General features: G+C 70.8%; 51 protein-coding genes, 1 other RNA gene and 1 pseudogene (1 of these 53 running past the window's edge). 11 read left to right on the top strand and 42 right to left on the bottom strand.

What is annotated here, in order from left to right; all coding sequences use genetic code 11:
- From ABFX54_RS07625 to ABFX54_RS07615, 3 genes are all read right to left on the bottom strand, one after another.
- Window positions 1-978 (bottom strand): AfsR/SARP family transcriptional regulator (locus ABFX54_RS07625; protein WP_346102628.1); only part of this gene is annotated, 978 nt, incomplete at its 3' end.
- Window positions 975-2,864 carry a serine/threonine-protein kinase gene (locus ABFX54_RS07620; protein WP_346102627.1) on the bottom strand — a complete coding sequence of 630 codons (1,890 nt, stop codon included), beginning with the start codon at window positions 2,862-2,864 and terminating at the stop codon, window positions 975-977. The genes ABFX54_RS07625 and ABFX54_RS07620, both read right to left, overlap by 4 nt.
- Window positions 2,865-2,903: 39 nt before the next feature.
- Window positions 2,904-3,872, bottom strand: a complete 969-nt coding sequence (locus tag ABFX54_RS07615; protein WP_346102625.1) for a GlxA family transcriptional regulator — start codon at window positions 3,870-3,872, stop codon at window positions 2,904-2,906.
- A gap of 99 nt (window positions 3,873-3,971) precedes the next feature.
- Between ABFX54_RS07615 and ABFX54_RS07610 the strand changes: the two genes are divergently transcribed.
- Complete coding sequence (locus ABFX54_RS07610; RefSeq protein ID WP_346102623.1) at window positions 3,972-4,382, top strand: hypothetical protein; 411 nt, start codon at window positions 3,972-3,974, stop codon at window positions 4,380-4,382.
- A gap of 52 nt (window positions 4,383-4,434) precedes the next feature.
- Here ABFX54_RS07610 and ABFX54_RS07605 read toward each other — a convergent pair whose 3' ends face one another.
- Both ABFX54_RS07605 and ABFX54_RS07600 read right to left on the bottom strand, forming a co-directional pair.
- Entirely contained in the window at window positions 4,435-5,049 is a 615-nt protein-coding gene (locus ABFX54_RS07605; RefSeq protein WP_346102621.1) for a hypothetical protein, read from the bottom strand.
- Window positions 5,046-5,942 carry a hypothetical protein gene (locus ABFX54_RS07600; protein ID WP_346102619.1) on the bottom strand — a complete coding sequence of 299 codons (897 nt, stop codon included), beginning with the start codon at window positions 5,940-5,942 and terminating at the stop codon, window positions 5,046-5,048. The genes ABFX54_RS07605 and ABFX54_RS07600 overlap by 4 nt, the downstream gene beginning before the upstream one ends.
- Window positions 5,943-6,227: 285 nt before the next feature.
- On the opposite strand from ABFX54_RS07600, the gene ABFX54_RS07595 reads away from it, so the two are divergent.
- Window positions 6,228-7,154, top strand: coding sequence for an AfsR/SARP family transcriptional regulator (locus tag ABFX54_RS07595; protein WP_346102618.1), 927 nt, complete (start codon window positions 6,228-6,230; stop codon window positions 7,152-7,154).
- A 168-nt stretch (window positions 7,155-7,322) separates the two neighbouring features.
- Here ABFX54_RS07595 and ABFX54_RS56855 read toward each other — a convergent pair.
- The 15 genes and pseudogenes from ABFX54_RS56855 to ftsE all read right to left on the bottom strand — a co-directional run.
- Window positions 7,323-7,862 (bottom strand): annotated as a pseudogene (locus ABFX54_RS56855) (hypothetical protein); the annotation flags it as partial.
- Between the two features lie 185 nt (window positions 7,863-8,047).
- Entirely contained in the window at window positions 8,048-8,911 is an 864-nt protein-coding gene (locus ABFX54_RS07590) for a phytanoyl-CoA dioxygenase family protein (protein ID WP_346102616.1), read from the bottom strand.
- Window positions 8,908-9,555, bottom strand: coding sequence for a TfuA-like protein (locus ABFX54_RS07585; protein WP_346102614.1), 648 nt, complete (start codon window positions 9,553-9,555; stop codon window positions 8,908-8,910). Before ABFX54_RS07585 ends, ABFX54_RS07590 begins: the two co-directional genes overlap by 4 nt.
- 44 nt (window positions 9,556-9,599) lie before the next feature.
- Entirely contained in the window at window positions 9,600-10,949 is a 1,350-nt protein-coding gene (locus ABFX54_RS07580; RefSeq protein WP_346102612.1) for a YcaO-like family protein, read from the bottom strand.
- Window positions 10,946-12,166: a 50S ribosomal protein L11 methyltransferase gene (locus tag ABFX54_RS07575; protein ID WP_346102610.1), complete on the bottom strand. Its 1,221-nt coding sequence runs from the start codon at window positions 12,164-12,166 to the stop codon at window positions 10,946-10,948. The genes ABFX54_RS07580 and ABFX54_RS07575 overlap by 4 nt, the downstream gene beginning before the upstream one ends.
- Window positions 12,163-12,819 (bottom strand): flavoprotein, encoded by a 657-nt coding sequence (locus tag ABFX54_RS07570; protein WP_346102608.1) that lies wholly within the window; start codon window positions 12,817-12,819, stop codon window positions 12,163-12,165. Before ABFX54_RS07570 ends, ABFX54_RS07575 begins: the two co-directional genes overlap by 4 nt.
- The gene (locus ABFX54_RS07565; protein ID WP_346102634.1) at window positions 12,816-13,778 is read right to left on the bottom strand and encodes a phosphotransferase family protein; all 963 of its coding nucleotides are present in this window, start codon (window positions 13,776-13,778) and stop codon (window positions 12,816-12,818) included. The genes ABFX54_RS07570 and ABFX54_RS07565 overlap by 4 nt, the downstream gene beginning before the upstream one ends.
- A gap of 5 nt (window positions 13,779-13,783) precedes the next feature.
- Window positions 13,784-14,800: a T3SS effector HopA1 family protein gene (locus ABFX54_RS07560; protein ID WP_346102607.1), complete on the bottom strand. Its 1,017-nt coding sequence runs from the start codon at window positions 14,798-14,800 to the stop codon at window positions 13,784-13,786.
- Complete coding sequence (locus tag ABFX54_RS07555) at window positions 14,797-15,894, bottom strand: phosphotransferase family protein (protein WP_346102605.1); 1,098 nt, start codon at window positions 15,892-15,894, stop codon at window positions 14,797-14,799. Before ABFX54_RS07555 ends, ABFX54_RS07560 begins: the two co-directional genes overlap by 4 nt.
- Complete coding sequence (gene tvaA, locus ABFX54_RS07550; RefSeq protein WP_346102604.1) at window positions 15,895-16,122, bottom strand: thioviridamide family RiPP peptide; 228 nt, start codon at window positions 16,120-16,122, stop codon at window positions 15,895-15,897. It lies immediately after the preceding gene.
- A gap of 198 nt (window positions 16,123-16,320) precedes the next feature.
- Window positions 16,321-16,704, bottom strand: a transfer-messenger RNA (tmRNA) gene (gene ssrA, locus ABFX54_RS07545).
- Window positions 16,705-17,003: 299 nt separating this feature from the next.
- Complete coding sequence (locus ABFX54_RS07540) at window positions 17,004-18,860, bottom strand: penicillin-binding transpeptidase domain-containing protein (RefSeq protein ID WP_346102602.1); 1,857 nt, start codon at window positions 18,858-18,860, stop codon at window positions 17,004-17,006.
- A gap of 19 nt (window positions 18,861-18,879) precedes the next feature.
- The gene (gene smpB, locus ABFX54_RS07535) at window positions 18,880-19,347 is read right to left on the bottom strand and encodes an SsrA-binding protein SmpB (RefSeq protein ID WP_106236735.1); all 468 of its coding nucleotides are present in this window, start codon (window positions 19,345-19,347) and stop codon (window positions 18,880-18,882) included.
- A gap of 47 nt (window positions 19,348-19,394) precedes the next feature.
- On the bottom strand, window positions 19,395-20,303 hold the full coding sequence (ftsX, locus tag ABFX54_RS07530) for a permease-like cell division protein FtsX (protein ID WP_346102599.1): 909 nt from the start codon (window positions 20,301-20,303) through the stop codon (window positions 19,395-19,397).
- A gap of 20 nt (window positions 20,304-20,323) precedes the next feature.
- Window positions 20,324-21,013, bottom strand: a complete 690-nt coding sequence (gene ftsE / locus ABFX54_RS07525) for a cell division ATP-binding protein FtsE (RefSeq protein WP_091079803.1) — start codon at window positions 21,011-21,013, stop codon at window positions 20,324-20,326.
- A 201-nt stretch (window positions 21,014-21,214) separates the two neighbouring features.
- Between ftsE and ABFX54_RS07520 the strand changes: the two genes are divergently transcribed.
- Entirely contained in the window at window positions 21,215-21,406 is a 192-nt protein-coding gene (locus ABFX54_RS07520; RefSeq protein ID WP_346102597.1) for a hypothetical protein, read from the top strand.
- Here the strand turns inward: ABFX54_RS07520 and prfB are convergent.
- Entirely contained in the window at window positions 21,392-22,507 is a 1,116-nt protein-coding gene (gene prfB, locus ABFX54_RS07515; protein ID WP_346102595.1) for a peptide chain release factor 2, read from the bottom strand. The genes ABFX54_RS07520 and prfB overlap by 15 nt on opposite strands.
- A gap of 47 nt (window positions 22,508-22,554) precedes the next feature.
- Here prfB and ABFX54_RS07510 point away from each other — a divergent pair, with 47 nt between their 5' ends.
- Entirely contained in the window at window positions 22,555-23,574 is a 1,020-nt protein-coding gene (locus ABFX54_RS07510; protein ID WP_346102593.1) for a DUF8094 domain-containing protein, read from the top strand.
- Between the two features lie 255 nt (window positions 23,575-23,829).
- On the opposite strand, the gene ABFX54_RS07505 is transcribed toward ABFX54_RS07510, so the two are convergent.
- The 4 genes from ABFX54_RS07505 to ABFX54_RS07490 form a co-directional block, all read right to left on the bottom strand.
- Window positions 23,830-28,704, bottom strand: coding sequence for an NAD-glutamate dehydrogenase (locus ABFX54_RS07505; protein WP_346102591.1), 4,875 nt, complete (start codon window positions 28,702-28,704; stop codon window positions 23,830-23,832).
- 38 nt (window positions 28,705-28,742) lie between these two features.
- On the bottom strand, window positions 28,743-28,937 hold the full coding sequence (locus ABFX54_RS07500) for a hypothetical protein (RefSeq protein ID WP_346102589.1): 195 nt from the start codon (window positions 28,935-28,937) through the stop codon (window positions 28,743-28,745).
- A 170-nt stretch (window positions 28,938-29,107) separates the two neighbouring features.
- Complete coding sequence (locus ABFX54_RS07495; protein WP_106236725.1) at window positions 29,108-29,308, bottom strand: zf-HC2 domain-containing protein; 201 nt, start codon at window positions 29,306-29,308, stop codon at window positions 29,108-29,110.
- On the bottom strand, window positions 29,308-29,862 hold the full coding sequence (locus ABFX54_RS07490; protein WP_245955696.1) for a sigma-70 family RNA polymerase sigma factor: 555 nt from the start codon (window positions 29,860-29,862) through the stop codon (window positions 29,308-29,310). Before ABFX54_RS07490 ends, ABFX54_RS07495 begins: the two co-directional genes overlap by 1 nt.
- A 108-nt stretch (window positions 29,863-29,970) precedes the next feature.
- On the opposite strand from ABFX54_RS07490, the gene ABFX54_RS07485 reads away from it, so the two are divergent.
- The 4 genes from ABFX54_RS07485 (at window position 29,971) to ABFX54_RS07470 (ending at window position 34,728) form a co-directional block, all read left to right on the top strand.
- On the top strand, window positions 29,971-30,615 hold the full coding sequence (locus ABFX54_RS07485; RefSeq protein WP_346102587.1) for a DUF4142 domain-containing protein: 645 nt from the start codon (window positions 29,971-29,973) through the stop codon (window positions 30,613-30,615).
- Window positions 30,612-32,156: a DUF1996 domain-containing protein gene (locus ABFX54_RS07480; RefSeq protein WP_346102585.1), complete on the top strand. Its 1,545-nt coding sequence runs from the start codon at window positions 30,612-30,614 to the stop codon at window positions 32,154-32,156. Before ABFX54_RS07485 ends, ABFX54_RS07480 begins: the two co-directional genes overlap by 4 nt.
- A gap of 72 nt (window positions 32,157-32,228) precedes the next feature.
- A complete protein-coding gene (locus tag ABFX54_RS07475; protein WP_346102583.1) occupies window positions 32,229-33,065 on the top strand; it encodes a ferric reductase-like transmembrane domain-containing protein in 837 nt (278 codons plus the stop codon).
- A gap of 34 nt (window positions 33,066-33,099) precedes the next feature.
- Window positions 33,100-34,728, top strand: coding sequence for an NADH-ubiquinone oxidoreductase-F iron-sulfur binding region domain-containing protein (locus tag ABFX54_RS07470; RefSeq protein WP_346102581.1), 1,629 nt, complete (start codon window positions 33,100-33,102; stop codon window positions 34,726-34,728).
- A gap of 360 nt (window positions 34,729-35,088) precedes the next feature.
- Here the strand turns inward: ABFX54_RS07470 and ABFX54_RS07465 are convergent, their stop codons facing one another.
- From ABFX54_RS07465 to ABFX54_RS07455, 3 genes are all read right to left on the bottom strand, one after another.
- Window positions 35,089-35,301 (bottom strand): hypothetical protein, encoded by a 213-nt coding sequence (locus ABFX54_RS07465; protein ID WP_346102579.1) that lies wholly within the window; start codon window positions 35,299-35,301, stop codon window positions 35,089-35,091.
- Between the two features lie 255 nt (window positions 35,302-35,556).
- Complete coding sequence (locus tag ABFX54_RS07460) at window positions 35,557-36,240, bottom strand: L,D-transpeptidase family protein (protein ID WP_346102577.1); 684 nt, start codon at window positions 36,238-36,240, stop codon at window positions 35,557-35,559.
- A gap of 698 nt (window positions 36,241-36,938) precedes the next feature.
- A complete protein-coding gene (locus ABFX54_RS07455; RefSeq protein WP_346102575.1) occupies window positions 36,939-37,877 on the bottom strand; it encodes an AraC family transcriptional regulator in 939 nt (312 codons plus the stop codon).
- 140 nt (window positions 37,878-38,017) lie between these two features.
- Between ABFX54_RS07455 and ABFX54_RS07450 the strand changes: the two genes are divergently transcribed.
- Window positions 38,018-39,745, top strand: coding sequence for an alcohol dehydrogenase catalytic domain-containing protein (locus ABFX54_RS07450; protein WP_346102573.1), 1,728 nt, complete (start codon window positions 38,018-38,020; stop codon window positions 39,743-39,745).
- A 30-nt stretch (window positions 39,746-39,775) separates the two neighbouring features.
- On the opposite strand, the gene ABFX54_RS07445 is transcribed toward ABFX54_RS07450, so the two are convergent.
- Genes ABFX54_RS07445 through ABFX54_RS07435 form a run of 3 tightly spaced genes read right to left on the bottom strand, consistent with a single transcriptional unit; the run spans window position 39,776 to window position 43,606 of the window.
- Window positions 39,776-41,737, bottom strand: a complete 1,962-nt coding sequence (locus ABFX54_RS07445) for an acetoacetate--CoA ligase (protein ID WP_346102571.1) — start codon at window positions 41,735-41,737, stop codon at window positions 39,776-39,778.
- Between the two features lie 58 nt (window positions 41,738-41,795).
- Entirely contained in the window at window positions 41,796-42,692 is an 897-nt protein-coding gene (locus ABFX54_RS07440; RefSeq protein WP_346102569.1) for a serine hydrolase, read from the bottom strand.
- Complete coding sequence (locus ABFX54_RS07435) at window positions 42,689-43,606, bottom strand: LysR family transcriptional regulator (RefSeq protein WP_346102567.1); 918 nt, start codon at window positions 43,604-43,606, stop codon at window positions 42,689-42,691. The genes ABFX54_RS07440 and ABFX54_RS07435 overlap by 4 nt, the downstream gene beginning before the upstream one ends.
- 99 nt (window positions 43,607-43,705) lie before the next feature.
- Here ABFX54_RS07435 and ABFX54_RS07430 point away from each other — a divergent pair, with 99 nt between their 5' ends.
- Window positions 43,706-45,316, top strand: coding sequence for a penicillin-binding transpeptidase domain-containing protein (locus ABFX54_RS07430; RefSeq protein ID WP_346102565.1), 1,611 nt, complete (start codon window positions 43,706-43,708; stop codon window positions 45,314-45,316).
- 57 nt (window positions 45,317-45,373) lie between these two features.
- On the opposite strand, the gene ABFX54_RS07425 is transcribed toward ABFX54_RS07430, so the two are convergent.
- The 5 genes from ABFX54_RS07425 to ABFX54_RS07405 form a co-directional block, all read right to left on the bottom strand.
- Entirely contained in the window at window positions 45,374-46,081 is a 708-nt protein-coding gene (locus ABFX54_RS07425; RefSeq protein ID WP_346102564.1) for an HAD family hydrolase, read from the bottom strand.
- A 90-nt stretch (window positions 46,082-46,171) separates the two neighbouring features.
- Window positions 46,172-46,798, bottom strand: a complete 627-nt coding sequence (locus ABFX54_RS07420; RefSeq protein WP_346102562.1) for an HAD family hydrolase — start codon at window positions 46,796-46,798, stop codon at window positions 46,172-46,174.
- Between the two features lie 82 nt (window positions 46,799-46,880).
- Window positions 46,881-47,288: a DUF2690 domain-containing protein gene (locus tag ABFX54_RS07415; protein ID WP_346102560.1), complete on the bottom strand. Its 408-nt coding sequence runs from the start codon at window positions 47,286-47,288 to the stop codon at window positions 46,881-46,883.
- 136 nt (window positions 47,289-47,424) lie between these two features.
- Window positions 47,425-47,934 (bottom strand): DUF6912 family protein, encoded by a 510-nt coding sequence (locus ABFX54_RS07410; protein WP_346102558.1) that lies wholly within the window; start codon window positions 47,932-47,934, stop codon window positions 47,425-47,427.
- 85 nt (window positions 47,935-48,019) lie between these two features.
- A complete protein-coding gene (locus tag ABFX54_RS07405) occupies window positions 48,020-48,676 on the bottom strand; it encodes an HAD family hydrolase (RefSeq protein WP_346102556.1) in 657 nt (218 codons plus the stop codon).
- Between the two features lie 142 nt (window positions 48,677-48,818).
- Here ABFX54_RS07405 and ABFX54_RS07400 point away from each other — a divergent pair, with 142 nt between their 5' ends.
- The gene (locus tag ABFX54_RS07400; RefSeq protein ID WP_346102554.1) at window positions 48,819-49,613 is read left to right on the top strand and encodes a F0F1 ATP synthase subunit A; all 795 of its coding nucleotides are present in this window, start codon (window positions 48,819-48,821) and stop codon (window positions 49,611-49,613) included.
- Between the two features lie 85 nt (window positions 49,614-49,698).
- On the opposite strand, the gene nagZ is transcribed toward ABFX54_RS07400, so the two are convergent.
- From nagZ to ABFX54_RS07370, 6 genes are all read right to left on the bottom strand, one after another.
- On the bottom strand, window positions 49,699-51,003 hold the full coding sequence (nagZ, locus tag ABFX54_RS07395; protein ID WP_346102553.1) for a beta-N-acetylhexosaminidase: 1,305 nt from the start codon (window positions 51,001-51,003) through the stop codon (window positions 49,699-49,701).
- A 59-nt stretch (window positions 51,004-51,062) separates the two neighbouring features.
- Window positions 51,063-52,742: a phosphoenolpyruvate--protein phosphotransferase gene (gene ptsP / locus ABFX54_RS07390; protein WP_346102551.1), complete on the bottom strand. Its 1,680-nt coding sequence runs from the start codon at window positions 52,740-52,742 to the stop codon at window positions 51,063-51,065.
- The gene (locus ABFX54_RS07385) at window positions 52,739-52,999 is read right to left on the bottom strand and encodes an HPr family phosphocarrier protein (protein ID WP_346102549.1); all 261 of its coding nucleotides are present in this window, start codon (window positions 52,997-52,999) and stop codon (window positions 52,739-52,741) included. The genes ptsP and ABFX54_RS07385 overlap by 4 nt, the downstream gene beginning before the upstream one ends.
- Before the next feature lie 192 nt (window positions 53,000-53,191).
- A complete protein-coding gene (locus ABFX54_RS07380) occupies window positions 53,192-53,638 on the bottom strand; it encodes a PTS sugar transporter subunit IIA (protein ID WP_106236692.1) in 447 nt (148 codons plus the stop codon).
- Between the two features lie 11 nt (window positions 53,639-53,649).
- Complete coding sequence (locus ABFX54_RS07375) at window positions 53,650-53,886, bottom strand: PTS sugar transporter subunit IIB (protein WP_326630334.1); 237 nt, start codon at window positions 53,884-53,886, stop codon at window positions 53,650-53,652.
- 38 nt (window positions 53,887-53,924) lie between these two features.
- Window positions 53,925-54,644: the 3' portion of an SIS domain-containing protein gene (locus ABFX54_RS07370; protein WP_346102546.1), read on the bottom strand. It continues 315 nt past the right edge of the window; only the last 720 of its 1,035 coding nucleotides appear in the window; the start codon falls outside the window, past its right edge — the gene reads right to left on this strand; the stop codon is at window positions 53,925-53,927.

Below are 54,644 nucleotides of genomic sequence, written 5' to 3'. Positions count from 1 at the left end.
GGGCGGGCCGTGCAGGACCAGGTGCACGGGTGCGGCGGCCCGCTCCCCCGCCATCGCCGCGATCCACCCGAGCACCGGCTCCCGCCCGGCGAAGTCGGATATATCCGGCGGCAACTCATTGACCACCCCCTCCCGCCCCACACCTCGCGGCCCCCGCCCCACACCTGAACCACCCCAGGACCCCTGCTCCACTCCAGGACCGCCATCCCGGGCAGGACCTCCTCCCGGGCCGGGCAGGCCCGTGCCCGCGTCCGGGGCGTCGTTCAGCACGCGCTGGTGGGCGGCGACCAGCTCGGCGCCGGGCTCCAGGCCCAGCTCCTCCACCAGCGTCCGGCGCGCGTCCTGGTAGGCGGACAGCGCCTCCGACCTGCGCCCGGCCTGGTGCAGCGCCTCGATGAGGCGTACCCAGGCACGCTCACGCAGCGGATGCGCCCCGACCAGCGCCCGGAGCTCGCCGACCACCTCGGCGCCCCGGCCCAGCCGCAGGTCCAGCTCCACCCGCTCCTCCAGAGCGGTCAGACGCAACTCCTCCAGCGGTACGCCGTACGTCCGGCGCAGCACCGACGACTCCACGTCCGCCAACGCCTGCCCCCGCCACAACCCCAGAGCCGCCCCGAAGCCGCCGGCCGCCTGCGCCACCCGGCCCTCCGCCCGCGCCCGCCTGGCCTCGCCGACCATCCGCTCGAACCGGTGACAGTCCACGTCGTCCCGCTCCACGTCGAGCAGGTAACCGCCCGGCACGGTACGGATCCCGTCCACGACCTTGCGCAGGGCGCTCACGTACACGCGTAACACCGACTCCGCCGACGCCGGCGGCCGGTCGTCCCAGACCACGGACATCAGCCGATCAACCGGCACCTGCTCCCGTGCCGACAGCAGCAACGCGGCCAGCAGCGTCCGGTGCTTGGCGGGACCCGGAGCCTGACCCCCGTCGATCCGCAACGGCCCCAGCACCGCGAACCGCACCTGCGACCTCACGTGCCGGTCGCCGGTCTGACGGCGAAGGACTCGAACCGCACCTGTATGGCCTCAACACCGGCACCCACCCCCACCCCGGCCCCGGCCCCACCGGACCGCACGACACCAGGCCTCGTACCGCCGGATCCGATGCCGACGAACCGCGCGCCGGCAGACTTCGTGCCGCCGGGATGTGGGCTGCCCTGGACGCCTGAGCCGGTGGTGGTGGGCTGTTCGGGTGACGGGGCCGCGTAGACGCCTGTCTCGCCGGGGCCGTGGGGGTCGTCGGCGTCGGACGCCTCGCCGACCAGGGTCTCGTTCAGCCACATCCGCAGCGTCACCTTGCCCCCGCTCCGGCCGCACTCCGCCACCACGCGGTTGGTGGCCGTCTTCGGCGTGTTCGTGGGGCCGTACAGAACCTTCGCCTCGGCGCCCGAACGGCGCTTGACGATCGTGACCTTGCCCTCGCCGCTCACCCCGAACTCGTAGCGGTCGCCCGAGCCGGCCGCCCCGTGGCACCACACGCCGTACTCACCCGCGCCCTGCTCCAGGGTGGCCTTCGCGCTGACGATCACGCCGTTCACCGGCTCGCGCACGGGCGCCGACTTCCACAGGCGCCAGCCCGGCTTGACGGTGAGCCGGTAGCCGGAGCCGTCCAGGCGGGCGTCACCGCCCTCGGACGCGCCGGTGTCCCAGGACTCGAAGCCCGCCTCGTACGGCCAGGTCTGCCGGGTGAGGCCCGGCACGTTCACGGCGACGACGACGGCGGTGACCAGCAGCGCACTCGCCCCGACGGCCCACGGCGACCACCGCCTCCGCCGCCGCCCCGGCGCCTCGCCCACATCCCCACGACCGGCACCCGCCCCGCCGCCCTCAGCCCCGTCGAGCCGCCCGCTCCCCGCCCCGAGCACAGCGGTCCCGGCCCCAACAGACCCCGACCCGGCAGGCCCTGATCCGACGGGCCCAGACGCACCAGCCCCGGCCGCTCGCGGGTCGGCTGGCGGTCGCGGGCCGGCATGAGCATTCCCAGCCCCGGACGGTCCCGGGGCGGCCGGGGGACGGACGTCGGCTGTGATCGACTCCGTCCACGTGCGTTCCACCACCTCCGTCGCCGCCGCCAGCCGCGTCCCTCCCACCAGCTCTCCCAGCAACTGCTGCGCCGTAGGCCGGACCCGCGCGTCCTTGGCCAGGGTGCGTTCCACCACCCCCCGGATGCCGTCGTCCAGCCCGTCCAGTCGCGGATGCTCGTGCGCGATCCGGTACAGCACCTCCCCAGGCGCCCCGCCCCCGAACGGCAGCCGCCCGGTCCCGGCGTACGCGATCACCCCGCCCCACGCGAACACGTCGGCGGCGGGGGTGAGCGGGTCGCCGCGCACCTGCTCGGGCGCCATGAACGCGGGCGTCCCGAGGATGGCCTGGCTGGCCAGGCCATCCTGGTCGACGATCTGCGCGATGCCGAAGTCGATCACCCGGGGCCCGAGCGGCGAGAGCAGCACGTTGGAGGGCTTCAGGTCACGGTGGATCACCCCGGCCCCGTGGATGGCGCTCAGCGCGGTCGCGATGCCGACGGCCAGCGCCTCCAGGTTGCCGCCCGACAGGGGCCCCTGGTCGCGGACGGCCTGGGCCAGGTCGGGACCCTTGACGTACTCGGTGACCAGGTAGGCGACGCCCCCGTCGATCCCGGCGTCGAGCACCGGCGCGGTGCAGAACCTGGCCACCCGCTGGGCCGCCGCCACCTCCCGTTCGAAGCGCCGCCTGAACGCCGGGTCGCGGGCCAGCGCCGGGTGGATGAGCTTGACCGCGGCCAGGCCACCGGTGGGCGTGGCGGCGAGGTGCACCTCACCCATGCCGCCCTGGCCGAGCAGGCGCCGCAGCGCGTACCCGCCTATGACCCGGTCTCCGTTCATCGCAGACACATTAGCCAGATTCGAGGTGATGAGCCGGAATCATCCGACCGCGGGCGCCTGGGCCAGGCGGTAGCGGGAGGGCGGGATGCCGTACCGGTCGATGAACGCCTGCCGCAGCGTCTCCGCCGTGCCGAACCCGCAGCGCACCGCCACCGCCGCCATCGGCAGCGACGTGGAGGCGAGCAGGTGCGCGGCGGCCTCGGTACGGGCCTGCCTGACGTAGCGGCCCGGCGTCAGCCCGAGATGCTTGAGGAACAGCCGGGTCAGGTGCCGCTCGCTGACGCCCGCCTCGGCCGCCAGCGCGGGCGTGGTGAGGTCGTCGCGCAGGTGGGCGGAGATGTAGTCGATCGTCCGTTTGACCAGGCTGTTGGCCGGGGACGGCGCGTCGACGAACATGCTCATCTGCGCCTGGTTGCCGGGCCGCTGCAGGTAGGTGACCAGGTTGCGGGCGACGGTCCTGGCCAGTCCGGTGCCGTTGTCCTCCTCGACGAAGGCCAGGGTGAGATCGAGCGCGGCGGTGATGCCGGCCGAGGTGGCGACGTTGCCGTCCCTGATGAAGATCGGGTCGGGGTCGACGATCACGTTGGGGTAGCTGGCGGCCATCCGCTGCGCCTGGTCCCAGTGGGTGGTGGTGCGCCGCCCGTCGAGCAGCCCGGCCGCGGCCAGGACGAAGGAACCCGTGCAGACGGAGGCCACGCGCCGGCTCTCGCGGGCCAGCCGCCGCACGTGACCGACGATCAGCGGGTTGGCGGCGGCGTCCTCGTGGCCGATCCCGCCCGCCACCACGAGCGTGTCGAGCGGCCCTGTGACGCGTTCGAGGGCGAGCTGGGCGTGCAGGGTCAGCGCCGTCGCGGTGGTGACGGGGTGGCCGCCGGGGGTCGCCACACGGTATTCGTAGTAGGGCCGGGCGCCGTGCCAGTTGGCACTCTCCAGCGTCGTGCTGATGGAGGCGACCTCCAGTAACTCCGCCGCCTCATACGCCACCACCACGACCCGTCTCGGCTCCATGACCCCGACTGTAGGTCCGAAGGACGTGGATCCCAAGTTTCCGGACCTCCTCAGCCGCCTTCCTTGGCCTCCCCGGCGGGCTCCGGCCACAGTCGGAGCATGACGACGACGACCACCCCCAAGTCAGGCCGCCGCTGGGGCAGATTCGCCCTCCACTACGTCGAGATGATCATCGCGATGTTCGTCGGGATGTTCGCGCTCGGCATGCTCAGGTCCGCCGTCGGCCTCGGCGTCTCCCACGTCGAGCAGCCGGAGCTCTGGTACCTCGCGATGGCGTTCGACATGTCCGTGGGCATGGCCGCGTGGATGCGGTGGCGCGGGCACCGCTGGGCGCCGACGCTGGAGATGTGCGGGATCATGTTCGCGCCGATCGTGCCACTCTTCCCCATGCTGTGGCTGGGGATCATCGACGGCGGCGTCCTCATGACCGTCTCGCACGTGGCGATGTTCCCGCTCATGCTGGTGGCGATGCTGCGCCGCCTCGACGAGTACGCCGGCTGCGCCCACTGAGCGCCGCCGGCTCCCCCACCGAGTGCCCGCGAGTGCCCGCCGACCACGTACGTCAGCGACGCTCGGGCACCGGCTCGCGTGTCGTCCGCTTCCTGATGGCGCCCAGCGCGGCGTGCCGGTCCCGGATGTCGGAGATCAGCACGTGCGCGACCAGCATCAGCCCGAGACACAGGATGTCGGCCGCCCACCAGGGGATCTCGGCGAGCAGCAGGTACCCCTGGCCGTCGCTCAGCGACCTGATCACCACCGTGACCACCGCCACCACCAGAGTGACCAGCAGCCAGCTGCGCAGCCGGGGCAGGTTGCCGTTGTTCCACAGCCGGACCCGCCAGTTCATGAACACGGTCAGCACACCGAGCAGGGCGCAGAACCCGATCAGCCACCACGGCAGGGCGAAGGCGTTCTGCTCGGCGATCTGCTCGCGCGTGGTGCGCAGCTCGGTCTCGGCCTGACGCTGGGCCTGGACGGCGGCGTCGAGCTCCCGTTCGAGCTGCGCCACGGTCTTCTGCTCGCGGGCGGGCGGCGTGGCGTTCTCCGTGGGCAGCATGCGGGCCACCACGGTGAGCATGATCGCCACGAACGACAGCGCGAGCACGATGGCCATGAACAGGTCGATGAAGCGCAGGTCGAGCGGTGGTGCGAACGACCTGGGCGGCCGCCTCCTCACGGTTCCCTCACCAGCGTGTACTTCTGCGGCCGGGTCTCGGCGGCGCTCAGCCGCTCGACCGCCGTACGCAGCGCGTCCATGCCCTTGATCAGTTCCTCGGTGCCGCCCCTGGACAGCGCCAGCTCCTGGGTGAGCCCCTGCATGTTGCCCATCTCGCGGGCGAGCCCCTGGATGTGGGACAGCTCGCGCGTCAGCCCCTGCAGCGCGGGGCCGGTCTGCTTGGCGGGCAGGCGCGCGATGTAGATCAGGAAGACCTCGTCGGCCTCCACCACCGCGGCCCGCTCGGCCCGCTCGACCAGGGCCATCGCACCGAACGCGAGCACGCTCAGGAACAGCGCGATCATGGTGACGCCGAACGCGGACGCCAGCTCGGGCAGCACGTGCTGCTTGAGCGCCGTGATCAGCACGCCGGGGTCGCCGCGGCTGTCGAGAGCGTTGGAGAACGAGCTCACCATCGCGGCCATGGTCAGCGCGGTGCCGATGAACCCGAACACCGGCAGGGCCCAGATGAGCGCGTGGTCGAGATGATGCTTGTTGGTCATCTCGCTCTCGTCCAGCGCCGAGCGGGCGCTCAGCACGGACTCGCAGTCGTTCCCGGCCTCGGCCGCCTCCTTGAAGAGCTTGAGCCGCCGGGCCACCAGCGTGTCCTCGTTCGGCTTCACCGACCCGATGTTGGTCTTGGCCCGCTCGGTCGCCTCATCCTCCCGCCGGATGTCCGGTACGGCCCTCGCGATCCTGAGCACCGTGATCAGGAACACCGCGATGACGAGTGTGACCACGAGCTCCGCCGCCGCCGGGGCCGTGGTGGCGCCCACGAACTCCAGCAGCGCTTCGACCGCTCCCGCCACCATCAGGACGGCGGACACCAGCAGGCCCACCACCGGTGCGAACACCGAGTGACGCCAGTCGTACCTTGACACCCTTCAACCCCACTCCGCACACGACTTGTCAGGGGAACACCTAAGCACACGTACAGCAATATTTGGTTACGGAGTGGCAGTTCTGTGACCTATTGTCCCCCACCCGCCACACCCCTCGGCACCACAAGGTGTCCGGCAAGCGAACGCGCATGGGCGCTCTTCGGATAGTGCGCCCGGGTGGACGACCGTAGGCTCGCGGAAAACACCGGTGTGGGGGCGCATCGCGCATCCGCCGCGATCCCGGCCGGAGCAACGGGAATGCCGACAAAGACAGAGGTGTCTCCTGACGACGAAGGCTTCATCGATCGGATCTCCGCGCCGGCCCGCGACGCCTGCGCGTGTCGCACCGTGATCTTCACGATCCTGGGCCCCGTCGGCGTGCTGACCCAGCGGGAAGCCGCGCGGAAGACGGCAGAAGAGCAGCTTTCCGAGCATCGCGTACGCGGTCTGCTGGCCGCCCTGCTGCTGCGGCCCAACAGGTTCGTCGCCCACACCGCGCTGGCCGGACTGCTCTGGGACGAGCCGCCGGCCGGATACCGTTCCAACCTGCGCACGTACGCCTCCCGCCTGCGTCGTTGCCTCAGCGCGGTGGACCCGTCGCGGATCCGGCTGGAGTCGCGGAAAGGGAGCGGCGAGGGCGGAGGCGGCGCGTACCTCCTGCGCGTCGGGGAGATGGAGCTGGACGCCGACGTCTTCCTCCGGCTGATCGCCCGCGCGCAGACCATGCGGCGCGAGGACAACCCCGAGTCAGCCATCCACCTGCTGAAGCTGGCCCTGGAGCTCTGGCACGGCCCGGCCGGCGGTTGCGACATCGCCGGATCCGGCCGGCTGCTCGCCCAGCTCGACGCGTTCAACGACCTGCGGTTGATCACGCACGAGGATCTGATCGCGGTCCGGCTGCAGCGTGGGGAGCACCGGCTCGTCATTCCCGAGCTGAGGGCCCTGCTGGCCGACCACCCCTACCGGGAGGGCGCATGGGCGCAGTTGATCTACGCCTTCCACCGCTCCGGGGACGTCGAGAAGGCCCTGCGCACCTACCGTGAGCTGCGTGACATCCTGGCCAAGGAGCTGGGGGTGGAGCCGAGCGAGGAGCTGAACCGGCTGCACCGCGCCGTCCTGGACCGCGACGACGCCGGCGCGCGGAGGGTCATCTGGCCGAAGCGGGACTCTCTCACGGTGCGCTGACCGGTCGTGACCCGCCGGCGGCAGGGGAACCGATCCGCTGGACGCCGGTGCCCGATCATCGGCCGGTACGTCGGGAAACGCGGTCGTCCAGCCCGGCTCGATCGCCAGCCAGCTGTCGCGGACCGGCCCTCGACGGACGAACGCGTACGGCAGCCACCCGTAGCCGTCGTCGCCCCACCCCGGCCCCCAGCTGTTGCGCACCCGGAACGCGCCGGTGAGCCCGGGCCCGCACGGCCGGTGGTCGTCATAGCCGACGAGCAGCACCACGTGCGCACCGAGCAGCGCCTCCCCGGCACGCGGGACCGGAAGGATCCCGTCGGCGAACGACCTGGCCGTCGAGAGGTGCAGCGTGACCTCGAAGACGACGGGCACGCCCACCGCGAGCGGCTCCTTCAGCAGCGTGACGAGCCTTTCCCCCCGTACCGTGTCCCCCGCATCACCCCCGTCATCCGCGAGCCGCCGGAACTGCAGCCGCGGCGCGCTCGGCGGGTACGCCTCCTCGGGCGGGTCCTCGTTGAGCCGGCCCGGGTCCAAAGGCCAGCTCGCCTCGTCCGCCAAGCCGTGGCGCGCCCAGGCGGCAAGGCTGAAGAGGATGTGCGAGCCGTCTCGGTCGGGATCCCCGCCGAGCCCACGGGAGAGGCGGTAGTTGAAGAGCACCGAGGGCTCGAACTCGCGCCCCTCGGCCCGTCTGGCGTAGTAGGAGGCCATGGCGGTGACCACCGCGGAGGTGCACAACGGGTGTTCTCCCTGGTCGATGACGGCGGGGAACCATCGCTCGACGGGATCCGTCGCCGGTGGCAGCCCTGATCGCATCAGACCGCGCGCCGCCCACGGAGGCGCGAGCCCCGTCCTGGTGGTGCGGAAGCCGTCCTTGACCACGACCTGCCAGCCGGTCACCCGGCCCGCCCGGCGTGAGCTTCGCGCATGACCGCGACCAGCCGGGCGTCCCGCATCCTCACCGCGGCGCGAAAGCCGCGCAGCGCCTCAGGGGCGAAGTCCGCGGCAGGGCGCTGCTCGGGGACGTAGTACCCGTGACGGTCCTCGCCACGCACCAGCAGCGCGCTGTCGGCGCCGTGGACGGGCCGCACGGCGGGATCGATGTAGTCGACGGCGAAGCAGAGCCGCTCCGTCTCGCCCGTGCTGGGTCCCGAGCTGTGGACGGTGGCGGGGGTGTGCACGGCGCACTGCCCGGGTTCGAGGTCCACGCTCACCACGTCCTCCCGCGCGATCTCGTAGTCGGCCCGCTCGCCCTGGAGGAGATCGTTCATGGAGGAGCCGGTGAAGCCGTGCGGCACCAGCCCGCCCGCGTGCGATCCGCGGCAGTACACCATCGTGCCGTTCGCCCTGCTCGTAGGGGTGAGAGCGATCCAGACCCGGATCGCTCGGCCCTCGAAGCCCTCCCATCCGTAGTAGGGGGCGTCCTGGTGCCAGGCCAGGCGGGCAGGGCTGTGCTCGGGCCGCTCGAAGATGTTGGTGGACCACACCAGGAGATCGGGGCCGATCAGGCTCTCGGCGAGATCCACCGCCGCCTCGTGGTGCACCAGCGCGTCGGCCCATCGCGTGAGCAGGTGGATCTTGGGATAGTTCCAGCGCTGCCGCAGCAGCCCGCCGGCCCGCCGGGTGATCTCGCGATAGGTCCGCAGCGCGGTGGCGTACTCCCGCGCCTCCTCACGCTCCAGCAGGTCGACGGGGAAGAGGAATCCGTCGGCGCGAAAGCGGGCGAGCCGGTCGTGCCGCGTCGCGGGACGGTCGCTCATCCCAGGTACTCCCTGATCGCGCCGAGCAGCAGCCGGGCGTCGTCGGCCTTGGTGTCGGGCGCCCCGGCGGCGAAGAACCGGGTGAGCGCCTCGTGCTCGCCGGCGGGCAGAGCGGGCTCGACGACCCGCAACACGTTGCGCGCGGTGCGGTCGGGGAAGTACAGCTTCTTGGCCGCGTCGATGAAGACCGCTCCCGTCCCGGCCGTGACCAGCCCGCGTTCTACCGCCGCTTCGACCGCGAACCGAAGATTGATCATGGGATCGGACGCGGCCGCCCCGGTCTCCTCGTCGTAGACGATCGCCACCTCGTCGTCCGCGTCGACGGCCCCGGACGCGTACGCCTCGTAGATCCTGCCGATGCCGATCATGCCCCAGGGAGCGCACTCCACGGCGCGCAGGGCGCCCATGCTGGACGATCCATATACGCGTACGCCCTGGTCGACGGCGGAGAGAACCTCCTTCGGCGAGATCGACAGCGACGACAGGAACCGGCCGTCCACGATGCCGATCGCTTCGGGCGGCACAGGCCGGCTCAGCAGGGCGTCGATGTCGCCGCGCTGGATCGGCGGCAGGTACTCCGCGTCGAGCTCCTTCGCCGCGAGGGCCGGGCTCAGGCTCGGCCCGAGAAAGACCGCTGCGCGCATGGCATTCCTTTCTGCGGTGATGGCGGTCGTGGGGGTCATGGCGGTCAGCCCGCCTCGACGATGGACAGGCGGCGGTCGAGCTCGGCGGCCGTGCGGACGGCACGGTTCCACGCGGTGGCGGCCCGGCGGCCCAGCCTGCTGTGATCGACGCCCCAGGACTCCAGCCCGGGCACCAGCAGCCGGACCACGGAGACCGGGATCTGCGGCGGGGACAGGTCGACCACGATGGCCCGGGTCATCCCGATCGCCCGGAGGCGGTCGAGCATGAAGCGCACGTCGTCCATCACGTCCCCGTGCCGCCATGAGGAGATCTCCCGGGCGTCGAGGATCTTGTTCGCCGGCTTCCAGAGCCAGCCGTTCTCGTCCACGGTCGCCGACCGGTGCACGTGCAGCATGTGCTTGGGCACCTTCGTGCCCGGGAGGGAGATGTCCTCCCGCATGGCCTGGATGTCCACCGCGCGTCCCTGGGCGCACTCGCTGATCGCCCGCACGATCGCGACCTCGGCGTCAGGGTGGGTGCCGAAGCCGGCGTGGTTGTGCGCCGAGGTGGCCGTCAGCGCCTCGGTGGTCGCCGCCGCAAAGGTCGGCACGCCGATGTCGTTGGTCAGCTGGACGACCCGCATCTCCAGCCGCGCGTCGTGGACGCGGGCGACCAGTTCCTTGGCCCGCGGCGGCAGCGTGCCGATGTCCACGTGCGGGTGCTGCTCCCTGAGCCAGCCGGTGATCGCGGACGTGTGCCCCGCGCGGTCGTCCCCCTCCAGCACCCGGCCGAGCTTCGTGCTCAGCAACTCGGAGATGGTGATGGCGTCGCGCTCGATCACCTCGCACAGCGCGTGGCAGATCGCTTCCTCCAGGCTGTTGCCGGAGGCGAGCCCGTTGGTGGTGGTGATGCGGTAGCAGGGCGCCTCGTGGTACTTGGCCACGTAGCCGGCCGCGTCCTGGGGGACCAGGACCGGTTCGCCGGAGAGCAGGTCGTGGCCCTGCGCCCAGGAGATGGGCAGGTCGTCGGAGTAGTGCGGGGCCGGCTCCAGCAGGTATTCGGCGGGGTGCATCGCGCTGCGCCCCTCGGCGCGCAGCTCCCGGTACGAGGCGATGACGGCGGGCATGCGGGGCAGCCACGCGGAGAAGCGCTCCATGGCCTCCATCACGGCCGAGGTCTTGGCCTGCAACGGGGTCATGCCCTTGCCGTTGTAGACGGAGATGATGTCGTTGGAGCGCGGGGAGATCGCGTTGTAGACGGGGATGCCGATCCGGTCCAGCCAGGTGATGTCGGCGACCCGGGTGACGCCCGCCCGCAGGAGATGCGGCTCCACGCGCGACCAGGTCTCCTCGGCGGTGATCTCCCGGTGCACGCCGTGGCCGTTGACCTTGGGCACGTTGGTGCGCAGTTTCATGATTCCTCGTCTTTCTGGACGAGTTCGACCCGCGCCCGGCCGTCGCCCTCGTACCGGTAGCTCAGCGTGATCAGGTCTCCGGGCGCGACCTTGATCTCCTCGGGGAAGGCCCAGCCGGCGCAGTACCAGTGGCTCTTCTCGCCGCCGTCCCAGGGAGCCGTGGAGAGCACGGTGGTGGGACCGAGCCGCGCCTCGAAGTAGACGAGCGCGGTGTTGAACAGGCCCGCCCTGGTGACGGGCACGCTCACCTCGTTCTCGAAGTGCCGTACGTCCTGGTGCAGGTCGACCGTGAACAGGGGCACGGGATCCGAGAGCGGCTCCCAGTCCCGCACGTGCTCGGGGCGTTCGTAGAAGCCGGCCGAACGGGAGAGGTTGCCCTCCAGCATCGGCGAGAAGTCGATGCCGTAGCGGCTCTGCCAGCGCACGATGTGCGCGGGCAGGATCCGGTGCCGGGAGCGGAAGCCGTCCGGCATGTGGGCGAGGTAGATCTTGGCGCGCAGCGAGCCGGGGATCAGGCGGGCGTCGTCGGTGAGCAGGCGCCGCCGCGCGTCCTGGAGGTTCTCCCAGATGACCATGTCCAGGCCGTCGTTGCCGATGATGTCGGTGGTCAGGACGGTCGCCTTCTCGGGCAGTTCGGTGGTGGTGGACCAGCCGCGCACGATCGTGACCCGGTCGGCGAAGCCGTTGCGCTCGACCACGCGGGCGGCGATGTCGCCGGTGCGCGCGGGCTCGACGGCGTACACGTGCCTGGCGCCGGCGCGGGCCGCCGCGACGGCCAGGACACCGCAGCCGGTGCCGAGGTCGAGGACCACGTCGTCCGGCCCGACCACCTCGTCGATGGCCTTGAGGAACAGCGTCTTGCGGACCGGGTCGTCGAGCATCGTGATGTCCAGGTACGTCTGTCCGTACCCGCCGATGGGGAACATCAGCTCCGAGTGGCCCTCGGCCGGGTCGGGGGTGAGCAGTCCGGCCCTGGCCATGGTGGTGAGCGTCGTGAGCAGCTCGTCGACGGCGCGCCTGCCCTTGAGCCGCGGGCGAAGCCGCCGCAGGGCCTCGGCGACGGTCACGGGCTCGTAGAACACGTCGAGGAGAGACAGCGCGTGCGGGCCGAACTCCCAGATCCGCCGGTCGTGGTGGACCCGCACCCGATGGGAGCTCTCCACCTCGACCAGCAGTTCGGGGACACGACGCAGCGTCACGCCGGGCGTCAGGGTCAAAGCTTCCTCCTGTTCTCACTGCTTGCGGCCTCGGCCAGAGCGGCGATCAGCGGCGGCAGGTAGTCGCCCATCGAGCCCTTCTCGTCCGCGTCGGTGGCGAGCGAGTGACCCGTCCGCGGCTCCACCACTTCGAGGCCGTCGGCTCTGAGTTGCGCGATGTTGCGCCGCATGACCGGTTTGTTCCAGGTCGTCTCGCTGGTGGAGGGCACGACGACGGTGGGGCACGACACGGCCATGAGCGTGGAGCTGACGAGGTCGTCCGCGATGCCGTGGGCGAGCTTGCCGACCAGGTCCGCGGTGGCCGGCAGCACCAGGGCCACCTGCGCCCACCGGGCGACGGACACGTGGGAGCGATCCTCCAGGGGGAGGTCGTCCCAGTCGCACATCACCTCGCAGCCGACGACCCGCCGGAACGAGTCCTTGGTGACCAGCCGCAGCGCCATCGGCGTCAGCAACACCCTGATCCGTCCCAGCCCGAGCCGGCCCGTCAGCCAGAGCAGGATGTGCGGCACCGCCAGCGCCGCGACCGATCCGGAGACACAGACCAGCAGCCGCACCCCGCTCAGGTCGAGACGGCTCCCGGCGTCGGCCCCGGCGTCGGTCTCGGCGTCGGTCTCGGCGTCGGTCTCGGGCTCGGTCGAAGGCCGGGTCACGCCGTCACCGCCGTCGCGAACCGCCGCCAGTACGCCTCCAGCCGCGGCAGCGCCACGTCCGGGCCACCGTCCGGGCCACCCCCGGCGGCCTGACGCGCGGGCCGCCACAGCGTGCTCTGGGCGCAGTGCTCCAGCAGCCGATCGGCGACGAGACCCACCAGCCGATCGGCCTCGGGCACCGCGCCGTACCCGTCGAGGAACGCCATCGCCGCCGGGTCGTCCGCCAGCTCGACGAGCGCGGCCGCTTCGACCAGCTCGGCCAGGAAGAAGGCCAGATCACGCAGGGGGTCGCCGAGCCCCGCCTCCCGCCAGCCGAGCACCGCCGGCCGGTCGGTGTCGGCGCACACGCCTGTCGAGAACCGGCCGTGCACGACCACGGGGTCACCGGTGAACGGGGTGATACCCGCAGCGGCGCGGGCGAGCCGTCCACCCTTCAGCCGACGCCGTACGGCCTCGACCTCCCTGGCCGCCTGCGATCCCTCGGGCAGCCAGGCCGGGGCGGAGCGGCGCGGCAGGTCGGCCGGCGGCGCGGCGTGCAGCAGGGCGAGAAAACCGCCCAGTGCCCGGCAGACGCGTTCGAGGTCGCCGCGCCCGGCGCCGTACGCCCGGTCGCAGAGCAGCGCGGGGGTGGGCAGCGCAGGCCACGTGGCCAGGCCGGAGGCGGAGAGCGTGGGGACGGCGGCGAGCACGGCGGCGTCCTGGGGCAGCACGGCGCGCAGCGCGCCGAGCCCGCGCGCGTCCAGGTAACACGGGTTGCGCTGCTTGTCCTGTTCCGCCCAGCGGTAACCGGACGGGGTGCGCACGCAGACCCGGAGCACGAACGGCCCATCCATGCTCCGCACGAGACCTCCGACGGCCGGGGGCGTGCGACCGGTGCCACCGTGCACGAGACCTTCGACGGGCGTGCGGCCGGTGCCGCTTTCCGCGAGGTCGGCCGTCCGGCCGGCCGCCTCGGTCATCCCGCTCACGACACCGACACCGGCTCGGCGTACGGCGCCTCCACGCTCAGCCCCTCGCGCTCGTAGCGGTCGCGGATGGCGGCCAGCCGGCCGTCCGCGTCACCCACCCCCCGCTCGTGCGCCTCGACCAGCGCCTCGGCGACGAGCAGGCAGCGGTGTTCGCCGAAGCTCAGCAGGCGTCCGGGCACCCGGGGCTCGACGGCGAAGGAGACCCCGAACGCCAGCGGCAACGCCAGCCTCGGATAGTCGTCGCGCAGGACGGCGCGGACCTCCGCGCACATCTCCAGCAGGATCGTCCGGTGCCGCGACCACGCCTCCGAGCTCAGGAAGAGCACTCCGGCGTCGCGCCGGGCGTAGGCGGCCGGGTGGTTGGCCATCTTGAACTGGAAGGGGATCTCCAGCGTGTTGAGCGTCGAGGTGACCGCCTTCATCAGGACGGGGGCGCCGGAGTGCCCGTCCAGGCTGAAGTAGACGCGGACCAGCCCGTCCTCGCTTTCGGCCACACCCTGATCGCCGATGGCCAGGTACCAGCCGAGCAGGGCGTAGCGCATGCTCGGCGGGAACCGCACCGACACCGGCGCGCCCACCGTCAGCTCGCCGTCCGGTCCGGTCGCGACCAGCTCCTGCGGGGTGGCGCGAAGCGTGATGCCCTCCGCGTGCACCAGGAAGCCCTGCCCGTCGTGCCCGGTGATCCGCCAGCCGGGGGTGAGATGCCCGCGTCCGGTGTTGTGACCGTGCAGCTGCTCGCTGAAGGCGTAGTCCTCGTAGTCGGGGATGGTGGCGACGGCCTTGCCGCCGTCCATGAGGATCCGCGCGGCCGCGTCGTCCCCCGCGTAGTACGACAGATAGATGAGCTTCGCCAGGTAGGTGACCACCGGATGACCGTCCCCGGCGGCCATGTCGCGTGGCGGCTCCAAGATCCCCAACCGTGGGTGGGTGAAGGTGAAGGCGTCCTTGATCACCACTTCCTCCGCGATCTCACGGAAAAAGTGGAGATAGGGGTTGTCCGGCTCGTCCGTCATCGCAGGATGGCCTCCGGGGCGGGATTTCGGATGAGCTGCTTGCCGTACAGCAGGCAGAGATGGCCGATCCGGCCGAGGGCGCCCAGGAGCTGCAACCGGCTCACCGCCTGGACCAGCAGGAGGATGCCCGCGTATCGGAAGATCCGCTCCTCGTCCGCGTGCTCCTGCTCGGCGAGCCGCCGGTAGGCACGGAGGAAGGCGCGGATGTTGTGCCGCGCCGCGCGGGGTCCGTCCGGGTCGCCGTGGCGGCGCAGGGCAGCGGCGAGGAACTGGCCCACCACGGTGCCGAGGTCGAAGCACGGGTCGCCGAACCCGGCGGCCTCCCAGTCGATGACGCGGACGGGCGCGGACGCCCGCGGGTCCCGGGCCAGCAGGACGTTGTCGTCACGCAGGTCGAAGTGGATCAGGCTGTCCGGCCGCCAGCCGGCGTGAATCTCCAGGAAGTCCGGCCCGAGCGCCTGCATCGTGCGCAGGTACGCGTCGAAGTCGATGCCGCAGCCATGGGCGAACTCGTGCGGCGTGGGGATCGTCGACTTCGGCACCGGCGGACGCAGCAGCCAGTCGGGGTACTCGGCGTACGCCTCCCCGATCGGCGTGCGGTGCAGCCCCGCCATCGCCGCGGCCAGATGGACCAGGTACGCGGTGTCCACCACGTGGGTGTCCCTGATCACGTCGCTCAGGCGTACGCAGTCCCGCATCACGTCCAGCGCGATGGCCCCGCTCCGGGGGTCGGCGGCGAGCAGGCGCGGCAGCGCGGCCCGGGTCCTGGCCGGCAGATCGAGCCGGTCGATCAGGCTCAGCATCACGTACTCGTAGTCGTGGTCGTGCTCGGTGTCCGTGTCCGGCCATTTCAGGAGCTGAGCGCTTCCGTCGGCGAGTTCGACCATCAGCACGAGCCGCCGCGAGACGCGCCGGCTGACCCGGACCACCCGATCCGGATCGATGCCCAGCGCCGTGAACACCGGGGCGAGCTCCGGGCCGCGGTGGTCGACCTGCTGCGTCTGGCGGGGCGCGCTACGCCGACCCGGACGCGGGATGTGGAAACCCAGCGTCCGGGCGCGCAGGAGCTCGTCAGCCCCTGACTGCGGGACCATCTAGCAGTGCACCCCGGCGGTGACGATGATGCCGGTGAAGCTGCCCTGGATGCCCTCGTCGGGCGACAGCCCGACCTTCTCCTCCAGGAACTGCTGCAGGTCCTCCGGGGAGACCCCGGCCAGCTCGCTGAACGCGGTCTCCGACGTGTCGAAGTCCGCGGCCGACTCCTCGGCGCGGATCTGCGCGACGATCTCGTCGAGATTGTGCTCGGGCACGATCGCTGTCATGGCCTCTCCATGGTTCGGCGTCCGCTGGATGCGGGAGGAACGGTGAACGGCTCCAGTCTGGGGACGGAGCGCATGCCGAACGCATGGGCGGGCGAATCACCCTCGTGAGGAGGTCCTGCTCTGGCAGGCGCGTGCCCCCAACAAACACGAAACCGCCCCTTTCCTGCGAGGTTTCCGCAGGTAAGAGACGGTCTGTGATGGTGGAGGTGGCGGGAATCGAACCCGCGTCCTTCAACCCCAAGTCAGGGCTTCTCCGGGCGCAGCCTGCTGTGCTTTTCTCAGCCCCGGCGATCACGCAGGCGAGTCGCCGACGGGCTCAGCCACTGTTGGATTTCCCGATCTTCCCCGTGGCCGGGTCGAACGGTTGAGCCTTCTAACGATGCCAGACACCGGGCCGAAGGCACTCCCGGGCTGACAGTGGTTTCGCTACTTAGGCAGCGAGCGCCAGGGAGTCCCTGGCAGCCACAGTGCTCTTGGAATTGGCACTTGTTGTTTGCGGTCACAGGATTAACGAGGTTATGTCCGCAGTCCTCGGCCCGCTTCACCTGGCTTGCAAGGCCAAAGTCGAAGCCAGTCACCCCCTGTGCAGTTGTCAACACGCCCTGGGACCGGAGCCCCGACGGCGAGCAACATGAATCTACAGTGGATAACGCCCTCAACGCCAACTTAATTCCGAACGGCGAAACCCCCGGGAGCGCGGCGCAGAGGCACACGCTCCCGGGGGCCGACCGGCAGGGTCGAGCCGGTCCGGACGGCAGGACTTCCCCCGAGATGAAGTCCTGTCTCATCACGGCGACTGGGACCGCAACCCCCCGAGCGGGCCCAGTCATCAGGTAAGACGCAACCGGGCCCGCGAATGGTTGCTCCGCGTAGCGACTAATTCACGAAGAGCTGCCGAGGTCCGTGAAGAAGCTGCCCGCGACGGCCCCGGCGTTGTAGTTCTTCGCCAGCACCGCGAGGGCCACATCGCCCTGCCAGCCGACGAACCAGGTCTGCTGGTCGCCGGCGGACGCCGTGACGCCGTAGACCTTGCCCTTGCCCGCCTGGGCGAGGGTGCCGGCGGCGCCGGCCCGCATCATCGCCGTCAGCGTCGCGCGGACTTTCGGGTCCATCGGGATCGGCGCGGGCTGGGCGGCCGGAGCCGGCTCTGCCGCCGGGTCGGCCGTCTTGGGCTCGGTCACCAGCACGGGCGGCCGCCAGGTGCCCGAGGCGACCGTGGCCGCCACCAGGGCCATGCTGAGCGGGCTCACCTGGACGTTCTGGCCCGCGATGGCCTTGGCCTTGTCGGCGTCGCTGGACAGCGCGGGACGGGCCCCGCTGAACGACTTCAGCGGCAGCCGCCAAGGCTGCCCGATGCCGAAGCCCTGGGCGCTGCGGTCGAGGTCGCCGGCCGAGACGCGGCGGGCCAGGGAGGCCAGCGCGGTCACGCAGCCCTTGGCGAAGTGTTCCTGGAACGTGGCCGACGTCGTGACCCCCGTGGTCTGGCCGACGTGCACGAACTTGGCCCCGCCCACCGTGCGCTCCTGCGGGCAGGCCAGCCGCTGCTTGGGGCTGACGCCGCCCTTGAGCAGCGCGTCGGCGGCCACGATGGAGAACGCCGTGCCGGCCGGGAACTTGCCCGCCAGCGCGTCACGCTCCTGGTGCAGCCCCTTGGTGCCGACCGCGAGGATCTCGCCCGTGTTGCGCTGCACCGCGACCAGCGCGCTCGTCTCGGTGTCGGCCACCGCCTGCTCGGCCGCCTGCTGCGCGGCCCGGTCGATCGTGGTCTTCACCGAGACGTTCTGGCGGCCGGGCCACTCCTTGAGCTGGGCGACCTCCTTGCCGGTCTTGAGGTCGAGGATGACGACCTTGGTCTCGGTCGAGCCGGTCAGGTAGTCCTGGTAGGCCTGCTGCAGCCCGCTCTTGCCGACCGAGTCGCCGGCGCGCTGCGGGCCGCCCAGCTTCTGCTCGGTCTCGGGGGTGAGCGCGCTCACGCTGCCCACGATCTGCCGGGGCGGATCGGGGTTGACCGGCTGGTCCTGCGACTGGACCTCGATCCCGGGGATGGCGTCGAGCTTCGGCTGCATCGACTGGTAGCGCGAGCCCCCGAACGTCACCAGCTGCACGAACTTCTCCGGCGGCGACGACCTGACCCGGCTGAGCAGCCGGTCCTGGGCATAGCCGGTGACCTCGGACAGCCGCGCGACCACCTCTTCGGCCCGGTCGCCCAGCTTGGCCGGGTAGACGCCGGCCACGTAGAGGACGGTGTCGCTCTGCAGCGGGTCGCCGGCCTTGTCGACGACCGGCATGCGCGCGTTGGGCTCGGTGTCGACCGCGAAGCGCTGGCCCTGCTTGAGCTGCGGATGCAGCACCGACGGCGACCAGCGCACCCGCCACATCCCGTCGACCAGGTGCAGCGGCAGCACCCCGTCGTATTCCCACAGGGGGTTGTTCTCGCCCAGGTCGACCTCGGCGTGGAAGTTGGCCTTGGACTCCTCGCCCTCGACGCCCAGGCTGGTGATCTTGAACCGGAACGAGGCCGCGTCGAGCTCCAGCTTGGTGTCGGCCAGCGCCTTGCGCACGGTCGCCGGATCGCCGTCGGTGCGGCCGGCGGCCAGCTCGTAGTCCTCGGTCTGCCAGCCCACGAGGAAGTCACGCACCGCGTCGTGCGGCGATGGCTCCTCGAAGCAGCCGGTCAGCGTGGTGCTCGCGACCGCCAGGGTGACGGTCGCGGCCAGGGTGCGGCGGGCGCGTCTCATCGGTTGCGGTGCCGCCGTCTCATCGGTTGCGGCCGCGCAGGGCCCGGGCCATCTCCCGCTTGGCCTGCTGCTCCGCCAGCGCCTGCCGCTTGTCCCAGTCTTTCTTGCCCCGGGCGATGCCGATCTCGACCTTGGCCCGGCCGTCCTTGAAGTAGAGGACCAGCGGCACGATCGTCAGCCCGCCCTCCTTCGTCTTGGCGGCGAGCTTCTCGATCTCCTTGCGGTGCAGCAGCAGCTTGCGCTTGCGGCGCGCCGCGTGGTTGGTCCACGTCCCTTGCGAATATTCGGGGATGTGCACGTTGAGCAGCCACGCTTCGTTCCCGTCGATGCTGGCGTAGCCGTCGACGAGCGAGGCGCGACCCTCTCGGAGCGACTTCACCTCGGTGCCCTGGAGCACGAGACCCGCCTCGAAAGTGTCCTCGACGTGGTAGTCGTGCCGAGCACGTTTGTTCTGGGCGATGACCTTCCGCCCGGTCTCACGTGGCATGGTTCGACTTTACCGGCGACCGGGGCGGGGACGACCCATGTGCACGGCTACACCCTCAGGTAGCGCCGCAGTGTCACGAACGAGGCCAGGATACAGATCACGACACCGATGATCATGGTGATCGTGATCGTCTGGGCCACGTCGTTCCAGCCCAGCAGGGCCGTGGCGCCGCCGAAGAAACCGACGATCTGGTCGAACAGGAACACCTTCGCCACGATCAGGATGACCGCCGCGAACACGCCGCCCACCAGGCCGGCGATGACGCCTTCCATGACGAACGGCAGCTGGATGTAGAGGTTGGAGGCGCCGACCAGCCGCATGATGCCGGTCTCTCTGCGCCGGTTGAACGCAGACAGCCGGACCGTGTTGCCGATCAGCAACGCCGCCGCCAGCACCAGGATGATCGCCACGGTGAGCGCGGCGACGGCCAGTTTGTCGAGCATGCTGAAGAACGGGGCGATCAGCTGTTTCTGGTCCATCACCTGGGCGACGCCGGGCTGCCCGGTGACCGCCTGGATGACGGACTCGTAGTTGTCCGGATCCTTGAGCGCGATGCGGAACGACTGGGGCAGGTCCTCCACCTTGGTGGCGTCCACGAGGGCCTTGTTGGACGAGAACGACTGCTTGAAATTCTCATACGCGGTCGTCTCGTTCTCGAAGAACACCTGCTTGACACCCTGGGTGCCCTTGATGTGCGCTTCGAGCGCCTTGGTCTGCGCGGGCGTGATCGCCTTGCCGTTGCAGGCCGGCATGGCCGTTCCCTTTTTACACAGGAAGACCGACACTTCGACCTTGTCGTCCCAGAAGTTCTTCATCAGCCCGACCTGACTGTTGATCATCAGGCCGACGCCGAGCATCGCCATGCCGACCGCCACGGTGATGATCACCGCGATCGTCATGGTCAGGTTGCGACGGAGGCCGATCCAGACCTCGGAGAAGATGAAATTCGCCCGCATGTCTTGTCTGCAGCTCCCTGTCAGTACGCCTGGCCGTACACGCCACGCGACTGGTCACGGACGATCTTGCCGTCCTCCAGCTCCACGACACGCTTACGCATGGAGTCGACGATGGCCGCGTCGTGCGTGGCCATGACGACCGTGGTGCCAGTCCTGTTGATGCGGTCGAGCACCTTCATGATGCCGATGCTCGTCGCGGGGTCGATGTTGCCCGTGGGCTCGTCGGCCAGCAGGATCATCGGCCGGTTGACGAACGCGCGGGCCATGGCGACGCGCTGCTGCTCGCCGCCGGACAGCTCGTCGGGCATGCGGTGGGCCTTGCCTTCCAGGCCGACCAGCTCGATGACCTCGGGCACCACCTTGCGGATGAACCGCCGGGGCTTACCGATGACCTCGAGGGCGAACGCCACATTTTCGTAGACGTTCTTGTTCGGGAGCAGCCTGAAGTCCTGGAACACGCAGCCGATGCGGCGGCGCAGGTGCGGCACCTTGAAGTTGGACAGGCGGGCCAGATCCTTGCCGGCGACGTGGATCGCCCCGGAGTTGGGCCGCTCCTCCTTGAGGATCAGGCGCAGGAACGTGGACTTGCCTGATCCCGAGGGACCGACGAGGAACACGAACTCGCCCTTGTCCACGTCGACGGAGACGTGGTCGAGAGCGGGCCGGTTCTGGTTCGCGTAGACCTTGGTGACATTATCGAAATGGATCACGAGAGCATCACGGCATGCCAGTCTAGGGGTCAGGACGGAAGCGAGGGTGGCACATGCCCACTTCCCGCCACCGGCCGATCGGGGGCGTCTCTTTACTGATGATCGACGTTCCGATTGGCCAGACGACAGTCTAGGGGGAAGACTGGCATGGAACGTCCATAACGGAAACAAAACGATTGTGCGGCTAGACTTGGGGCTGACATGAGTTGCCAACACCTCGTATGCGCGCAGTGCGCCCACCCCGTGATCGAGGGCCGCTGCCCCCTGTGCCGCGCCAGCAGGGAGCGGATGCACAACCACGGCTTCGCCGGGCTGTCACCCGCTCTCGTCGTCGGGCTGCTGCTGGTCCTGCTGCTGCTGAGCCTGGTGGCCGAGCACCTAGTCGGTGCCTGACTCCTGACGCCGCATCCAGCGGATCTCCGACTCGATGAACTCGTCGAGGTCGCCGTCGAGCACGGCTGAGGGGTTTCCGGCCTCGGTGCCCGTACGCAGGTCCTTCACGATCTGGTAGGGGTGCAGCACGTAGTTGCGGATCTGCGTGCCCCACGACGTGGTGGTGGCGCCGCGCAGCTCCGACATCTTCTCCGCCTCCTCCTGCCGCTTGCGCTCCAGCAGCTTGGCCTGCAGCACGTTCATCGCGGTGGCGCGGTTTTGCAGCTGGGAGCGCTCGTTCTGGCAGGAGACGACGATGCCGGACGGCAGGTGCGTGATGCGCACGGCCGAGTCGGTGGTGTTGACGCCCTGGCCGCCGGGACCGCTGGAGCGGTAGACGTCGACGCGGATCTCGTCCTCGTTGATGTCGATGTGGTCGGTCTGCTCGACCACCGGCACGATGTCGACCCCGGCGAACGAGGTCTGGCGCCGGCCCTGGTTGTCGAACGGGCTGATGCGGACCAGCCGGTGGGTGCCGTGCTCGCCGCGCAGCGTGCCGTAGGCGTAGGGGGCCTTGATCGTGAACGTGGCCGACTTGATGCCGGCCTCCTCCGCGTAGGAGGTGTCGTAGACCTCGGTGGCGTAGCCCTTGCGCTCGGCGTAACGCAGATACATGCGCAGCAGCATCTCCGCCCAGTCGGCCGCGTCGACGCCGCCGGCCTGGGAGTTGATGGTGACGAGCGCCTCGCGGGCGTCGTATTCGCCCGACAGGAGGGTGCGCACCTCAAGGGCGCCGATGTCGGACTTCAGCGTCTCGAGCTCCTTGTCGGCCTCGGCACGCGTGTCGTCGTCGCCCTCCTCGGCCGCGAGCTCGTAGAGGACCGTCAGGTCGTCGAGCCGGCGCGCCACGCCCTCGACCCGGTTGAGCTCGCCCTGGAGGTGGGAGAGCTTGCTCGTCACCTTCTGGGCCTGGTCGGGGTCGTCCCACAGGTCGGGCGCGGCAACCTGCTGCTCCAGCTCAGCGATCTGCTTGCGCATCGCGTCGAGGTCGAGCACGTCCTGGATGCTGCGGAGCGTGCCCGCGAGCTCGTTGATCTCTTCTGCCGGATCGATGCCTGCCACGTCTCCCAAGGGTACGCGACCCTCGCGGGCCCGAATAACATGGCGAGGTGCGTGCTTACGGTCGGCGGAAGATGCTGGCGCTCGCCGCCGGCCTGCTCGCCGGGGTGACCGCCTGCAGCGGTGGCGCCCCGCCCGCCCCGACCAAGGCGGCCGAGTCCAGCTCGGCCCGGCCCTCGCCTTCGGCGCCGGAGCCGGCCGTCACCCGCGAGGAGGCGGCCGAGGCGTTCGCCGAGTTCATCGCCGCCGACGACCTGCTGCGGGTGCGCAGCGAGCTGCGGGGCCGGCTGCAGCAGGCGAAGGACCTCACGGTCGGCGGCCAGGCCGCGCTCACCGTGGCCGCCTACTCCACCACCGACTACGCGCCGCCGCGTTACCGGTGGGGCTCGCCGACGCTGCTGGTCCCCCGGTTCCCGCCGGAGGAGCGGGCACCCTGGTTCAGCGCGCTGGTCACCCGCGACGACCAGCCCACGCTGGTGACGTTCGCCAGGTCGGGCGACGACTGGCAGCTGAGCTCGGCCGCGCGGCTGCTGCCCGGCCAGGAGCTGCCGCCGGTGGCGCTCGACGCCGACGGCTACGCCACGGCGGTGGCGGCCGACGACAAGTCGGTGACGATCAGCCCGCAGTTCATGGGTCCCGTGCACGCCAGCGTGGCCGAGACGGGCAAGTCGGGCGTCACGGCGGGGCTGCTCGCCCCCGGGCCCTACACGACCGAGGTGGCCGAGCAGATCGCCACGCTGCGCGGCGACGCCAAGTTCAACGAGCTGAGCTACGACTCGATCTTCAGCGCCGACAACTACCCGGTCTACGGGCTGCGGACGGAGAACGGCGGGGCGCTGATCCAGTACTCGCTGTCGCGCACGAGCACGACGAAGAACATGGTCGACAAGTCCTACAAGATCCCGGTGCCGGAGGAGGCCAGCCGCTGGCTCACCGGCGGCACGGTCCGGCTCAGCCTCAAGCTCACCGAGGTCCACCAGTACGCGACGGTGGTCCCGCCTCTCACGGCCCCTGCCGCCGCCGCCGTCATAGCCCACGACGGCGGCCTGACTGGCGCCGTCGGCCAGTAAAACCCTTTCATCCTTTACGCGCTGCCGTGGCCGGCCACCCGCCGTCGTCGGCTCGCGCCTGTCCAGGGAAACGCCCTCTGACCGGTCTGTGGCGCGCCGCCGTAACGGAGCGCACGGTCGGCCCCGCTCCGTGGTCGTTCGCCGCCTGACGGCCCCATGGAGCGCCGCGGCGCCACGTCCGAGCCGGCACCGACGCCTGGCGAGACAGATCCGAAGCCGGCCGGGGCAGCGTGCGTGCTGCCCCGGCCCTGAGCGTCAGGCTTCCGCGTGGGGAAGGTTGCTCGCGGCGACGAGGGTTCGGATGGCGCGGAGGGCGACCGACAACGTCGCCAGGTCGAAGTGGTCGCTTTCCCAGATCTCCGACAGCGTCTGGCGGGCCCGCGACACCGCCGCCGAGTTGGTGTCCGACCACCGTGCCAGCCGCTCCTCCGGCGGCAGCCCCGGCTTGCTGTGGGCCAGCACGTCCCGGGTCAGCGAGGCGTGCGCGGCGTACAGGTCGTCGCGCAGCGCCGAGCGGGCGATCGAGTTCCACCGGTTGTCGCGGGGCAGCGAGATGATCCGCTCCCGCAGCCGGGCCAGCTGCAGCCGGTCGGCCAGGTCGAAGTAGACCTCGGCCGCCTCGCTGACCGGCCGCCCCGTCAGCGAGGAGATCTCGACCAGGTCGAGCGTCGAGTACGCGGGCACCATCCCCGCGACCCGCTCGGCCAGCTCCAACGGCACGCCGCGGGCCACGAACGAGTCGCGGCGGTCCTCGTAGGCCGCGAGGTCGGGCCCGGTCAGCAGCTTCGGGATGTGGGAGAGCAGCCCGTTGAAGCCCTTCGTGAAGAAGCTGACCGACCCGGCCAGGTCGAGCGGGGGCCGCCGGTTGACCAGGAGCCAGCGGGCGCCGCGCTCGGCCAGCTTGCGCGCCTCCAGCAGCATGGCGATCTGGGTGGCGGTGTCGACCTCGTTGTCCAGCGACTCCACGGCCCGGTAGAAGCTCGGCAGGTCGAAGACCTCCCTGGCGACCAGGTAGGCCCGCACGATGTCCGGGGTCGACGCGCCGGTCTCCTCGCCGAAGCGGAACGTGAACGTGGTGCCCGCCGCGTTGACCAGCTCGTTCACCACGCAGGTGGTGATGATCTCGCGGCGCAGCGGGTGCTCGTCCATGTACGTGCGGAACCGCTCGCGCAGCGCCGACGGGAAGTACGACACCAGCCACGACGCCAGGTAGGGGTCGTCGGGCAGGTCGGAGTTCAGCAGCTCGGCGTCGGCCACCAGCTTGGTGTAGGCCAGCAGCACGGCGAACTCCGGCGCGGTCAGCCCGAGCCTGGCCTGCCGCCGCTCGGCGAGGGTCTTGTCGGACGGCAGGAACTCCAGCTCCCGGTTGACCAGCCCGTCGCGCTCCAGCTTGCGCAGGTAGCGGGCGTGGATGTGGAGCATCTCGACGGCCTGGGAGCGGGACGCGGCCAGGACCACGTTCTGCGCGTAGTTGTCGCGCAGCACGAGGTCGGCGACCTCGTCGGTCATCGAGGTGAAGACCTGGTTGCGCTGCTTGTCGGTCAGCTCGCCGTCGCGGACGACCTGGTCGAGCAGGATCTTGATGTTCACCTCGTGGTCGGAGGTGTCGACGCCGGCGCTGTTGTCGATGAAGTCGGTGTTGACCAGCCCGCCGTTGAGCGCGAACTCGATCCGGGCGAGCTGGGTGAAGCCCAGGTTGCCGCCCTCGCCGATGACCTTGCAGCGCAGGTCGGAGGCGTTGACCCGGAGCGCGTCGTTGGCCTTGTCGCCGACGTCGGCGTTGGACTCGGCGGCCGACTTGACGTAGGTGCCGATGCCGCCGTTCCACAGCAGGTCGACCGGGGCCTTGAGGATGGCGCTGATCAGGTCGTTGGGCGCCATCGAGGGGACGCCGGCCGGGATGCCGAGCGCCTCGTGCATCTGGGGCGTGATGTGGATGGACTTGGCGGTGCGCGGGAAGACGCCGCCGCCGGCCGAGATCAGCTTGGCGTCGTAGTCCTCCCACGAGCTGCGCGGCAGCTCGAACAGCCGCTGCCGCTCGGCGTAGGTGCGTTCGGCGTCGGGGGACGGGTCGACGAAGATGTGCCGGTGGTCGAACGCGGCCACCAGCCGGATGTGGCGCGACAGCAGCATGCCGTTGCCGAACACGTCGCCCGACATGTCGCCGACGCCGGCCACGGTGAAGTCGGTGCTCTGCACGTCGACGCCCATGGTGCGGAAGTGGTACTTGACCGACTCCCAGGCGCCGCGGGCGGTGATGCCCATGGCCTTGTGGTCGTAGCCGATCGAGCCGCCGGAGGCGAAGGCGTCGCCGAGCCAGAAGCCGTACTCCTTGGCCACGCCGTTGGCGATGTCGGAGAAGGTGGCGGTGCCCTTGTCGGCGGCGACCACGAGGTAGGTGTCGTCGCCGTCGTGCCTGACCACGTCGGGCGGGGGCACGACCTTGCCGTCCACCAGGTTGTCGGTGACGTCGAGCAGGCCGGAGATGAACATGCGGTAGCAGGCCACGCCCTCGGCGAGCAGTTCTTCCCGCGAACCAGACTTTGGCGGATGCTTCACAACAAAGCCACCCTTGGACCCAGTCGGCACAATAACGGTATTTTTCACCATCTGTGCTTTGACCAGGCCGAGAATCTCCGTCCGGAAATCCTCCATCCGGTCCGACCACCGCAACCCGCCGCGGGCGACTTTCCCGAAACGCAGATGCACGCCTTCGACGCGCGGCGAGTAGACGAAAATCTCGTACTTCGGTCGGGGCAGCGGCAGCACGCTAATGGCCCCGGGGTCGAGTTTGAGCGATATGTACGATTTGCGGCTGCCATCCACTGTTTGGAAGTAATTGGTGCGCAATGTCGCCTGAATCATCTCCAGGTACGCCCGCAGAATGCGGTCCTCGTCCAGCGAGGCCACCGCGTCCAGCGCCCCGAGGATCTCCTCGTGCAGGGCGTCCACCAGCTCCACCCGCACGTCCTCGCCCCGCCGCGGATCCAGCTTGGCCTCGAACAGCTGCACGAGCAGCCGCGCCAGCCGCACGTTGTCCCTGAGCACCTGCTCCATGTACGGCTGCGAGAACGTGCTCCCGGCCTGGCGCAGGTATTTCGCGTAGGCCCGCAGGATCTCGACCTGCTCCCAGGTCAGCCCGGCGGCCAGGATCAGCGCGTTGAAGTCGTCGGCCTGCACCCGCCCGTGCCACAGCGCGGTGAGCCCGTCCTGGAAGAGGCGCTTGAAGTCGTTCCTGTCGACCTCTTCCGAGGGGGTGTAGCGCAGCCCGAAGTCGTAGATCCAGGCGTTCTTGGTGCGCGGGTCGTTGTCGCGGTCGATCTCGTAGGGCCGCTCGTCCATGACCTCCACGCCGAGCCGCTGGATCAGCGGCAGCGCCTTCGACAGCGAGATCGGCGAGCCGACCTTGTAGACCTTGAGCCGCCGCTCGCCCTCGGCGGCGTCGTACGGCTCATAGAGGTTGATCTCGACCCGTTCGCCGTCGCCCTGCTCGACGAGGTGTTCGAGCCGCCTGAGGTCGACCACGGCCACCTTGGGCGGGAAGTCGACCTTGTACCCCTCGGGGAAGGCGGAGGCGTACCGCTTGATGAGCGCGGGGGCCTCCTCCTCGGAGGCCATCTCCCCCAGCGCCGCGGCCAGGTCGTCCTCCCAGGAGCGGGTGAGGCCCGCCAGGCGCGCCTCCAGCTCCTCCACGTCCACACTCGGCCGCGGCAGCGGGGTGCCGCGCTCGCCGCGCACGACCACGTGCAGCCGGGCCAGCACGGACTCGCCGATCATCGCGCTGTAGTCGAGCGACTTGCCGCCCAGCGCCTTGAGCAGCACCTCCTCCATCTTCAGCCGGACCTTGGTGGTGTAGCGGTCGCGCGGCAGGTAGATGAGGCAGGAGATGTAGCGGCCGTAGTCGTCGCGGCGCAGGAACAGCTTGACCTGCTTGCGCTCGCGCAGCCGCAGCACGCCCATCGCGATCGGCAGGAGCTGGTCGACCGAGGTCTGGAACAGCTCGTCGCGCGGGAACGTCTCAAGGATCTCGATCAGGTCCTTGCCGTCGTGGCTGTCGGCGGGCAGCCCGGCGGCGTCGAGCACGTCGCCCAGCTTGCGCCGCAGCACGGGGATCCTGGAGATCGACTCGCTGTAGGCCACGTGGGTGAACAGGCCGAGAAAGCGCCGCTCGCCGATCACCTCGCCGTCGGGGGAGAACAGCTTGACCCCGATGTAGTCGAGGTAGGTGGCGCGGTGGACGGTGGCCCTGGAGTTGGCCTTGGTGATGATCATGAGCTGCTTCTCGCGCGCCTTGGCCCGCACCTCGGCGGGCAGTGCCGCGAAGCTCTCGGAACCCACCTTGTCGTCGCGCAGGATGCCCAGCGCCGCCCCTGGCAGCGCCCGCAGCGTCTCACCCTCGTCGGTGTGCTCCAGGCGGTACTCGCGGTAGCCGAGGAACGTGAAGTGCCCGTCGGCGAGCCAGCGCAGCAGGTCGAGGCTGTCCTCCACCTCCGCGGGCTCCAGCGGCGGCGGGTTCATGCTCAGGTCCTCGGCGGTCTGCACCGCCAGCGCCCGCATCTTCCTGAAGTCCTCGACCGCGTGGCGCACGTCGGTGAGCACCCGCTGCAGGTCGTCCTCGACCCGCTTGAGCACCTCAGGGTCGGACTGACGGTCGATCTCGATGTGGATCCACGACTCGACCAGCATCTGGCCGGTGACGTCCTCCTGGCCGCGGCCGAGCATCCGCCCGGTCATGTCGCGGCGCACCCGCATCTGCGGATGGACCACCAGATAGGTGCCCAGGTCGTGCCGGTCGAGCTCCATCGTCACCGAGTCCACCAGGAACGGCATGTCGTCGGTGACCACCTCCACCACGGAGCGGCCGGGGTCCCAGCCGTGCTCGTCGAGCGTGGGGGTGTAGGCCCGCACCACGGCCCGGCCCTGGGGGCGGACCTCGGCCAACTGGCGCTGGGACATCGCGGGGCCGTACACGTCAACGGGGTTGCGGTCGAGCAGGTCCTCCGGCGCGACATGCCGATAGTAGAACCGGAGGAAGGACAGAGCCTCCTCGGCGCTCATATGCTCGCTGCCCACCGCGCAACTCTCGGCGGCTCTCTGGAGCAGCTCGTCCTTGGCCTCGTCGAGCGGCATTTCGCTCTCACTCCTTTGTGAGGGTTCGCCATGGCTGTTCATAGCCAGGCCCTTGGTTCCCACAGCAGCGGGAAGTCGTCGTGAGACCCGCGGTCTCTCGCCACGGCCGGCGGCGCGGCCACGATCCGGTCGTCGAAGACCGGCAGGCCACGCTGGGTGAGGGCGGTCGGGCAAGCATCCCACAGCGCGGGCTCGGAGAGCTCGCGGCGCTGCTGGGCGAGGAGCTGGGGCACACGAAGACGGCCGCTGCACGACAGCCGGCCGTCTTCCTCACCGCACTGCCGACGCGGGGGAACGGGCGCATCGCCTTCGATGCCCACCGAACACCTCCCCGGACCGCCCGGCCGCGTGGGCCGGGCGCAACGCCTCGCCGTACCGATACCACCCGAAAAGGACATAAACGTCAATGTGACATCGACATCGGGGGGTCGTCGCCTGAGGTCGAGGAGGGGGAGTTCTTGAGCTCGTCGAGCTGGTCCGGCAGCTCGGCGAGCTCGACCAGCTCCGCCTGGCAGCGCTCGCACGTGTCGAGGTGGCGTTCGAAGGCCTCGTGCTCCTCATCGTCGAGGACACCGAGGACGTAAGCGGCCACCCCGTCATGCATCAGCCGGCTACCCCCTTGTCCCGCAGCAGCTCGCGGAGAGCCCGGATCCCGTAGTAGAGCCGGGACTTCACCGTGCCCGGCGGGATCCCCAGAATCTCCGCCGCCTCACTTATCGTACGGTCTCGGAGATAGGTGTGCTCAATGACTTGGCGGTGTTCTTCGGACAGCGACCGGAGAGCGTCCGCGACGACCATCGCCGACAGCGCTCGCTCCGATCCGTCCGGGACCGACATCATGTCGACTTCGGGCGGCTCGACCTCCTGCGGCCGGACGCTCTTACGCCGACGCCCATCAATGACTATGCGGCGGGCCACGGTAAGCAGCCATGCCCATATGAGGCTCGGTTCCCATTGCAGTCTTGCCGAGTTCCGCCAGGCTCGGACGAGCGTCTCCTGCACAACGTCTTCAGCCCACTGAAGGTCGTTACCTGTGGATTTGCGGACGTGTCGCAGCAGAGGGCCGCCGAACTCCTGGTAAAGCACCGCGATGCGATGCTCCGCCTCGGCATCCGCACTCTCGAACCTGCCGTCGAGGTGACCTAGCACGGGGCACATCTTTACACCTTCGTTATCCAAGCGGTAGCCACTCCGATAACTCCAGTCATTTCTAACTATCTCCGGCCATACGTGAACCAGGACCGGTACAGGCGCGTACCTCCGACCATGCACAGGCTTTTGCGCGGCGAGTTGTTCATGCTCGGCGGCTTCGTCGTAGCCGCCGCCGTGACGATCGTGCTGGTCATGCCACCATCGATCGATCCCGCGGCCGCCCAATGGTCACAGACGTCGTCAGGACCGCTCACAGCTGCCGACCGCGATCTGCTGATCAAAGTCCGTCAGGCAGGGCTATGGGAGATGCCCGCCGGCGAGTACGCCCAGACGCGCGCCGAGTCCCAGCGCGTGAAGGAAGTCGGCAAGTTGATCATGAACGAGCACATGGACCTCGATCTGATCACCCGCCAGACGGCCAAGAAGCTGGGCGTGGCCCTGCCGGACGAGCCCAATCCCGACCAGCAACGCTGGATGGCCCAGATGGCCGCGGAGAGCGGGCCGGCCTTCGACAAGGACTTCGTGAACCTGTTGCGCGCCGCGCACGGCAAGGTCTTCACCGTCGTGGCGAGCGTACGAGCCGGAACGCGCAACTCCGACATCCGGAAATTCGCCCAGGAAGGCATCAACTACGTGATGCGCCATATGGCGTACCTGGAGTCCACTGGCCTGGTCGATCACAGCCAGTTGCCCGAACCCCCGACTCCCGCACCCGCTCCACCCGTCGCAATGGCGGTTGAAAAGAGGAGACACACATGAGGAGATCCAGACGCATGGCCGCGGCCGCATCCGCTCTGGCCATGGCGGCAGGCGGCCTGGTATCGGCGGCCGTCATCGGCGTGAGCAGCGGCCCGGCGTTCGCCGACCACTGCGATCCCGCCGAGCAGTCACCTCAGGCGAGCCAGTCGCAGCAGCCGAACCGCGACCAGCGGGGCCAGCAGGACCAGAACCAGGACCAGCAAGGACAGCAGGACCAGGACCAGCAGGACCAGCAGGGGCAGCAGGACCAGCAGCAGCCGGACCAGCAGGGCACCGGCGACCAGCAGGGCGACCAGCAGGGCACCGGCCAGAACGGTGACCAGCAGGGCGACCAGCAGGTGGACCAGCAGGGCGATCAGCAGGCCCCTCAGGGCGGCGGCATCGCGCTCGACCCCGCTCAGGACCCCGACGCCCAGGACCAGGGCCAGAACCAGGATCAGGGCCAGGACCAGGGGCAGGATCAGGGCGCTGACGCCTCCCAGACCGCTCCGGAGGACAACCCCACCGTCCAGTCCCGCCGTCGCGGCGGCGGCAACGGCGGCCGGCCCACCAACTCCCCCAGCCCGAGCCCCAGCCAGACCCAGAACCCCGATGACGGGGGCGACGCGGACCCGAGTGCTTCCCCCTCGGCCTCCCCGACCGCGACCGGCGGCAACGACGAGGAGGCGGAGTGCGCCGACCTCGGCCCGTTCCCCGAGGACTTCGTGAACATCCGCCAGGTGGCGCCGGTGCGCCTCGACGCGCGGCCCGGCCGTAACGGCTCCCGCGGCACGTTCACCTCGCAGTGCGGCACGAACCGTAACGGGCACAACAACCCCGACAACTTCATCGTCGCCCCCGGCGTGAGCAACGGCGCGCACCACCTGCACGACTACGTGGGCAACCTGTCGACGGACGCGTTCTCCACCGACGAGAGCCTGGCGGCGGCGGGTACGACCTGCCGGCTGGGCGACAAGTCCACGTACTTCTGGCCGGTGCTCAGGGACCGCAAGTCCGACGAGAACTCCAACGACCCCGACGGCAACGTCGGCACTGTGCTCCGTCCGCGCTTCGTGAGCCTGGAGTTCGGCGGCAACGCCACCTCCCGCGTGGTCGCGATGCCGAGGTTCATCCGGATCATCACCGGTGACGCCAAGGCGGCCACGAACGGCACCGCCAACGCCCGCGCCGGCTGGAGCTGCTCGGGATTCCAAAACCGCATAAGTCCGGACAAATACACGCTTTGCCCGCGCGGCAGCCAAGTGCTCCGTATTCTGGACTTCCCCAGCTGCTGGGACGGTCAGAACACCGACAGTGCGAACCATCGAACCCACGTGGTCTTCCCCGGCCAGAACGGAGCATGCCCGCAGGGCACCAGGGCGATTCCGCGACTGCGCATGACTCTCGGGTACACCGTGCCCCAGGGCGCGTCGTACGCCGTGGACGCCTTCCCGGAACAGAAGCACAACCCGGTCACGGACCACGCTGACTTCGCCAACGTCATGCCTGACCGGTTGATGCAGACCGTCGTCTCGTGCATCAACCGGGGGCGCCGCTGCTGACCTGAACCCTCCGCCCGCAAGGGCGGCGCAGCCTTCCGAGTCGCACCCTCACTCGACCCTGGAGGGAAATACATGCTCCACAGACGTAGCCCCCGGCACGCCCCCACCAAGCTGGACACCAGGAGTGTCCGGCTGGGGGCGAGCGCCCTGATCATGGCGCTCCTCCTGTCGGCGTTCGCGCTGACCAGGACGGAGCGCGGGATCGGGATGCTGGGCCAGGGGGTCGGCTTCCTCGAGTTCTACGCGGGCGTGTTCGCCCTGGTGCTGCTGACCGCGACCGTCGCGCTCGGCCTGCTCACCACCGAACGCGTGTTCCTGTCCCCGGCCAACCGGGTCAGGGCACAGCTCGCACACCGGGCCACCGCGCTGATCGGCCTGGCGTACCTGATCACCCACATCACGCTCATGATCAGCCTGGGTCACGTGCCGCCGGGGGCAGCGGTCGTGCCGGTCGCGGGCATCTACGTGGGGTTCGGCACCCTGGCCTTCGACCTGATGGTCGTGGCCGTGGTGACGGGAATGCTCAGGGGGCGGTTCGCGACACGGAGCAGGCCATGGATGTGGCGGATCCTCCACTCGGCCGCCTACCTGGCCTGGCCCGTCGGGATCATGCATGGCCTGACGGCCGGCCGTCCGCCGGCCGGCTGGGTGGCCTGGTCGTACGTGGCCAGCATGGCGGCGGTCGGCGGTGCGCTGATCGTCCGCGTGCTGGCCTCGCTGCGACGGCCGCCGATCGTACCCGAGAAGGTCGAAGCGCCCCCGGTGACCGCGGCCGCCGCCGTGGGCGTCCCGTCAGAACGTCCGATGAAGGCTCCTGTCGCCGCCGGCGCGGCGGCGACAGGACCGAGAGCGGCCGCCGCACCCGTGAGCCTCGCAGAGGCCCGGCGCAGATATCGGGAGGCAGGATGACCACCGTCCTGCTCGCGCATCCCAAGGAGCGACTGTGATTCCGGCCAGAGTGCCACGGGTCTTACGCATGGGTCCGGCCCGGCTCACCGCCGGGCTGGACCACTGCCGACGGCTCGACCTGCCCGCCCACCGCACGCTCCACGGGCTCGTCGAGCCCAGGGAACTGGGCGAGCTCATCTCGTACGCCAACGAGGTGGACATGCGCGGGCGAGGGGGAGCGGCCTTCCCCTTCGCCCGCAAGTTGCGTGCCGTGGCCGACGCGACCGGCCCGGGCGGCGAGTGCGTGGTGCTGGTCAACGGCGCCGAAGGCGAACCGGCCAGTTCCAAGGACGCCATGCTGCTCACCCGCAACCCGCACCTCGTGCTGGACGGCGCGGTGCTGGCGGCCGAGGCGCTGGGCGCCCGCGAGGTGGTCGTCGCCACGGCCGGCGGCGAGGTCGCCGAGGCGTCGGTGGCCGCCGCCGTGGCCGAGCGCCGCGCCCGGAACGTCTCCGGCGGAGCCGAGAGCCGGGTCCCGATCCGCGTGGTCGGGATCAAGGAACGGTTCATCTCCGGCGAAGGCGGCGCGCTGGTCAAGGCCGTGAACGGCGAGGAGGGCATTCCTCCCGGCCGCAAGAAGCGGGCCGCGACCAGCGGCGTGGACGGGCTCCCCACACTGCTGTCCAACACCGAGACGTACGCGCAGTTCGCGCTGCTGGCCGAGTACGGGCCGGAGAAGTACGCCGAGGTGGGCACCGCCAAGGAGCCCGGCACCATCCTGCTCACCGTCAGCGGCGGCGCGGCCAACGGCGCCGTCATCGAGGCGCCGACCGGAACCTACCTCGCGGACGTGCTCGGCCTCTGCGAGGCCGACATCGGCGACGGCGTCCTCATCGGCGGCTACCACGGCGCGTGGCTGTCGGCCGACGTCGTCGAGACGGCCGTGCTCTCCCGCGAGGGCATGAAGCAGGCGGGCGCCACGCTCGGGGCCGGGATCATCGTCCCGCTCGGCGAGGCCACCTGCGCCCTGGGCGAGGCCGCCCGGGTCGCCGCCTACCTCGCGGCCGAGTCCGCAGGCCAGTGCGGGCCGTGCCGGCTCGGCCTGCCCGACATCGCCAGGGCCATGTACGCCCTGGTCGAGGGCACCGGCTCGGTGGACGCCGTACGGCGCTGCGTCCGCGGCGTCGAGCGGCGCGGGGCCTGTTTCCACCCGGACGGCACGGCCAAGTTCGTGCTGTCCGCGCTGGACTCGTTCGAGGTCGAGATCACCCAGCACCTGGAGCAGGGCTCCTGCGGCCGTCCCGTACGCGGGGTGCTGCCGATGCCCGAGCGCGAGCCCGAGCCGGAGTACCGGCTGGAGGTCGACTGGTCCCGCTGTGCGGGGCACGGGCTGTGCGCGCACCTGCTGCCCGAGTTCGTGGAGCTGGACGACTACGGTTTCCCGTCGTTCAACAAGATCCCCGGATTCATGGCCAAGGAGGCGCGCCGGGCCGTCGACATGTGCCCCGCGCTGGCCCTGCGGCTGGCCCAGACCGGCGGCGACCACGGCGGCCCGCCGAAGCCCGCCCCCGGCAAGCAGCTGCGGCTGGTCAAGGACGGCATGCTGAAGAAGGCGGGAGAGAGCGTGCCCAGGCTCACGCGCGTGGGCATCCCCCGCATCTCCGGCGTCGGAGGAACGGCGTGACGTGATGTAGCGCAAATGTGACGAACCCGGCGGATCGCCCGGGCGTCTCCTCGATGGCCATCGGGGAGGTGCTGCGACCGTCGGGTTCTCGCACGTACCGGAGATGTGCCGTGCGTATTCCGCCCTACGGCACCGTGGCAGGCAGCCGGGTTCCACAGGATGCGACGACTCCGAAAAGGTGACGATTCATTCGCAAGTGGCTCACAAGGTTCATGGCGACGGCGACGCTCGCTTCGGGGATGGCAGCCGGAGCCGGCGGGATGCCGGCGCCGCTGCCGACACCGTCAAGCCTTACCTCGGGTGGCAGGACACCCTGGGGCAATGCGGTGGTGTGTGGAGGAAGTACGTCGGGACGAGGAGCTACCAGAAGCCGGAGACGCACAGCGTCAGGCGGCACCAGAAGACCGAGACGTCCTCGACCAGCAAGACAGACATCCACAACCAGAACGGTGTACGCACCGTCAAGATGTACGACGCCTGCCGGGCCGGACGCGTCGTCCGCGGCTTCAACCCGTCGAGGTGTGCGCACCGGTCGATCAAGGTGAGCTTCGTCTGCTTCGCGGGTCGCCGCACGAGAACCAGCACCCTCTACGGCCGCTGGCCGAACGGGACCGGCAAGCCGATGCAGCGAGTCATCCGCCCTCTCGCCGCCGCGGATCAGCGGACGGTGCGGGGGCGGATGGCGTTCGGCGCGGCCGTCGTCCCTTTCGGCGCGCGCCCGGCCTGGCGAATATTGCCCGGTAGCACGTCCCGATATTTCCAAGGTTATCCGCATGCGGGCCATATCGCGGCGAATCCTGATATTCGGCGAAATGCTTATCACCGGGCTCACATGATCTTGCCTCGGACGTACACGGGCTCGCCGATTCCCACGATTTCGTACAGGCGCTTGGACGTCTCGATCGGTAGGCGCACGCAACCGTGGGAGGCCGGGCGCAGCGGCACCTGCGACGAGCCGTGCATGGCGATGCCCCCCGTGAAGTAGAGCGAGTTGAACATCGACCCCAGCCGCCCGGTGGTCCAGCCCGGCGCGCGGCTCTGCACGCGGAAGTCACCGACCGGCGTGATCGCGTTCCCGCAGCGCCCGCCCTCGCAGTAACGCACCTCGGCGCCCGTGGAGATGTGCGAGAACAGCACCGGCCTGCGGTCGCGGTAGACGGTGAGGAACTGCTCGCGCAGGTTGATCTCCACCCGGTCCGGGGGGCCGTTCGGGACCAGCGGGCGGCGGCGGGCGGGCTTGTCGAGCGCCTTCCAGACCTGGCGATCGACCTCGCCCTTGGGGACCATCCTGCGGTTCTTCTGCAGCGCCCAGACCGCGAACTTGGTCTGCTCGTCGTAGACGCCGTTGATCTTGCCGTAGTAGTAGTGGCCGGCGTGCAGCCGCCGCTGCAGCAGCCTGACGGCCTCACCACGGGCACCCGGCCGCAGCAGCGCCCCCTCGACCGCCCCCGTGGACCCGCTCCCCGCCTGTCCCGTGCCCGTCCGCCCGGTGCTCGTCCGCCCGGTGTCCACTCGCGCCGTGTCCGCCCTTGCCGTGTCCGCCCTTACCGTGTCCGCCCTTGCCGTGTCCGCCCAGGTCGGGCCCGTCTGAGCCGGATCCGTCTGCGCCAGATCCGTCCACAGTGTGTCCGCCCGCCTGGCGTCCGCTCCCCTCGTGTCCGCCTCTCTGAGGTCCGCCCGCCTCGTGTCCCGCCTGACGTCCGCCCGCCTGACGTCCGCTCGGGACGTCACCGCCCGGCCCGTGCCCGGCCTGTCCCGCTCCGCCCACCTGAAGCCCGGCCGGCCCGCGTCCGGCCACCTGGTCTTCGACCTGCGCTCGTCCGTACGGTCCGCGCCCGGCCTGCCGACATCCGCCCTGCCCGCGCCCGCCCGGCCCGTGTCTGCCCGGCGAGCCCCTGGCCGGTCCGCCTCAGGCCGACCCGTCTCCGCCCGACCCGCACCAGGCCGGCCCATCTCCGTTCGGCCGGCCCCTGGCCGGCTCGACTCCGGTCGGCTTGTGACTGCCTCCGCGACTGCCGGGAGTCCGCAGGCGACCACGGTTCCGAGTCCGAGGGCGGCTATTCTTTGAAGCTTTATCCTCATAAATCAACGCCTACCCCCACCACCGAGAATTCATGGGCTTTGTCAAGCAAAAGTCCCGGCTAATAAGCCGATCCCGCTAAATCGGCCTTTAGTGGAAAAATAGGCAGCGATACCGCGAAACCGCCCCCTTACTCCTGGACGCACTCCAAAACCGTGCGACGGTACCGTCCGGGCGCGACGCCGTAGTCCCGCTTGAACGCGTTGGCGAAGGCGAACTCGGACCCGTACCCCACCCGGCGGGCGATCTCGCTCAGCGGCGCGTCCGTCTCCCGCAGCAGCCGCCCGGCACTGGCCAGCCGCCACCAGGTGAGGTACGCCAGCGGCGGCTGCCCCACCAGCGCGGCGAACCGGCGCGCGAAGGCCGCCCGCGACAGCCCCGCCCGCGCCCCCAGCTCGGCCACCGTCCACGGATGGGCCGGATCGCGGTGGATGGCGTCGAGGGCGGCGCTGACGCCCGGATCGGCCAGCGCCGCCGCCCAGCCGTCGACCTGGCAGGCGCCGTGCGGGTCGGTGAACCAGGCACGCAGGATGTAGAGCAGCAGCATGTCGAGCAGGGACGACACGACGGTGTCCGCGCCCAGCCTCGGCTGGTGGATCTCGGCCCCCAGCAACTGGACGGCGGCGCGTACCTCGGAGTTGAGCCCCGGCCCCGCGGGCAGGTGGATCAGCTCGGGCAGGTCGCGCAGCAGCGGATGGGCCCGGTCGGGGTCGTGCCGGTAACCGCCGCACAGCAGCACCGTGCTCGCACCCTGCCCACCGGCCGACGCGGAGGCGAACAGGCCGTCCTCGTCCGACGGGTCGCACGCGGGCTCGGTCACCGGCGTGGACGGGTGATCGGCCATGGCGTATCCGTGGCCGTGGGGGAAGAAGACCACGTCTCCCGCGGACAGCGCGACGGGCGGCTCGTCCGGCGGCAGCAGCCAGCACGACCCTTGCAGGACCACCTGGAACCCGGCGGATCCGGAGGCCGAGGGGAAGCGCTGCCCCCAGGGGGCGCGCCACTCGACGCGGGCCGAGCGGGGCCGCCCGGTCCGCATGATGGTGATCACGTCGCTCAGCACGTCCATACCGAGAACTCTAATCGTGAAGACGCTCGCGTATGACAGCGAGACGAGAACACATTGGACATCTCATCCCATCCTCCTATGGTTTCAGGCGACGCGGGTTTGAGTCGACGCGGCTTCATGTCGATCGGGAGGAGAGCGTGATGGGACGGATTCTGGTCACCGGGGCGACCGGCAAGGTAGGGCGGTCCGCGGTGGCGCTGTTGCGGCGGGCCGGAGCCGACGTGGTGACGGCGAGCGGCGCCACGGGCGACCTGCGTGACCCCGGCACGCTGCCGCTGGACGGGGTGAGCGCGGTGCAGCTGGTGTGGCCGTTCGCCACTGCCGAGGGCGCGCGGGAGGTGATCGAGGCCATCACCCGGCGAGCCGGGCGCGTGGTCTACCTGTCCTCGGCCGCGCGGCGGGAGCACGAGCGCGAGATCGAAAGGCTGATCGCGGAGACGGCCGATGAGTGGACGTTCCTGCGCCCACACGCGTTCGCGGCCAACACGCTGCGCTGGGCCAGGCGGATCAGGGCCGGGGCGGTACACGGCGCGTACGGGGCGGCGGCCATGCCACCCGTGCACGAGCGGGACGTCGCCGCCGTCGCGGTACGGGCGCTGCTGGACGAGGGCCACCACGGCGCGGCCTACGACCTGACGGGCCCCGAGACGATCTCCCAGGCCGACCAGGTGCGAATCATCTCCGAGGTCACCGGCATCCCGGCACGCTGGGTGGAGGTCTCGCCCGACCACGCCCGAGCAACTCTGGAGGCCGACGGCCTGCCGCCCGAGGCGGTCGAGGAGGTGCTGCGCGCCCAGGCGGACCTGGTGCCCCCGCCGACGCCGGCCACCTCGGCGCTCGCGGAGGCGCTACGAACGCAGGCGGAGTCGGCGCACCGGCCGGTGCCGGTTACCTCAGTGGTCGAGGAGGTCGCGAAAAGGACGGCGACGCCGTTCCGGCAGTGGGTGGAGGAGCACGTGGAGGACTTCCGCGTGCCCGTGGCAGCGCCCACCATGCCGGCAGCGCGCATGCACGGCTTCGGGGACGCCTCGGTGATCCACCTCGACACCGTGCGCACGCCCGAGCCCGGGCCTGGACAGGTGCTTCTGGAGGTGGCCGCGACCTCGTTCAACCCGTCGGAGATCGGCTTGCGTTCCGGACTGCTGCCGGAGGTGTTCCGGGTGGAGCCGCCGCACACGCTCGGCTGGGACGTCTCCGGCACGGTGGCGAAGATCGGGGCAGGCGTCACCGGCCTGGCCCCTGGCGACCGGGTCTACGGGATGACCGGCGGCGCGGCGGCCGGGTACGCGGTGGTCCCGGCGGACGCCCTCGTCAGGGCGCCGCGCCGGCTTCCGCTCGCCGACGCCGCGGCCGTGCCGGTGGCCGGGCTCACCGCCTGGCAGGCGGTCCACGAGCACGCCCGCGTCACTCCTGGCCAGCGGGTGCTGGTCAACGGCGCGGGCGGCGGCGTCGGCCTGCTCGCCGTCCAGCTCGCCGAACTGGCCGGCGCCCACGTCACGGCCACGGCCAGTCCGCGCAGCACCGAAGCGGTGCGCCGGCTCGGCGCCGACGAGGTGGTCGACTACACCGCGGCCCCGCTCCCCCGCGACATGGACGTCCTGCTGAACCTGATCCCGCTCGCCGACGAATCGGCGGCGGAGCTGGCCGGGCTCGCCCGGGTCACGGTCTCGATCGCGACCCCGATCGAGGGCGGCGCCCACTTCGTGATGCGCGCCGACCCCGGTCAGCTCGCCCGCCTCGCTGAGCTGATCGACGCGGGCGAGCTGACGGTCGAGGTCGCGGAGACACACCCGCTCTCCGAGCTGGCCCGCATCCACCGCAGGGCCGAGGCGGGCGATTTGCGGGGCAAGGTCATCCTCGTCCCCTGATGTACGAGGCAGGCGACCCGTACAGCCAGGTCATTCCCTGACGAAGTGGCGCAGCACCTCGGGGTTGGCCATGGCGTCCGGGTTGGCCGCCTGCTCCACGGGCGTCCCCAGCAGGATCTTGCGTACGGGCACCTCAAGCTTCTTGCCCGACAACGTACGCGGAATCCCCGGCACGACATGGATCTCGTTGGGCACGTGGCGCGGCGACAGCTCGGTCCGCAGGGCGTCGCAGATCGCCCGCTGCAGCGGCTCGCCCAGCTCGGCCCCCTCGGCGAGGGTCACGTACAGCAGCAGGCGCCCCTCCTGCCCGAGCTGGCCGGTGTCGATGACGAGGCTGTCGGCGATCTCGTCGAACCGCTCGACGACGCGGTAGAACTCGCTGGTGCCCATCCGGACCCCGCCCCGGTTGAGCGTGGAGTCGGAGCGGCCGTAGATGACGCAGCTCCCGTCCTCGTTGATCTTGATCCAGTCACCGTGCCGCCACACACCGGGATAGACGTCGAAGTAGCTCTCGGTGTAGCGCTCGCCGCCGGGGTCGTTCCAGAACTTCACCGGCATCGACGGCATCGGCTGGGTGATCACCAGCTCGCCCACCTCGCCGACGACCGGCTTGCCCGCCGGGTCGTACGACTCCACCCGCGCCCCCAGCGACCGGCACGGGATGATGCCCGCACGAATCGGATGCAGCATGGTGGCCCCGACGAACCCCGTGCACACGTCGGTGCCGCCGGAGAACGAGCCGAGCGGCGTGCCGGGCAGCTCGGCGGCGAGCCAGGCGAACCCTTCGGGCGGCAGCGGCGAGCCGGTCGAGCCGACTCCGCGCAGCCGTTCGAGGCCCTCGGGACGGATGCCGGCCTTCAGCGAGGCCATGATGTACGGCGCCCCGACCCCGAAGTACGTCACGTCCTCCGAGTCGGCGATCCGCCACAGCGCGGCCGGTGAGGGGAAGGTGGCCGAGCCGTCGTAGAGCACGGGCGTGGCCCCCACCAGCAGGCCGCCGATGAGGTAGTTCCACATCATCCAGCCCGTGGTGGTGTACCAGAAGAACACGTCGCCCTCGCCCAGGTCCTGGTGGAAGGCGAGCGACTTGAGGTGCTCCAGCACCACGCCGCCGTGCCCGTGCACGATCGGCTTGGGCAACCCGGTGGTGCCGCTGGAGTAGAGGATCCACAGCGGATGGTCGAACGGCACCCGTTCGAACTCCAGCGGCCCCTCCTCGGCCCGCAGGCCCTCCCAGCCGATCACCTCGCCGTGCGGCACCTCCTCGGTGTGCCCGGGGCCCGGTTCGGCGTGCTGCGGCGCCTGGCCGTCGTCGGCGGCCGCCAGGTAGGGGATCCACACGGTCGCGCGGAGCGTGGGCAGCGCGGCGGCGATCTCGTTGACGGCGGCGGAGCGGTCGTAGCTCTTGCCGTTGTAGTGGTAGCCGTCGACGGCGATGAGCACCTTGGGCTCGATCTGCTTGAACCGGTCGACGATGCTCGGCACGCCGAAGTCCGGCGAGCCGGCCGACCAGATCGCGCCGAGCGAGGCCGTGGCCAGGCAGGCGATCAGGGCCTGCGGGATGTTGGGCAGGTAGGCCGCCACCCGGTCGCCCCGGCCCACGCCGAGCCGGACCAGCCCGGTCCTGACGCGGGCGACCTCCTCGCGCAGCTCGGCCCAGGTCAGCTCCTGCCGGCCGCCGTCCTCGGAGACGAACACCAGCGCGGTGCCCTCCGTACGGCGCAGCGCGTTCTCGGCGTAGTTGATCGAGCTGCCGGCGAACCAGGTGACGTTCGGCATCTCGCCCGACAGCACGGGCCCGTCACCCCGGTCGCCGATCACGTCGAAGTAGTCCCAGATCGACGTCCAGAACTCGGCGGGATGCTCGACCGACCAGCGCCAGGCGTCCTCGTAGTCACCGGACCGGCCCAGCCACCGCAGGTAGCGGGTCAGCTTCGCCGACGCCACGATCTCTTCGCCCGGTTCCCACAGCAGCTCGCCCTCAGCAACCATGTGCCCCATCCTGTCGCCCGTCCAGGGGAATGTCATACCCGCCTTTCCCCATAACTTGCTACCTCCGTAGGTGGTCCACCGCCATACGCGCCGAGGTTCCGATCACCGCGTCGGCTCGCGGCTGGTTGAGCGCGGTGCTGAACGAGCGGGTGAAGACGGACACGGCGTACCGGCCGCCGTCGGGGTAGTCGACGACGCCCGACTCGCAGCGCAGGGTCGGCAGAGTGCCGGTCTTGCCGCTGACGGCCACGTCGTCGTACGGGAATCCCGAGGCCAGCCGGTGCGGCCACACCTGGGCGTTGAGCACGGCCCGCATCCAGGCGCACGAGGCGGCGGAGGCGGCCTCGTCCCGCCAGATCATGCCGAACAGCCGGGCCATCTCCCGTGGGGTGCTGCGGTTGGAGCGGGCCGGATCCAGCGCGCTCAGCCGCTCTATGTCGTCGGGATCCACGAACGGCCACCCGTGGCCGGTGTCACGGCCCAGGCTGTCGACGCTCTCGCCCGCGCCCTGCACGACGCGCGTCCCGTCCAGCCCGAACAAGTCCAGCATGGCGTTGATCGCGTCGTGTCCGACCCGGGCGAGCAGCGTGTCGGCCGAGGTGTTGTCGCTCACCGCGATCATCAGGTACGCCAGGTCGCGCAGCGAGATCGTCACCTCGTCGAGCATCGCCGAGATGCCCGTGGGCCCGGGCGAGCGGCCGGACGGCGGCACCGTGACCCGTTCGGCCAGGTCGAGCAGGCCGGCGTCGGCCTGCCTGCACAGCGCCACCAGCAACGGCACCTTGAACATCGAGGCCATGGGCAGCGGATCGTCGGAGCCGAGCCCGATCTCGCGCCCGGTGTCGATGTCGGCCGCGTGCAACCAGCCGGTGACGCCGGCCGTGCGGAACAGGCTCTCGAAGTCGGGCGCGCTCATGCCGGCATCCCCGGCCTGCGGCTGACCCGCCGCGCTCATGCCAGCATCCCCGGCCTGCGGCTGACCCGCCGCGCGGTCGCGGCGCCCTCGTCCGTCATCCCGGCGCTCTCCTTCAACGTCCGTACGGCCATGGCCGAGAAGTCGGCGGTCGCGGCCGTCACCGCGCGCCAGGCGGTGGAGACCCGGCTCGCGATCGGCGAGCCTAGCAGCGGCCGCCAGGCCAGCCCCGGCAGCTCCATCCGCGGCCCGAACGCCACCGCCGCCCCCGCCAGCACCAGCCCGAGCCCGGCGCCCTCGTGCACCTGCTGGGGGACGAACCCCTGGCGGCGGCATTCCGCCAGCACCTCGGCGTGCCAGCCGGGCTCGCCCTCCTTGGGCGGCATCAGCAGCTCGCGCCCGGCCAGGTCGGCCAGGTGCACCTCGCCGACGCCGGCAAGCGGGTCGGTCGCGGCCAGCAGCACGCCGTGGGCCTGCACCAGCAGCTGCCCGAAGCGCAGGCCAGGCGCGCTGACCGGGTGGCGGACGAGGCCGACGTCGATCGTGCCCTCGGCCAGGGCGGTCACCTGGTCGGCGGTCCAGATCTCGGCGGGCGCGAGGCGGACGTCGGGGCTGGTCTCTCGGAAGCCCGCGACCAGGGCGGCGAGCACGGTGGCGGCCAGGTCGGGCGGCACGCCGACCTTGAGCACGGCGCCCTCGCCCTGCCGGGCCAGCTCGTGCAGCCGCTCCACCCTGGAGACGATCTCGCGGGCCTCGCCGAGCAGCAGCCGGCCCGCCTCGGTGAGCCGGACCTGGCGGGCCGAGCGGTCGAAGAGCCGGACGCCGAGCTCCTCCTCCAGGCGTTTGACGCGCTGGCTGAGCGGCGGCTGGGCCATGCCGAGCCGGATGGCCGCGTTGCCGAAGTGGAGTTCCTCCGCCACCGCGATGAAGTAGCGAAGGTGCCGGACCAGGTCCATGACCAGCCACTATATCCAGCTTTATATCTATGTGACCCTCATATCAGTATTGGACACCTATGTCGCATCTCTGATGTCCTCTGCGTCATGGCACCACAAATGGGGACAAACTACGCCCACCTGCGGCCGGAACGGCCGGTGCGGCGCCGCAGGAGATGGCCGTGGATCGTGGCGGGGGTGCTGATCCCGCTGCTCGCGGCCGGCGGCGTGGTCTGGGCGCTGCGTACGGAGGGCACGCCCGAGCAGACGGCCGACCGTTACCTCGCCGCCTGGACCGGCCAGGACTACGCGGCGATGCGCGAGCTCGTCACGGACCCGCCGGCCGACTTCGAGACCTGGCACCGCCGCTTCCGCGCCGACCTCAAGCTCACCCAGGCGAGCTTCACGCGTCCCCGCCCCACGGGGGTCTTCGCCTCCGAGAGCTCCCCCGACGGGAAGGTCTCGTTCCACGCGAAGCTGGCCGGGCCGCTCGACTGGGACTACGACGGCGAGCTGCGGCTGGTCGAGCGCGGCGGCACGTGGAAGGTGGCCTGGACGCCCGCCGCGCTCCACCCGCTGCTGAAGAAGGGCCTCTCGCTGCGGGTGACGACGCGCCGGGCCGATCCCGTACGGGTCCTGGCCGCCGACGGCACCGACGTGGGCGGCGCGGACGCCCCCGGCTCGGTGCAGCAGCTCGTCGAGGGCATGAAGCAGACCTTCCCCGACCGCTTCGAGTCGCCGATCCACTCCGGGATCGCCCTCTACCAGGGCGACCGGCTGGTCAAGAACGTCGTCGAGCCCGGCGGCTACCGGCCGATCCAGACCACCATCGACCTGAAGGTGCACCGGGCGGGGGCCCAGGCGGTCAAGGGCGTGGACAAACCGGTCTCCCTGGTGGCGCTGCGGGCCTCGACCGGGGAGATCCTGGCCGTGGTCAACGCGCCGGGCGGGTTCAACCGGGCGCTGCTCGGCAAGTATCCGCCGGGCTCGACGTTCAAGGTCGTGACGGCCTCAGCGCTGGTGGCCGACGGTGTGGAGCCGGACCGGCGGGTGTCGTGCCCGGCCGAGAAGAACATCGGCGGCTTCCCGTTCCACAACGCGGGCTTCGAGGACTTCGGCACGCTGTCGTTCCAGAACGCGTTCGCGCACTCCTGCAACACCACGTTCGGGGAGATGAGCGTGGCCCGGCTGAACGGCGGGCGGCTGGCCGAGGTGGCCAGGAGCTTCGGCTTCGGCTCCGCGATCACCCCGGGGGTGCCGGCCGTGCGGGCCGAGTTCCCCGACCCCAAGGACGACACCGACCTGGCCTCGGCCGCGATCGGGCAGGGCAGGGTGCTGGCGAGCCCCCTGAACATGGCCTCGGTCGCCGCCGCCATCGCCTCGGGCGCGTACGTGCCGCCCCGGCTGGTCACCGCCGAGCACATCCCCGACCGGCAGCCCGACAACCCGCGCCCGCTGGAGAAGGGGGTGGTGACGGCGCTGCGCGCGCTCATGCCCGCCGTCGTCACCGACGGGACCGCGCACGGGGTCAGCTTCCCGGCCGGAACGGCGGGCAAGACGGGGACGGCGGAGTACGGCTCGGGCGAGGAGCCGCCCGCGCACTCGTGGTTCATCGGGTACCGGGGGGATCTGGCGTTCTCGGTCATCGTGGAGGGCGGCGGGGCCGGCTCGGCCGTCGCGGCCCCGATCGCGGCCCGCTTCCTCAAGGCCCTCGGCAAGGCCGTCGGCTGACCAGCGGCCGGCGGCGAGGGCCGGCGACGGGTTGCGGCGGCCCGTGACCGCGCTCGTTCAGCCTGCCTTGCGGTCCAGCGGTGAGGTCAGGCCCGCAACCGCGGCCACCACCTCGGAGGCGTTGGACAGGTCGGGCAGCACCACGTCGGCCCCCGCCTCGCGCAGCTCGGCCGCCATCGACCGCCCGGAGGCGACCCCGATCATCGCCGCCCCGCCGATCTTGGCGGCCTGCACGTCGCGCGTGGAGTCGCCGATCACCACGGTGTTGGCCGGGGTGAACGGCGTGCCGTAGCGCTGCTTGGCCCGCGACTGCGCGACCTGCAGCAGCGTCGCCTTGGGATAGACCTCCTCGCCGTAGCCGCCGAGATCGAAGTCGATGTGCTTGTCGAGCCCGAACGCCTTCAGCTTGTGCACGGCGTTGCTCTTGATCGTGCCGGTCAGCACGGTCTGGACCACGCCGTCGAGCCGCGAGACGGACTTCAGCGCGTCCTTGGCCCCCGGCATCATCCGCCCCTCCTTGGCCAGCCGCCCGCGCCGGTCGGCGAACGCGGTGGCCAGGGCGGCCAGGAACTGGGGCAGATGACCGTCTTCAGCCACGATGCCGTTGACGGCGAGCGTCTCGAAGACGATCTCGGAGTCGGGCCTGCCCATCGGGGGGACGAGCTTGACCAGCGGGCGCCCGGTCACGAATCGGAACGCCTCGGCATAGGCGTCCCTGGTCACGATGGCCACGTCGACGAGGGTCAGGTCGACGTTCCACAGCACAAGGCGGTTGATGGCTGCCTCCTGAGTAATCCCTGCAAGGGTACGGCCGTCGCCGCTCTCAGGGCTCCCGCCTCAGGAATTCAACCACGATCAGGCATAGTCCATGGCCTCGGCCAGGGTGTCGACCACCGGCAGCCCCATGCGCTCCAGCTCGGCCCTCGGCGTCATGCCGCCGGTGTAGAGCACCGCCCGGGCGCCGACGTGCTGGGCGGCGAGCCCGTCGTCCACACTGTCGCCGATCACCAGGATCTCCGCCGGGTCGACGCCGATGGCCGCGATGTGGGCGGTCATGTGGGCGGCCTTCTCGCCGCCGGTGGCGCCGGTGAGGCCGTCGACCCTGGTGAAGTGCCCGGTGATGCCGAACGAGTCGACCTTGGGCACCAGGTGGGCGTGGGGCGCCATCGAGCAGAGCGACTGGGTGCCCGTCCAGCCGGCCAGCGCCGCCTCGGCGCCCACGGCCAGGCCGCAGACGTCGGCCAGCCGGAAGTAGTGGTCGTGGAACCCGGTGTCGAGCAGCTCCCATTCGCCCTCGTCGAGGGGGCGGCCGAGCATGCGCTCGTAGGCGAGCCAGATGGGGCGGGTGTAGACCGCGCGGAATCCGTCGGCGGTCAGCGGGGGCAGCGTGTACGGCTTGAAGACCTCGTTGGTGGCACCGACCACGGCGTCGATGTCGTGGAAAAGGGTGCCGTTCCAATCCCAGATGATGTGTTTCGTCATTTCCCGCCAAGCGTAGACGGCGGGTATGACATTCCGGTGAACCGGGGGCGCGGGCCATGTGGCCACCGCCCCCGGCGCGGACCTACTTGCAGGCCTTGGGGGTGGTGCCGGAGCCGTTCTGGCCGCCGCGACCGCCGTTCCACTGGACGGAGACGCTGCCCCAGGCGCACATGTTGTTCGCCCAGAGCATGTTGCCCCAGTGGCGGCCGGCGTTGCCGCGGTTGAACCGGAACGCGTCGTGGCGCCCGTCCTTGGTGTACACGTGGATCGTGCCGGTCATGCTGGTGCCGGTCTTGACCTCGATCCAGTTGGTCTTGCAGCGGCCCGACCACATGAGCTTGATCGTCCCGACCTCCCCGTTCACCCGGCTGGTGATCTTGGCCGACTTGACCACCCGCGCGGACGTGCCGCAGCCGCTCTTGTAGGGGTCCTTGTGGTCGTACGGCTTCGCGGACTGGGCGTGCGCGGGCGAACCTGCCAGCAACGTCACCGCTCCTACAGCAATCACCGCAAATCGACGCAACACGTGGAACCGACTCCTTTGACCAGATAACAATCTTCCCGTCCGGACCTTAGCGAGGCTTGACGCGGCGTGGTCAGGAAGCTCGCCCGGCGTGACCTCACCGTTACGAACGCAGCAGGTCGGGAATCTCCTGGGTCGCGTACCACATCAGCTCGTGGGCCTCGGCGCCGTCCACGGTGAAGCGCGCGTCGTCGTCACCCGCGTCGGCGGCGGGCAGGGCGGCGATGGCGGCCTCGATGTCGGCCGCGGCGTAGTCGTCGTCGATGTGCACCGCGGCCACCTTGGCCAGCGGGATCGGCTCGGCGAGGCGTACCCTGGCCCGCTCCTCCAGGTCGGCGCCGGCGCTCGCGGCGCGATCGGGCACCTCGGCCGCGACCACCACCCGCTTGGGCGGGGCCGCGACGCCGTCGGCGCGGTCGGCGGCCAGCATCCGCAGGGAGGCGCGGGCCGCCTCGGTGAGCGCGACGTATTCGAGCTCCTCGGTGTCGCCCGAGGCGTACCACTCGGTCAGCGCGGGGGTCACCGCGTAGCCGGTCAGCGGGGCCGGGCCGAGCTCTCCCGCCTCGACCGCCGCGGCCAGGGCCACGAGAGTGCACGGCAGATAGACGCGCATGAAGAACCTTTCCAAACCACGGGGAAGCTGCCTCACCAGATCGCAACCTTACTCATTGCGCCTGGTCACGAGCGTGCGGACGGGACTACTTCCGGTCTCTTTCGCGCAGGGTGAGACGCAGGACGCCCTCAAGCTCCGCGATGGTCGTGTCCGCGTCGCGGTGATGGATGCCGTTGATGCCCAGCGCGCGAGCGGCGACGATGTTGGCCTCGATGTCGTCGATGAACACGCACTCCTCGCCGGCCAGCCCGATCCGGCTCAGCGCGTGGCGGAAGATGCGTTCCTCCGGCTTGCGCATGCCGACCTCGCCGGAGATCACGATCTCGTCGAAGAGCTCGTCCCAGTCGTCCCTGGGGTAGGTGTGCGACCAGGAGTTGGACAGCAGGCAGGTCCTGACGCCGTTCCTGCGGACGTCGCGCAGCATGTCGTGCATGGCGTCCACCCGTTCGAAGCCGGCGAACATCCGCTCCAGCAGCCCTTCGGCCACCGGCGGCACGCCGTCGAGGGTCACCAGGCGGGCGGCCAGGTCGCGCTCGAAGAAGGACGCGTCGAGCTCACCGCGTTCGAGCGCGTGCACGACGTTCTCGCCGTCGCCGCCCTTGTAGGCGTGATCGATCAGCTCGCGCATCACGGCGTAGTAGTGGTCGCGGTCGATCCTGTCCGCCACGATCCAGCGCGCGATGGAGTCGGAGAGGCTGGTGGTCAGCACTCCGCCCCAGTCGATGAGCACACCGGTAACCATCGTTCTAGGGTAAAGCGTCGCGGAAACGAGTCATACCGCCGGGTACGCCATTGAATTCCGGATTTAACCCCATAAAAAGGACGTCCTATTTGTCCGGCTAGGGTGACCCTCCAGCGTTCATCGCTCATCAGAAGGGACCGCCGTGCGGACGACGATCCTGATCACCTCCCCTGACCAGTGGACCGCCCCCGGGCTCGACCTCTTCCAGTTCGCGCCGATCATTCCCGGAGGCCCCGAGTGGTTCACCAAACCCGTCCTGATCGCCCTGCTCAGCTCGGTCATCGTCATGGCCGTGTGCTGGGCCGCGTTCGCCAAGCCGAAGGTCGTGCCGCGCGGCTGGCAGAGCCTCGGCGAGTACGCCTACGTCTTCGTCCGTGACCAGATCGCCCGGCCCAGCCTGGGCAAGGACGCCGACCGCTGGATGGGCCTGCTCCTGACGGTCTTCCTCACGGTGCTCGTCTGGAACCTGATGGGCGTCGTCCCGCTCGTCCAGTTCCCCGTGGCCGCCCACATCGCCTTCCCCGCGGTGCTGGCGATCAGCGTGTACGGCATCAAGCTCTACCTCGGCGTCCGCCACCACGGCGTGCGCGGCTATCTGCGCGGCATCGTGCACCTGCCGGGGCTGCCCGGCTGGGCGTACGCGCTCTACGCGCCGATGATCCTCGCCGAGGTGTTCCTCACCTCGCTGTTCACCCACTTCGTCCGGCTGTTCGCGAACATGTTCGCCGGCCACATCATCGTGGCCTTCTTCAGCTCGGTGGGCTTCTGGTTCCTGTTCGAACGGCTCACCCCGCTCGGCGCGGGGCTCGGCGTCCTCGGCGTGCTGATGGCGATCGTGATGACGGCCTTCGAGCTGCTCGTCCAGTTCCTGCAGGCGTTCCTGTTCGCCATGCTCGCCGGCATGTTCATCGCCAGCGGGCTGCACGGCTCGCACTGACGCCCACCTCGGACGCCGCCTGCGGACGCCGCCTACGGACGTCACCTCGAACGCCGCCGCCACCGTGAGCAGGCGCGTCGCGGCGCTAGCCTCCGGCGCGGGCGGCCAGCTTGCGGTGGGCGGCCGAGCGGAGCACGCCGGCCGCCCGCTCCGCCGACGCCACCGGCGCCCCGGCCAGCAGTCCCCTGTTCTGCTTGAGCGTCAGCAGCCTGGTGACCGACTGGTCGAGGCGCTCGCGCGAGATCCGCCCCGACTTCACCGCCGCCAGCACGGCCTTGTACGCCTTCGGCAGATCGTTCGGCATGAGCAGCAGGTCGGCCCCGGCCAGCACGGCCCGCACCGCGATCTCCCCGTCGTCGTACTTCTTGCGCGCCCCCGCCATGTTGAGCGCGTCGGTGGAGATCACGCCCTTGAAGCCGAGCTTCTCTCGCAGCAGGCCGGTCAGGATCGGCTTGGACAGCGTCGCGGGGTCGCCGGACGGATCCAGCTTGGGAAAGACGATGTGGGCGCTCATCACGGCGTCCACGCCCGCCGCGATGGCGGCCTTGAACGGCGGCGCGTCGATCCGCTCCCACTCCGCCTTCGTGTGCTTGATCACCGGCAGCCCCGTGTGACTGTCGACGGAGGTGTCACCGTGGCCGGGGAAGTGTTTGGCGGTCGCCGCGATCTTCGCGTCGGCGAAGCCCTTGACCGCCGCGCTCACCATCTTGGCCACCCGCTGCGGGTCGTCGCCGTAGGCGCGGCGGCCGATGACGGGGTTGCGCGGGTTGACGTTCACGTCGGCGACCGGGGCGAAGTCGAGGTTGACGCCGAGCGCGCGCAGCTCCTCCCCCGTCGCCTTGGCCACGGCCCGCGCCAGGCCGGTGTCCTTGGTCGCGCCGATCTGGGAGGCGCCGGGGAAGTCCGTCATGAGCGCGGACATCCTGGACACCAGGCCGTTCTCCTGGTCGGTGCCGATCAGCAGCGGGACCTTCTTGGAGCCGCGCTGCAGGCCGTTGGTGAGGCCGACGACCTGGCCGACGCTCTTCACGTTCTGCGGGAAGAGGATCACCCCGCCCAGGTGGTATTTCGCGACCACCTTGGCCGGGGTGCCGGCGGCGTAGCGGGCCTGGTTCTCGCCGGAGACCGTGGCGGCCGTGGTGCCGTACAGGACCGGCATGAAGAGCTGGCCGACCTTCTCCTCGACGCTCATCCCCGACAGGGCGCGCTGGACCGGGCTGGGCGCCCCGGGCGTGCGCTGGGCCGGGGTCGCCGGCGGCGTGCTCTGCGCCATCCGGGCGGGCGGGGCGGCCCTGCCTCCGGTCGGATCCGTCCCCGCGGAACCGCCGCCACCGCCGCACGCAGTGAGCGCGATCACCAGGAGCCCTGTCGTACCGATCCGTCGAAGCATGCCTCCAAAGGTATCCATCCGACGACCCACCCGGGCCCACGCCCGCCCGTGCGTCCGGGCTACAACCCCAGACCGGCGAGGCCCGGCAGGTGGACCAGGGCCGCCGTGCGCGCGTCCGACGCCGACGGTTGCGCCCGCGCCTCCCGCGCCGCCGCACGGCACTGCTCCAGCGAGTGCGCGGCCAGCCCAGCACGTACGCCGGCCAGCGCCGACGGCGCCATCGACAACGACGAGACCCCCAGCCCCACGAGCACGCAGGCCAGCGCCGGATCGGCGGCCGACTCCCCGCAGACCCCGCACGGCTTGCCCGCCCGCGCGGCGGCGTCGGCGGTCATGGCCACCAGGTCGAGCAGCCCCGGCTGCCAGGGGTCGTGCAGCGCGCTCACGGCCCCAAGCCGGCGGTCGGCGGCGAAGGCGTACTGGCTCAGATCGTTGGTCCCGATCGAGACGAAGTCGACCATGGCGATCAGGTCCGCGGCCCGCAGCGCGGCGGCCGGGACCTCGATCATGACGCCGACGTCCGAGAGCCCGTGGTCGGCGCACTCCCTGGTGAACCAGGTGGCCTCCTCGGCGGTGGCCACCATCGGCGCCATCACCCGCAGCCCCGCGCCGCCGGCCTCGGCCGCCGCCGCGGCCAGCGCGGCGAGCTGCACGTCCATCATCCCCGGCGACTTCATGAACCTGCGCAGCCCGCGCTCACCCAGCGCCGGGTTCGGCTCCGCGGGCGCGGGCAGGAAGGCCAGCGGCTTGTCCGCGCCGACGTCGAGCGTGCGCACGACCACCTTCTCCCGGGGGAACGCCTCCAGCGCCGCCCGGTAGGCCCGCCGCTGCTCCTCCTCGGACGGCGGGTCGGAGCGGTCGAGGTAGAGGAACTCGGTCCTGAACAGCCCGATGCCCTCGGCTCCCGCGGCCACGGCGGCGTCCAGCTCGGCCGGGCCGCCCACGTTCGCCAGCAGCGGCACCTGATGACCGTCGGAGGTCGTTCCTGGACCGTTCCAAGAGGCGAGCGCGGACCGCCGGGCCGCCGCGGCGTCGACCGCGTCGGCCACGTCGGAATCGGCGGGCGCGACCCGCACCTCGCCGGAGGTGCCGTCCACCATCACCTCGACGCCCGCCGCGATGCCGGTCGCGCCCGGGCAGCCCACGACGGCGGGCACGCCGATCGCCCTGGCCATGATCGCGGTGTGGCTGGTGGGGCCGCCCTCCTCGGTGACGAACGCGGCCACGTCGTCCCTGGACAGCAGCGCCGTGTCAGCCGGGGCCAGATCCCTGGCGACCAGCACGTACGGCCGCTCGGGCGCCAGCGGCAGCCCCGGCATGGCCTGCCCGTAGAGCAGCGCGATCACCCGGTCCCTGATGTCGCCCAGGTCGGCGGCCCGCTCGCCCAGGTAGCCGCCGGACCCCGCGAGCACGTCCCGATATTTCGAGAACGCCTCGAAGACCGCCCTGGGGGCGGCCAGGCCGCGGTCGATCAGCGATCGCACCTTCACGACCACGCCGGGGTCCTCGGCCATCAGCGCCTGGGCCTTGAGTATCTCCTCGGCCTTGCCGCCCGCCTGGTTGCCGCGGGCCTCCAGCTCGCCCGCGACCTGGGTGAGCGCGGCCATCGCGCGCTCCTTCTCCTGCTCCGCCTCACCGGTGTACGTGGCGCCCTCGGGGGGTTCGGGCACGGAGACGGTGAGCACATAAGAGGGGCCGTGCCCGATTCCCGGGCTGACCCCCACCCCCCGCAGGTTCATGGCGTACTGGCTATCGCGGCCAGCTCGTCGAGGATCTCCTCCGAGCCCTCGCCTTCGGCGGAGATCACCACGGTCTCGCCCTGCCTGACGTCCAGGGCCATGATCGCGAGAATGCTCTTGCCGTTGACCGAGTCGCCGCCGTGGGACTTCGTCACCGTGATGTCCATAGGGGCCAGCTTCGCCCGCTGGACGAACGTCGCCGCGGGACGGGCGTGCAGCCCCACTTCCGCCGCCACGGTGACCTTGCGTTCACCCATTGTCGTCGTTCCTCCTTCGCTACCGGTCCAGACCAGCCGGACCTCCGTCTGCCGATGCCGCCCGGTCCGGGGCGAAACCTGGCGGTACTGCCTATTGTGGCGGGTCCTGCCGGTAACCCTTCGCGTACTTGCCCGCGACCGGCGTCCTTCCTCACGCGACCGGCGCCGCGCCCAAGCTGATGAGGACGTTCCCTATTCCCACCGGAACAGCTCGTCGCCCACGTGCACCGCGCCCTCCGCGAACCCGGTCAGGGCTCCGGAGAGCGCGTCGAGCGCGACGATCGGGCAGACGGGCGAACGCCCGCCGGCCTCGATGGCGGCGGGGTCCCAGGCCACCACCGGCTGCCCGGCGCCGACCCGGTCGCCCTCGGCGGCCAGCAGCCGGAACCCCTCCCCCTTGAGCTGGACCGTGTCGATGCCCAGGTGCACCAGCACGCCCCGGCCGTCGTCCCCCACGATGACGTACGCGTGCGGATGCAGTTTCATGATTTTTCCCGCTATGGGGGCCACGGCCTGGCCAGGCCCCCGCAACGGATCGATCGCCGTTCCCGGACCGACCATGCCCGCCGAGAAGACCGGATCGGGCACAGCGGCCAAACCCACAGCTGCCCCCTCAACCGGGGCGAGAACAGTCGTCATGGTCTCGCCCTTTAGCCGATGATGTCCTCGATGTCGCTGGCGATCGTGTCCGCCTCCGGTCCGACGACGACCTGGACCACGTTCCCCGTGGCCATCACGCCATGCACGCCGGCCGCTCTGAGCGCCGCCTGGTCGATCTTGGACGCGTCGTGCACCTCCGTACGCAGGCGGGTGATGCAGGGCTCTATCTCGATGATGTTGTCGGCGCCGCCCAGCGCGGCGATGATCGCGTTCGCGTCGGCCGCCATCAGGCCCTCCCTCGGATTGACACTCTGACCAGGCTAGATCAGTCGGTCTGGGTGACCTTGTTCAACCCGCGCGGCGCGTCGGGGTCGATGCCGAGCCGGCGCGCCAGGGCCTCGGTGAGCAGCTGGCCGGGCACGATCAGACCCATGGGGGCCAGCCATTCGGGCAGCTCGGGGCCGTTCAGCGCGGCCGTGCCGGCCTGGGCGAGCGCGGTGCCGCCGCCGATCGTGTACGCCGCCGCACCGGCCGCCACCACCCGCTCGGCCAGAGCGACGGTGCCCTGCAGCGTCGGGCTGTTCTCGGCCGCCACCAGCAGCGCGGGCGTGTCGGCGTCCACGACGGCGATCGGGCCGTGCAGCAGGTCGGCGTACGACAGGCCCATGGCGTGCAGGTAGCAGGCCTCCTTGAGCTTCAGCGCGGTCTCCAGCGCGGTCGAGAACGCCAGCCCGCGCCCCGAGACGACCACGCCCGGCTTGTCGAGCAGCCCCTCGACCACGGCCTCCAGGTCGCCGGGCTCGGCAATCAGCTTCTCGACCGCCTCGGGCACCCGCTGCAGCTCGTTCACGTCCACGTCCGCGCCCAGGCCGATGGCCAGCACGGCCAGCGCCGCCAGCGCCGTCGTGTACGTCTTCGTCGCCGGGACGGCCTTCTCCTCGCCCGCCACCGTGCACAGCGCGACGTCGGCCGCGCGGGCCAGCGGGCTGTCCTCGCCCCCGTTGGTCACCGCGACGGTGCCGGCCCCGCACTCCTTGGCCCAGGC

This window comes from Nonomuraea maheshkhaliensis, from assembly GCF_039529435.1.
Classification (GTDB): domain Bacteria; phylum Actinomycetota; class Actinomycetes; order Streptosporangiales; family Streptosporangiaceae; genus Nonomuraea; species Nonomuraea maheshkhaliensis.
Note: the sequence above shows the minus strand (reverse complement) of the source record. Positions and strands in the feature narration are given on the sequence as shown.

Bases quoted from the DNA above. Each gene is read 5' to 3' on its own strand.
- ABFX54_RS07620 (WP_346102627.1), bottom strand. From the start codon at position 2,864: ATGAACGGAGACCGGGTCATAGGCGGGTACGCGCTGCGGCGCCTGCTC.
- ABFX54_RS07615 (WP_346102625.1), bottom strand. From the start codon at position 3,872: ATGGAGCCGAGACGGGTCGTGGTGGTGGCGTATGAGGCGGCGGAGTTA.
- ABFX54_RS07610 (WP_346102623.1), top strand. From the start codon at position 3,972: ATGACGACGACGACCACCCCCAAGTCAGGCCGCCGCTGGGGCAGATTC.
- ABFX54_RS07595 (WP_346102618.1), top strand. From the start codon at position 6,228: ATGCCGACAAAGACAGAGGTGTCTCCTGACGACGAAGGCTTCATCGAT.
- ABFX54_RS07590 (WP_346102616.1), bottom strand. From the start codon at position 8,911: ATGAGCGACCGTCCCGCGACGCGGCACGACCGGCTCGCCCGCTTTCGC.
- ABFX54_RS07585 (WP_346102614.1), bottom strand. From the start codon at position 9,555: ATGCGCGCAGCGGTCTTTCTCGGGCCGAGCCTGAGCCCGGCCCTCGCG.
- ABFX54_RS07580 (WP_346102612.1), bottom strand. From the start codon at position 10,949: ATGAAACTGCGCACCAACGTGCCCAAGGTCAACGGCCACGGCGTGCAC.
- ABFX54_RS07565 (WP_346102634.1), bottom strand. From the start codon at position 13,778: ATGACCGAGGCGGCCGGCCGGACGGCCGACCTCGCGGAAAGCGGCACC.
- ABFX54_RS07560 (WP_346102607.1), bottom strand. From the start codon at position 14,800: ATGACGGACGAGCCGGACAACCCCTATCTCCACTTTTTCCGTGAGATC.
- ABFX54_RS07555 (WP_346102605.1), bottom strand. From the start codon at position 15,894: ATGGTCCCGCAGTCAGGGGCTGACGAGCTCCTGCGCGCCCGGACGCTG.
- tvaA (WP_346102604.1), bottom strand. From the start codon at position 16,122: ATGACAGCGATCGTGCCCGAGCACAATCTCGACGAGATCGTCGCGCAG.
- ABFX54_RS07540 (WP_346102602.1), bottom strand. From the start codon at position 18,860: ATGAGACGCGCCCGCCGCACCCTGGCCGCGACCGTCACCCTGGCGGTC.
- smpB (WP_106236735.1), bottom strand. From the start codon at position 19,347: ATGCCACGTGAGACCGGGCGGAAGGTCATCGCCCAGAACAAACGTGCT.
- ftsX (WP_346102599.1), bottom strand. From the start codon at position 20,303: ATGCGGGCGAATTTCATCTTCTCCGAGGTCTGGATCGGCCTCCGTCGC.
- ABFX54_RS07520 (WP_346102597.1), top strand. From the start codon at position 21,215: ATGAGTTGCCAACACCTCGTATGCGCGCAGTGCGCCCACCCCGTGATC.
- ABFX54_RS07505 (WP_346102591.1), bottom strand. From the start codon at position 28,704: ATGCCGCTCGACGAGGCCAAGGACGAGCTGCTCCAGAGAGCCGCCGAG.
- ABFX54_RS07495 (WP_106236725.1), bottom strand. From the start codon at position 29,308: ATGCATGACGGGGTGGCCGCTTACGTCCTCGGTGTCCTCGACGATGAG.
- ABFX54_RS07490 (WP_245955696.1), bottom strand. From the start codon at position 29,862: ATGTGCCCCGTGCTAGGTCACCTCGACGGCAGGTTCGAGAGTGCGGAT.
- ABFX54_RS07485 (WP_346102587.1), top strand. From the start codon at position 29,971: ATGCACAGGCTTTTGCGCGGCGAGTTGTTCATGCTCGGCGGCTTCGTC.
- ABFX54_RS07480 (WP_346102585.1), top strand. From the start codon at position 30,612: ATGAGGAGATCCAGACGCATGGCCGCGGCCGCATCCGCTCTGGCCATG.
- ABFX54_RS07475 (WP_346102583.1), top strand. From the start codon at position 32,229: ATGCTCCACAGACGTAGCCCCCGGCACGCCCCCACCAAGCTGGACACC.
- ABFX54_RS07455 (WP_346102575.1), bottom strand. From the start codon at position 37,877: ATGGACGTGCTGAGCGACGTGATCACCATCATGCGGACCGGGCGGCCC.
- ABFX54_RS07450 (WP_346102573.1), top strand. From the start codon at position 38,018: ATGGGACGGATTCTGGTCACCGGGGCGACCGGCAAGGTAGGGCGGTCC.
- ABFX54_RS07445 (WP_346102571.1), bottom strand. From the start codon at position 41,737: ATGGTTGCTGAGGGCGAGCTGCTGTGGGAACCGGGCGAAGAGATCGTG.
- ABFX54_RS07440 (WP_346102569.1), bottom strand. From the start codon at position 42,692: ATGAGCGCGGCGGGTCAGCCGCAGGCCGGGGATGCCGGCATGAGCGCG.
- ABFX54_RS07435 (WP_346102567.1), bottom strand. From the start codon at position 43,606: ATGGACCTGGTCCGGCACCTTCGCTACTTCATCGCGGTGGCGGAGGAA.
- ABFX54_RS07430 (WP_346102565.1), top strand. From the start codon at position 43,706: ATGGGGACAAACTACGCCCACCTGCGGCCGGAACGGCCGGTGCGGCGC.
- ABFX54_RS07420 (WP_346102562.1), bottom strand. From the start codon at position 46,798: ATGACGAAACACATCATCTGGGATTGGAACGGCACCCTTTTCCACGAC.
- ABFX54_RS07410 (WP_346102558.1), bottom strand. From the start codon at position 47,934: ATGCGCGTCTATCTGCCGTGCACTCTCGTGGCCCTGGCCGCGGCGGTC.
- ABFX54_RS07405 (WP_346102556.1), bottom strand. From the start codon at position 48,676: ATGGTTACCGGTGTGCTCATCGACTGGGGCGGAGTGCTGACCACCAGC.
- nagZ (WP_346102553.1), bottom strand. From the start codon at position 51,003: ATGCTTCGACGGATCGGTACGACAGGGCTCCTGGTGATCGCGCTCACT.
- ptsP (WP_346102551.1), bottom strand. From the start codon at position 52,742: ATGAACCTGCGGGGGGTGGGGGTCAGCCCGGGAATCGGGCACGGCCCC.
- ABFX54_RS07385 (WP_346102549.1), bottom strand. From the start codon at position 52,999: ATGGGTGAACGCAAGGTCACCGTGGCGGCGGAAGTGGGGCTGCACGCC.
- ABFX54_RS07380 (WP_106236692.1), bottom strand. From the start codon at position 53,638: ATGACGACTGTTCTCGCCCCGGTTGAGGGGGCAGCTGTGGGTTTGGCC.
- ABFX54_RS07375 (WP_326630334.1), bottom strand. From the start codon at position 53,886: ATGGCGGCCGACGCGAACGCGATCATCGCCGCGCTGGGCGGCGCCGAC.